Here is a 57,671-nt window from a genome sequence, read left to right as displayed (position 1 = left end):
CTGTTCTGGATGCTCAATAAAATAAATCATTTTTTCAGCCAAAGCCTCAGGATTCCATTTTGGTACTAAAAATCCATTTATACCATCTACAACCGTTTCTCTACAACCAGGTACATCTGTGGTAATAATTGCACGTCCTATTGCCATTGCTTCTTGGGTACTTCTTGGCACTCCCTCACGATACGATGGCAATACAAATACATGACTGTCAGCAATCCAGTCTTTGATATTACTCACATGCCCAGGATAATTAATAATATTAGAGGAAATTAAACTATCCAATTCTGTTTGTTGTAAAGCACCTAAATTATGATGGTCTATTGCACCAAGCACTGTAAACTCTGTATCGGGATATATTTTCTTTACCAGTTTTGCCGCCTGAACAAATTCATGTATCCCTTTTTCATTCAATAACCGACCAATAAATAAAAATTTAAGGGGCAAGTGAATATTACGCAATGGTTGATATGGATAGTCTTTTAAATTTAAGCCAATCCCACCTAAAACTTCTACACTTTTGACGCTTATAGCATGCTTTTCAAGTAAATCTTTAGGGTCATCAGGATTTAAAAAAATAAGCTGATCAAGTTGTGGTAATGCTAATTTATATAAAAAAACCTGTATTTTTTTTATGAGCTGAGTTTTTTTACTTAAGCCTTCTGGCTGCTCTGTAAAGGTATAGCCTAGACCTTCTAGCATACCAACAACACGCGGAGCTTTAGCTAATTTGGCTGCTAAAGTACCAAAAATGACAGGTTTAGAAAAATAAGAAAATACAAGGTCAGGATTAATTGCTTTAATTTTTTTTGAAAGTTGATAAGTTGCAATCATATCTGCAAGTGGGTTCAATCCACCACGGTTTAATGTATATGTAATTGGTGTAGCACCCAACTTTTCTATTTTTTTTAGGTCTTCTGCCGTATATTCAGAAGTAAACGCATAAACTTGATGACCTTTTTTTAAGAATGTACGAATTAAATCTGCACGAAAGCCATAGAAGCTAGATGCAACTGTGCCAATCAAGACAATTTTTTTATTTAGCTTCATATAAAGCCAACCATTTATTTATACTTGCTTCTAAAGAAAATAACTTTTCGACTCTTTCTCTAGCCAATTTTCCATTATTTCTTATTTGATCTCCCGTTAAGCTGATTGCCTGTTCTAACCCTTTTGCTAGTGCTTCTGAATCTTCAATAGGTACTAATATTCCTGTTTCCCCCAAAATTTCTGCACTACCACCACAGTCTGTAGCGACAACAAACTTTTCACAAGCCATAGCCTCTATTACAACAGTTGGTAGTCCTTCATGCCGAGACGAAAGTACAAAGTAATCCGCTTGATTTAAAAGCTCAGGAATATCAGATCTTTTCCCTAGCAGTACAACATTATTCTTAATCCCATAATCTTCGATAGTTTTTTCCAAATAGGGGCGAAGTTCACCATCACCAGCGATATAAAACTTAACTTTTTCAATAAGACTATTATCTTTTAAGATTTTTATGGCTTTAAATAAATTAGGATAATCCTTTTGTTCATTAAACCGACCTACCGATAAAACCATTATTTCATCATTTTTTTTCGCTGTTTTAAATGATTTAAATTTACTTAAATCGATTCCATTATACACGGTGGTTAAATTATTTTTATTAAATGCACCTTTACTAATTAAAGACTCTGTCGCTTCTTGACTAACATTACTATTAAAATCAGATAAAAAATTTGTTAATCGATAGGCAATCATTCTGAGTCTTCCACCCTCATTAGAATTATGAGCCGTACAAATTAACTTTGGTATCGCACAGCCAATACGATTTATACGCGTAAAAATATTAGCATGTACCATATGAGCATGCACAATATCAGGTTTATAAGTTTTAATAAGTTGACGATAACGTAATGAAGCCTTGAGTAAGTCAACAATACTATTTAATCCTAAGGCAATAATTTCAATTTGTTCAGAGTTTGGTTTAACTGAAACTTTACCTGTTAAATAGGCAATCTTAACTTCATGGCCTTTTAAGACCATTTTGTCTGCTAATTCAGTAACTACTTTTTCAGCTCCACCTAAGCTCAAACCAGTAATTACATATAAAATTTTCATAGAAATTAAACCTTAGCAATCTTTTTCTTAACTAAAAAAATCATTAAAAATAAATTTATTAAACAAATAAAAACAAACAATTTTATTTGCCTAAAATTAAAAAAGTAAAAGGGACTAATATATCTAATATTATTATTCAAATAAAAATAAAATGCTTCCACAAAGTAATGCTTTTTATATTTAAGTTTAATCAAACTAAAAATATAACCTGCTAAACTTATAGCAAATAGTCTCTCAAAAACAAAGAAGAACTTCTGATTTCCTCTCATTATTTTTATTATCTCTTGATGAACAATAAATGTATTATATGATATTTTTATCTTTTTTTCTTCGTCAATTTTTTTAGTGATAGATTGCTCATTAAACTTATACTCATAAAACACCTCATGTAAAGGAGTAATATAATAGTCTTTACTAAAAATATAAATACAGTAAATATAATCTTCCAAACTCAGAAGCCTCTCATCAAAGTATTGATTTTTCAAAACACTTTTATGAAAAACTTTATTCCAAAGATAAAATCGGCCGTCTGTTTTTTTTAAATAATCAAGTGTAGAAATAGATTTTTTATAGTCAGGTATATAATAATATTTTATACATTCATCATAATAACCAAATTCTAATATTTGAAATGGGTATTTCTTAACAAAACTATTAAAACATTCTCCTAAAATATAGTCATCTGCATCACAAAACCAAATATAATCCCCTTTAGCATAATTTAACCCTGTATTTCTAGCGATAGCAGGTCCTGAATTCTGCTGACGAATAACCATTAATTCTATATTTTTTATTAATGCTATTTTTTTTATTTTATCTAGTTCATTATCAACTAGTACTTTTGAACCGTCATCAACAATCACTATCTGTAAAGAAACACATTCCATGTTTTTTTCAAATATACTGTATAGCAATCTAGCTAACAAATCAGAGCTATTAAATACTGGTATGATGATGGAAAGATTCATTTGAACAACCTATATAAAAAAAATAGAGTTACCTTTAATATCGTAGGATTTTTAAAAAAAATAGATGTCATTTTTTGAAATTTTGTTTCCATTTTTCCTTGCATGGGATAGGAGTTAGAAGAAAATAATTTATCTAAAAATAAATTTAACATATGAAAGTCAATATATCTTCTAGAAATAAATAAATTGTAAATATAATTCCAAATAATGTTATTAATCACTCTTAATATATATTTTTTTTTATTATCTTCTAAAGAAGAATAATAATCTTTCAAAGAATCGGCTACCACTAAATTATCCAGTGTATATTTTATATATTTTTCCCTAGTTTTAGATTTAGAGATAGAATCTGAATTATAAACATATCCATAAGGAGCAATATTTAGAAAAATAATTTTCTCTACACTTATGAGTAATTTTGCTGTTAATTCAACATCTTGATGAGAAATATTAGGATAGAAAAAAATATTTCTTGAAAAAAACAAATCTTTTTTTATAATAAGACAACAAACTGATGAAGGACTATAACCCTGTTCAAAAGCATTCAAACCATTAATACACTTATTTTTTTCTACAGGAAAATCACAACCATAACCATATAAAATATTATCTTTTATTAGTTGACTCTTAAAAGATATAACATCTACTTGGCCATCAGTCACCCAAGTAAATATGGTTTTTAAGTTGTCATCTACAAGAAGATCATCAGCATCAAAAAACCATATATATTTTCCTAATGAACATTTTAGTCCCTTATTACGAGCACAACTTAAACCACTATTTTCCTGATAAAAGTATCTAATTGTATAACTCTTATTTTTTTCTATAAAAGAATAAACAATATTTTTAGTATTGTCTGTTGACCCATCATCAATTACAACTATTTCAATCTTGTCTTTCATATTACCAATAGTATTATTAGTAATTATACTTTCAATAGTGTTAGAAATATTAGGAGCACCATTAAAAACAGGAATAACAATAGACAAATAAAACAATTTAGATATCCTTAATATATATATATCGACGATAAAATGTTATTGAATAGATAATAATAAAAGAAGTTACCACTCCATACAAACCAAAAATCCATGCAAAAAAAGGCATTAATATAACATAAATTATGGCTTCTTGAACTTTATAATTAGCATCAATTGAAATTTTTCCATTTAAAACAAATAAAGTTCCAAGTAATTGCGTCATACTTCTTAAGATCACCCCAATCAATATCCAAGGTATTAAATTAAATACATGCTCCCACTCCTTTAAATCCACTAAAATATTAAAAAATAATATTAATAATGAAAAAAATAAAGTGAATACAAAAAGTATTTTTAACTTGGAAACTAAAAGGAGAAAAACTTGACGATGTTTCTTAGCCTCATATTGAATTCTTAAAAAAGGTAGTAAAGCCCTATTAATAACCAAAGTAAGGAATTGTGCCGGTATTTCACAAATCTTTTGTGCTACATAATATAAACTTAATGCCTCATTAGACACAAAAAAACCTAAAATTAATTTATCAAAACTATATGTTGTAAAAGTTGTAGCTGATATTTTTATAAAATTTTTACCTTGGTCAAAAGCCAGCGTAGCTACTTTTTTATTAAAAGAAAAAATTTTTTTTAATGGAAAAAATAAATAAGAGAATATAGCAAATACAATTGAGGCAATAAGTTGTGATAAAACAAGCCCCCAAACTCCAAAATTAGAGTACAAAAAAATTGAGAAAAATATTAGAGCCATCAATTCAGAAGATAGAGTTAAAATTGCCTGATATTTAAAATTACCCATTCTCTCATAAGTTAAAAAAATAGAGTTGCTTATTGCTGAAATAAATATACTCAGTGACAATACAAGTGTCATATCTAGCCATTCAAAATCTGAATTAAATAAAAAAACAATAAACCAAACAATAAAAATAATAAAAATAATAATGAGGCGACAAATAGCATTTAACCACCATATGGTGGAAGTTACTATTTCTTGACTAACTTCATTAATATCCAACTGCCCTGCGACATACAACTGTTTCAATCCCAAATCCACCAGTATAGAAATTGCAGCAAAAATAGTAGCAGCTAATGCATATTCGCCTAAAACATTTGGACCTAAAAAAATACTTAGTAATGAAATACGTAATAAATTTGAGCCCTGTTGGGCAAGAGTATTGACCCCCCCCCATTTCACACTATTAAGAAACAATTTTAGCCTCTAAATTAATTTTAAAATATATAAAAAATAAATAAATAATCTCCCAATATTACTTAGGAATCCTTTTGGCTTATTTAAAGAATATGTTGATCCTTGACTAACAATGTAAAATCTCCAATAATTTAAAATAGCCTTTAACTTAATTAAAATAGGAATATCAAGCAAACTTAGTTCAAAATAATATTGTAAAGTTGCCTGAGGTGAATTTTTTCTAATTTCATAAATTTTACTAGTTAAACCATTTTGCTGATACTCACACAAATATACAATATCACTGTAAAATACCATTGTATACTTTTGAGAGATACGATTCCAAATCAATGCTTCAGGACAAAACTTTTCATTTTCGAACTCTGGAAATGGAAATTCAAGTAATACTTTTCTTTTATACACTTCCATCTTATCACCATAGATTTTATATTTATATCTATAATCTAGATAATTACAAGTAAGTGGTGAATTATTATGAATGCTCCCTATTAAAATACCATTCAGATCAGCTTTCGGAAAGCAAATACCTGATAGTTTTTCATAATCTTTGTTTTTTTTAATCTCAAGTATTTTTGAATTTATAATCTCAACTGCATCATAAGATAATAAATCATCACTATCAACTATTAATATAAATTCAGCACCTGAGTTTTTAAAAGCCAAATTAAGCGCAACATGTTTTCCACTATTCGCCTGTTTAAAGAACTTAATATTAATTTTTTTTTCTAAAGTCCATTCTTTTAACAAACTAATAGTATTATCTGCACTACCATCATCGACAATTATCCATTCAAAATCTTGACAAGACTGTTCAGTTAAACTCTTATATAATCTTGGTAATAGAAGCTCTCTATTATAAGTTGCGGTAACGATACTTAACATTTATCTATACTCAAGGTTTTTCCAACGTCCTTCTCTAAGCACGTCACTATATATTGATTTATATGGTAAAAAATCGCCACCATCCCACAAAAACATTGTTCTAAAAAATACTATACTAAAATATAGAAGAACTATTATACAAAAAAACCTATACCCTTTAAATCTAGTATCTAAATTGTAAGCGAAAAGCCATGCAGGTCCTATCAAAAGATACCAGCACATTCTCACTGCAGTTGCATCTTTAACTGTCAGCAAAACAAAAAAAACATAATATATACTAATATTAAAAATTATTATCTTATCTTTCTCATACTTATTATAGAGTTTATAATTCAACAAAAACCAAAAAAATATTAAAGTTGCCTCTATAATATAAAAATAATTTAATTGAAGAGCATTAGTTCCACCCTCTTGAATTCTTTGATCATCAATAGCTGAACCCAAAAAACCAAATAGCGTTTGTATATTAAATATTACACCAAATAAAAATCCAACAATATAGATCAGTATAATATTATTAATTTTTATTCTATTTGTCATAAAATATAGAGGCAAAACTATCAAAGCACTCAGGTGAAAGCTTGAAGCAAGAAAAACTAAAAAAATAAAAAAATTCTTCTTATTATTTACTAAATAATATAATCCCCACCAAACTATTATAATCGCTAAGATTTGCCTTAAATAAACAAAAGAATAAAAGTACAACTTGCAAAATATAATAAATAAAACAACAGTATAATATCTAATATTTTTAATATTAGATATTTTATAAATTGCTATGGAAAACAATATTGCAGTACAAATAAATAAAATCTGTCTATCAGTACTTAAAAAACTTAAAAATAAATTATATAAATAATAACCGTGCTCATATGGTAAAATTTTATATTCTATATACTCGAAATACTGAGCATATATGTATATATCATAACCACCTATCATATCTCGAAATGCAGATACAAAAGTTCCTATAATTAGCCCATAAAAAACCAACAACCAAGCCATTTGTTGTTTTTGGTAAATTTGACTAATGACCGCAAATAATAATATGAGGTATAGTGTTATATATTCAAACAATCTAATCTACCTTATACTTTTTTATCTAACGATATACCATTTGAGTGTTTCTTTAATTCCTATTCGGAATGAATATTCAGAAGCATAACCTAATAACTTTTGAATTTTATCAACACTTGCTTGTGAATGACGTACATCACCAGCACGGAAGTCCCGGTATAAAGGTTCTTTCGTATAAGTCACACCATTTTCATTTAACGCAGCTTTAATGGCATCAAACAAATCATTCAGCGTAGTACGATCTCCGACTGCCACATTATAAACCTGATTTTTAGCTTCATCATTTTGCGTAGTGGCTGCCAGAATATTGGCCTGAACCGTATTTTCAATAAAGCAGAAGTCACGACTGGTTTTACCATCACCATTAATGAAGACCTCATCACCGGCAATCATGGCTGCGGTCCATTTCGGAATCACAGCAGCATAGGCACCATTCGGGTCTTGACGCTTGCCAAAGACATTAAAGTAACGTAAACCGATGGCTTTAAAACCATACGTCCGTGAAAATACTTCTGCATACAGCTCATTTACATATTTGGTGACTGCATAAGGCGAAAGTGGCTTGCCGATATTATCTTCAACTTTAGGCAGTGCCGGATGGTCGCCATAAGTTGAACTGCTGGCGGCATAGGTAAAGCTTTTCACTTCTGCATCACGTGCAGCAGTCAACATATTTAAAAAGCCGGTAATATTGGCTGCATTGGTGGTAATCGGGTCGGCAATCGAACGTGGTACAGAACCTAATGCTGCCTGATGCAACACATAGTCTACTCCTGCACAGGCTGTCTGGCAGTCTTCAAAATTCCGTATATCACCTTTGTAAAACTTGAAGCTTGCCCACTGTTCAGGCTTGACCAGACTTTGCACTTCATCCAGATTATGCTGATGACCTGTAGCAAAATTATCCAGACCCACCACATTTTGGTTCAGCTTTAACAGGGTTTCCAGTAAATTTGAGCCAATAAAGCCTGCCACACCGGTAATTAACCAGGTTTTAGGTGCTTGTTGTAATTGCTCGCATACAGTTTGATATTGGCTCATTTTTATGGTCCCTATAAATTACAGACGTAGGTCAGATTCAGATTGATCCAGTACATATTTGAGGTCATATAAAATATGTGCGGACTTGCCCAAGGCACGTAATGCTTCAGCGCCCATAGCTTTAAACTGATCATGGGCAACGGCCAGAATCACAGCATCATACTGACCCTGTTCCAGATTTGCGACTGGAGTAATCCGGTATTCATGTTGGGCTTCGTTTGCGTCCACCCATGGGTCATACACATCGGCAGCAATATTGTATTCTGTCAGTTCATTGACAATATCAATAATTTTGGTGTTACGAATATCCGGGCAGTTTTCTTTAAAACTTAAGCCTAAAACCAGAACCTTGGCGCCTTCGACCTGAATTTTTTTCTTGATCATCGCCTTGACCAGCTGGGTGACCACATAAGCCCCCATGCCATCATTTAAACGGCGACCCGCCAGAATAATTTCAGGGTGATAACCGATAGACTGTGCTTTATGAGTTAAATAGTACGGATCGACACCAATACAGTGCCCTCCGACCAGACCTGGACGGAATGGCAAGAAATTCCATTTGGTACCGGCAGCCTGCAAAACCGCTTCAGTATCAATGCCCATTTTATTAAAGATCACTGCCAGTTCATTGATCAAAGCAATATTGACATCACGCTGGGTATTTTCAATAACTTTGGCCGCTTCAGCTACTTTAATGCTGGTCGCTTTATGCGTACCTGCCTCAATCACCAAGTTATATACCTGATCAATAAATTCAGCGACTTCAGGGGTAGAGCCTGAGGTAATTTTCAGAATATTGGTTACTCGGTGCAGTTTATCACCTGGGTTAATTCGTTCCGGACTATAACCGGCAAAGAAATCCTGATTGAACTTCAGGTCTGATACCTGTTCCAGAACCGGAATACAGGTCTCTTCAGTGGCTCCCGGATATACTGTGGACTCATAGACCACCACATCACCTTTTTTAAGCACCTGACCAATACTGGTCGAAGCCTTAACAAGCGGGGTTAAGTCTGGCTGTTTAAATTCATCAATAGGGGTAGGCACAGTCACAATAAAAAAGTTACAGCTTTTTAAATCTTCTAAATTTGCTGAATAACTGAGCTGATTTGCCTGTTTGAGTTCTTCTGGGGAAACTTCTAGGGTATGGTCTTGACCACTTCTAAGTTCATCAATTCGTTTTTGGTAGATATCAAAACCAACGACTGGTACTTTTTTCCCAAATTCAACTGCAAGTGGCAAGCCTACATAACCTAGACCAATCACCGCAATTTTTAAATCTGTAATAGATAGCATTTCCACGCCTTATTTGTATAATGTGCTTAATAAGCTTAAATCTTTCGGCAGGAATACTAGCAGAAAAACATGAAATTTAGATTATGATTTAGTACCAAAAAGCCAATACCTGTTAAATATTTTTCTTATTTTATTTCAAAATATTTTTCCTAGAAATCTCATAAGGCTAAACTAAGCCCGCCTCCTTTTCTCTCACTATTCAATTATAATCAGATACATTTTGTTATAGAAAGTACAAACTTCTCAGGTAGAATATCGCAAATTTATCGAATTAAATATTAAAAACAGGATTTCATGTGCGACAAATTCAACTGGCTTTTTTACTGACTTGCGGTCTGACTTTGACCGGTTGCGCCGTTACCTCTGGTCTGCAAACCTATGATCTACCAGTAGAAGGTGTTTATCAAACCGAACTTGGTACTTCAGTCAACGTGATTAGGCTCACCCAAGACTCTATACTAACTGTTCAGTCAGCTGTACAAAACATTCAACAAGATTATGCCCATTTGTTTAGTGCTGCACATCGTCGCTACAGTCTGAATCCGGGCGATATCCTGTCAATTTATCTCTGGGCTTATCCTGAGATTTCAGGAAATAATTCGGATGAAAAAAATGGCTACCAAATTGATTCACAAGGTTATATTCAGTTTCCAATGATTGGCCGCTATAAAGCTGCAGGTAAATCATTGAATCAGATCAACCAAGAATTACGTAGCCAGCTATCACGTTATTTAAAAACCCCGGATGTCATTGTCCGGGTTCTTTCCTATCAGGGCCAGCGCTATTCGGTTCAGGGCAATGTCATGAAAGGCGGACAGTTTTATTTAAGTGATCAACCTGTAAGTGTATATACCGCCTTGGGTATGGCGGGTGGTGTCAATGCACAACAGGGGGATAATACTTCTATGACTTTAGTTCGTCAGGGACGTACATACCAGCTAAATACCGTAGAATTAGAAAAAGCTGGACTTTCTCTACACAATTTATTGATCCAGCCCAATGACACTTTATATGTGAACAATCGCGAAAATCAAAAAATTTATGTCATGGGTGAATCTGGCAAAAATCAGTCCTTACCGTTGCGGGACCAAGGCATGAGTTTAAGTGATGTATTAGGTGAAAGTTTGGGGCTAAATCCACTGTCTGCCAGCCGCAGCAAGATTTATATTGTGCGTAGTCAGGCAAATGCTGTCCATACTGAAGTTTACCAGATGGACCTCACTAGTATTGCTGACTTTGGCCTAGCCAATCAGTTTAAAATGCGCAGTAATGATATTGTCTATGTCGATGCTTCAGGTCTGGCGCGCTGGCAACGTGTGTTGAACCAGATAATTCCATTCTCGAATGCCTTATATAATCTGGATCGGCTGGGGCAATAATGCAGTTTAAGCATATTCTGGTGGTCTGTGTTGGCAATATCTGCCGCAGTCCCATGGCGGAATATTTACTCAAGCAGGCTCTACCTGAACGACAGATCCATTCGGCCGGTATTGCAGCCATGATCGGCTATCCGGCAGATGAGAAAGCCCAGCGCTGTATGCAAGGCATCGGACTGGATATGCAGGCTCACCGTGCCAAAAAACTGACTGGGGATATGATTAAACAGGCCGATCTGGTGCTGGTCATGAGTAAAAATCAGCAACAGCATTTAGAGCAGCACTGGCCTTTTGCCAAAGGCAAAACTTTTCGCTTGGGGCACTGGCAATCAAAAAATATTGCTGACCCCTACCAGCAGGATCAACTCTTTTTTGACCACACCTTTGAGCAGATTCAACAGTGTGTAAATGACTGGATATCCCATCTTTAAATAATTGAATGACAATAAACTATGAGCCAAACCACCAACGCTGAAGATACCATTGATTTAAAAGAACTCTTTTTCTCATTGATTGCTCAATGGAAACTCATTGCCCTTTGCGTCATTTTAAGTATTGTGGCGGCTTTACTGTATTTACGCGTTACACCAGATACCTATCGTGTGGATGCGCTGGTTCAGATCGAAGAAAGCAAAGGAGCATCTGCGGCTTTGCTCGGCGATATGTCGAGCATGATCGAACAGAAGCAACCGGCCCAAGCAGAAATTGAAATCCTGAAATCACGCTTGGTCTTGGGTGACGTAATTGATCGTTTAAATTTGGACGTGCGGATTACAGGAACAAAAAATTCGCTGTTCGATCGCCTGCTGAATCCGCATGATTACCGAACTGAATATTCGCCTCAATCCGTTTTATTCAGAGACGGCGATCAAGCGTTTGATATCCGCCAGTTCGATATTCCACAGGCCTATTATGACAAGACTTTAGAACTACAATTTAAAGAACAACAGTTTAGTCTGACCGATCCAAGAACAGGCCAAGTAGTTTTTTCTGGCCTGTTAAACCGCAATAATCAGGCAACTCACCCTGATGGAACCTGGAAGGTGGCGATTTTCAGCCAGGACCAGTTCCAGGACCGTTATCTCATCAGTAAACAGTCTCTACCGGCTGCAGCAAATCGTTTACTGGCCAATTACTCGGTCGCAGAAAAAGGTAAAATGACCGGGATTCTGGGCTTAAATTATGAAGGCCAGGATAAAGCACATATTACCCAGGTACTAAATGCCATCCTGCAAGCCTACCGCCAGCAGAACGTGGAACGTCGTTCAGCAGAAACGGCTCAAACGCTCAAGTTTCTGGAAGATCAGCTGCCTGAATTGCGTCAGCAGCTGGATGTGGCAGAACGTGAATTCAACCAGTTCCGTCAGCAGTCCAATACTGTCGATGTAACCAAAGAATCCGAGTTGTATTTAACTCAAAGTATTGCGCTGGAAACCCAAAAAGCCCAGCTGGAACAGTCGGTTGCTGAGGCTTCAGCGAAGTACACCAGCGAACATCCGGTCATGCAGCAGATGGAGGCCCAACTGGCTGCGATCAATAGCAGAATTGCCGAGCTGAATGGAACCTTAAAACAGCTACCAGATTTACAGCGCCGTTACTTACAGCTGTATCGCGAAGTCGAAGTCAAACAGCAGCTGTATACGGCCCTGCTAAATTCTTATCAGCAGTTAAGAATTGCCAAAGCGGGTGAAATCGGTAATGTGCGTATTGTCGATACCGCTGTTGAACCACTTAAGCCCATTGCGCCAAAAAAACTGCAGATTCTGATTCTGTCAATTTTCCTCGGTGGCTTCCTCGGCACCTTAATCGCACTGTTACGTAATATGATGCGCAGTGGTATTAAAGATGCAGCACAGATTGAGAATGAACTGGATATTCCTGTTTATGCCACAGTACCGCGCTCAGCAGTTCAAGAAAGCCGTGCCAAGCTGCTGAAAAAGAAAAAAGCAATTCCTATTCTTGCAGTTAAAGATAGTGACGATATTGCGGTAGAAAGCATTCGCAGTATCCGGACGACTATTCATTTCTCGCTGACGGAAGCCAAAAATAATATTATTGCTATCTCTGGTCCGGCCCCAGAAGTAGGTAAATCTTTTATTGCAGCAAATCTGGGTGCCATTCTGGCGCAAGGCGGTAAAAAAGTCCTGGTGATGGATGGTGATATGCGTCGCGGCTATTTACACAAGTACTTTAATCAGGATACAGCCCCAGGACTGTCTGAGCTACTGCTGGGTACCCATACTTTGGAACAGGTCATCAAGGCAGACAGCTATGAAGGCCTGTACTTTATTTCACGGGGTAAAAACCCGTCGAATCCTGCAGAGCTGTTAGGTTCACAAAAGTTCCAGGTGCTTTTGAGCGAGTTATCTGCCCAGTTTGATCATATTCTGATTGATACGCCACCTGCCCTCGCAGTCACAGATGGTGTGATTATTGCACAGTCTGCTGGTGTAAACCTGCTGGTGGTACGTCATGCCAAAACTCAGATGAAAGAACTTGAATTGACCATCAACCGTTTTGAGCAGGCGAAAGTCAAAGTGAATGGCGTGATTCTGAATGATGTTCAACGTGGCAGCGGTGGTTATGGCTATGGTTACGGATATAACTATAATTACCACTATAAAGCCAGAAAAGATCAGGACTAAGATTCAAAGCCGGCAATTGCCGGCTTTTTTATGGTTAATTTTATCAAATTCTGAGCTCTACCAAACCACAGCAAAAACCCGTTGAAATTTGCACAGGTGGTTCAAGATTTCTTAAAAATTTCTGCTAAGATGGAACGAACATTAACGATAACATCATATTGGAATAATACATGAGTAAGGCCTTACCGATTGCTGTCGCTGTTCTTCTAGGCGGTGCTGCGCTCGTTCCTGTTTACTATGCAACTCAACATCCGGTAAATCAAACTTCTAAGGCATCTAAAGATGCATCCGCAGTTTCTAAGATCAGCTATGCGCTCGGTTATGAAGTCGCGCATCAAACCCCACCAGAGCTGGATATCAACAGCTTCATTACCGGTGTTCGTGATGGCCATGCCCGTAATGAGGCAGCCTATAATGAAGAAGAACTACAGGCAGCTTATGAGCAGTTCCAGAAGGATATGCAGCAAAAGCAGCTTAATGATGCTAAAAAGGCCCAAGCTTCAAGTGATTCTTTCCTGACTGAAAATGGGAAAAAACCTGGTGTCAAGACCACCGCTTCAGGCCTGCAATACCTGGTAACCAAAGAAGGTACAGGAAAATCACCTGCTGCAGATTCTATGGTTAAAGTTCACTATACTGGCAAGCTGGTTGACGGTACAGTATTTGACAGTTCAGTAGAACGTGGTGAACCGATCGAATTCCCACTGAATCAGGTCATTCCAGGCTGGACTGAAGGTCTACAGCTGATGAAAGAAGGTGGCAAAGCCACCTTATATATCCCATCCCAGCTCGGTTATGGTCAGCAAGGGGTGCCAGGTACCATCCCGCCAAACAGCACCTTGATTTTTGATGTTGAACTCATCGAAGTAAAATAATACCGTTTAGGGAGAGCAATATGCTCTCCCTTGTTTTTGAGAAACTAGAATGAAAATACAAATTAGTCTTGCTGCCCTGCTGTTATGTTCCGGTAGCTTATATGCCAAGGATATCACCACCAAAAGTACAGAAGCAGAACAGGTGGGTTACAGCTTTGGCTATCTCATGGGTCGCAATAATGCCGACTCATTAAAAGGCATCAATCTGGATGCATTTAGTGCTGGACTGAAAGCCGCAGCAGCAGGGCAAAAAGCCAGCTTGACTGAAGAAGAAATGGCCAAGGTACTGATGCAATACAAGCGTCAGGCAGATGCTCGCGAGTTAATTGAGCTCAAGAAAACAGCTGAAGAAAATGCCAAAATTGGCCGTGAATTCCTGGCTGAAAATGCTAAAAAACCAGAGATTAAAACGACTAAATCAGGACTTCAATACCAGATCTTGCAAGATGGCAAAGGAAAATCGCCAAATGCGAACAGCAATGTCAAAGTACATTATGAAGGTCGTCTGATTGATGGTACTGTGTTTGACAGCTCAATTGCACGTAATCAGCCGGTCGTATTCAAGACCAGTCAGGTGATTATGGGCTGGACCGAAGGTCTGCAACTAATGAAACCTGGAGCCAAATACCGTTTCTTTATACCCGCAGAGCTTGCTTACGGGCAAATTGGTTCAGGTGATGTGATTGAACCGAATAGCACTTTGATCTTCGATATTGAACTGATTGAAGTCATGAAATAATCAAAAAGGAGATATCCGGGCATATCTCCTTTTTTTGACTAAAAAGAACAAATTAATCTGCTGTAATCCTGTGACATCTGTTTGGCTTTTGCTATGTTTATCCGCTGGAGCATAAAACCTCGGGGTTCAGCCCGAGGATATAAGCGACTGGCGTAAGCCATTAATGCGGTGTTTGCTGTTGCTGAATATAGTGTTTAATAATTCCGATTGGCGCACCTCCGCATGACGCAGCGAAGTAACTTGGAGACCACAGGGCATTGCCCCATAATTTGCTCTTAATTTCAGGATGCTTAGTGCGTAGAATGCGACTAGACGCACCTTTTAAGCTATTCACTAAACTAGAAATGGCGACTTTAGGTGGATAATTGACGAGCAAATGTACATGATCATGCTCACCGTCAAATTCTATCAATTCAGCTTCAAAGTCTAAGCAGACACGTTCAAATACTTCACGCATCGTTTCAAGCATGGCATTGGTGAAAACATCTCTACGATATTTCGCCACAAATACCAAGTGAACGTGCATATTAAAAACACAGTGACGACCTGTTCTAATTTCTTGACTATTGCTCATAGACTAAATATATTCTAATGATGAAAACACTTAAATTACGTATAAGAGACAAACATTGCAAGGTACTAGACCAATTAGCATTTGAGGTGAATTTTGTTTGGAATTATGTGAATGATTTAGGATTTAAACATCTCAAGCGTAAGGGTGAATTTCTATCGGCATACGATATTGCAGAATACACCAAAGGTACTTCTAAGGAATGCAACCTGCATAGCCAAACTGTTCAAGCCATTACAGAAGAACTTATTACCCGAAGAAAGCAATTTAAAAAAGCAAAGCTGAAATGGCGTGTAAGCAACAAAAAATCAGCAAGACGATCTTTGGGTTGGATACCATTTAAAAAATCAGGATTCAAGTATGCCGATGGCTGGGTTGAGTACAGGAAAACTAAATTCAACTTATGGGACAGTTATGGTATAGGCAAATACAAGGTTAAAACTGGCTCATTTGTTGAAGATAGTCGTGGGCGCTGGTATGTGTGCCTCGTGGTTGAATCACCTAAACAAGAAAAACCAATAGCAACCAAAGCCATAGGCATTGATTTAGGTTTAAAAGATATTGCCACCTGCTCTGATGGCACAGTGATCATAAACCCTAAATTCTATCGGAAGTATGAGCAGAAATTAGGGATTGCTCAACGATCAAGGCATAAAAAGCGTGTTCGTGCCTTACACGCTAAGATTGCAAATTGTCGTAAAGATCATTTGCACAAAGCAAGCGCCATGCTTGTAAAAAACAATGCACTAATTGTTGTGGGTGACTTAAGTGCCAGGAAACTAGTCAAAACTAAAATGGCAAAGTCTGTTTTAGATACAGGGTTTTCGGCACTAAAAACATTGCTCAAGTATAAATGCGAGAACGCAGGGGTATTGTTTGAGGAAGTCAATGAAGCCTATACCACCCAAATCTGTTCGTGCTGTGGTGAGATCACCTCAAGTAGTCCGAAAGGTAGGACGGGTCTTGGAATAAGAGAATGGGAGTGCGTGAGTTGCGGTACAGCTCACGATAGAGATAAAAACTCAGCTCTAAACATTCTTGCGCTCGGGCATGAGCGTCTAGCAGTAGGAATCACCCTCCTTTAAGTGGGTGAGGATGTCAAGCTTTCATCAAAATATTGAACAACAATAGAGGAACTTCCATGGCAGCAATAAAGACACGTGAGATTCAATATACGGCGCAGGATGGCAGCCAGTTAATCGGTTATTTTGCAGCGCCCGAATCTGATACGCCTGTTCCAGGCGTGATTGTGGCACCTGAATGGTGGGGGCGTAATGACTATACCGAACAGCGTGCCCGTGAACTGGCTGAACATGGCTATGCTGCCCTGGCGATTGATATGTATGGCGATAAAAAAGTCACTACGGCATCGAATCAAGCCTATGAATGGATGATGCAGACTTTTGAAGATCCCGATACGATTGTGAACCGTGCTACTGCTGCCCTGAATACCCTCGCTGCACAAGATGAAGTTGATGCAGATAAACTGGCCGCAATCGGTTTCTGTTATGGCGGTAAAGTCGCACTCGATCTGGCGCGTTCTAATGCCCCATTACAGGCAGTGGCAACTTTCCATGCCAATCTGTCACCCAAAGCACCTGCTCAAGAAGGTCAGGTTCAGGCTGAAATTCTTGTCTTGCACGGTGAACAGGACAGCATGGTTTCACTGGATGATGTTGAAAGTTTCCGCAAGGAAATGCAGGCCGCCAATGTGAAACACGACGTGATCATTTTCAAAGAGGCTAAACATGGCTTTAGCAACCCGCTTGCCGATGAACGGGCCAAAGCCAATGGTGTAGACCTTGGTTACAATGCTGAAGCAGAAAAACAGGGCCTTGAGGCAATGTATGCCCTGCTGGCACGTCACCTGGCGTAAAGAATATTTGTGCTATTCCACTCTGAGGGGGAGCGGATTAGTGCAAAAAATGATTATTCAAAAAGAAATAAGGAGAATGAAATGGCTGAGAACAACTGTCCATACTGCAACTATGACGAATATGATGTCATTGCCAAAAATGACTTTGGTGTGGTGTTGCCTGAACCGAATTCATTGTCCCAAGGACACAGTGTGATCGTGCCACTGCGTCATGTGGCTTCTTTTTTTGAAATTACCGATAAGGAACGTAAAAGCTTGATGTCTTTGCTGGAACAGGCACGTAATGAACTGAATTTACGTTATCAGCCATCTGGCTTTCATGTAGGCTTTAACGATGGTGAGGTATTTAAGGCAAAGTCTGAACATCTGCATATTCACCTTATTCCACGTTATGAAGGCAAAGTGCTGAAACTAGATGCCCGTTGGGGAATTGAAGACTAAAATCAGTTTTTAGATCAAGTTTTACCAGAGTGAATGAACTTCGGATCATTCACTTTTTTTATTGCCTGATCTGTCTATCTACCTTGATACACTTTTCACCGATTCCTTTAGCTGGATCCGCTATAATGCCTTCCTGTTTCCCTGCCTTGTCCAGTATTCATGTTTGTATTTTCAGATGCGCTTTTAGAATGGTTTGATGTTCATGGCCGGCATGACTTGCCGTGGCAGGTAGCAGATGATCCCTACAAAGTCTGGGTCTCTGAAATTATGCTGCAGCAGACTCAGGTCAAAACGGTATTACAGTACTTTGACCGTTTTATTGCACGCTTTCCTACGGTTCAGGACTTGGGAACCGCGACTTGGGATGAGGTTGCCCCCTACTGGGCTGGACTCGGCTATTATGCCCGGGCACGTAATCTGCACAAAGCAGCTGGAATTGTAGCTACCCAAGGGCATTTTCCTGACACCCTGGAAGAATGGATTGCCCTGCCAGGTATTGGCCGCTCGACGGCTGGTGCATTGATGTCTTTAGGGTTACGTAAATACGGCGTGATTATGGATGGCAATGTCAAACGGGTTTTGTCACGTTTCTTTGCCATTGAAGATGATCTGTCTAAGCCCATTCATGAACGTGCCATGTGGCAACTGGCTGAAGAGCTGTGTCCTAACGAGCGTAATCATGACTATACCCAGGCAATTATGGATCTGGGAGCCACAGTTTGTACACCCAGGAAACCGCTGTGTCTGTATTGCCCGATGCAACAGCATTGCCAGGCACATCAGCAAGGCTTAGAAAACGAGCTGCCTTTTAAGAAAGCTAAAAAACCAGTACCGGTGAAATCTGCCCAGGTACTGATCTTACAATGTGGTGATCAATGGCTGTGGCAGCAACGTCCCAATACTGGACTTTGGGGTGGTCTGTGGTGCTTGCCGATTATTGAAGAAGTACATGAACTGGATGTATTAAAACAGAGTCTAGGCTTAAAACAGTTCATACAAAAAGTCGAAATTTCGCATAGTTTTACCCATTTTACCTGGCAGCTGCAAGGTCTGGTATTTGCCATTGATGCTGATCTGCAAGAACATTTAGCCATTGAACTGAATGGCATCTGGCTGGAGCCAACCGCGGCAGTTCAGGCCGGCATACCCACAGCAATGAAAAAATTGATCTCTGCAACTCAACTGTGACATATTTAGAAATACGAGATTTTTAACTTAATAATTTTGAATTTGATACAGGCGAACAAGGAAGGACGCTTTGCAGCATAATATTCGTTTTGCCATTATTTCTGTTTTAATGCTGCTATTGGCAGCATGTAGCTCTACTCCAAAACAATCGGGTTCTGCAGTACTGAATCCGATTCTGGTGCAGCAACTAAAGAATACATCAATGCCCTCCCGGCTGCCGATCCCGGTAGATAACATCAAGACACGCCAGCTCAAAGATACCTGGGGCGCTTCCCGCAGCAGTGGCCGCCTGCATGAAGGTATTGATATTATGGCTCCACGTGGAACCAAAGTCCTGAGTGCGACGGAGGGCCTGATTGCGGACTTACGCAATAACAATTTGGGTGGTAAAGTGATCTGGATACTCGGCCCGGGTGGAACCTGGCATTATTATGCGCATCTCGACGGGCATAAGCGCGGCTTGAGTGTCGGGGACTATGTCAAAAAAGGTCAGGTGATTGGCTATGTTGGCAATAGCGGTAATGCACGGCATACTGCGCCTCACCTGCATTATGGGCTTTATCTGCAGGGTAAAGGCCGTGGTGCAGTAAATCCCTATCCATATTTACGTTAATTTTAGGAAATGTACATGTCAGAAGCGTTGATCAACCGTCTGGTAGAATTTGCTGAGTCAGGCAATCAACAAAAAATCGTGTTCAATGACCAGACTTATCAGGGCTGGATTATGGAAATCACCGAAGATGCACTTCTGATCAGTACCGGTTATGCCGATAAGAGCGGCAAAGATGCCTGGATCCAGTTTAGTGATCTGGAGCAGGCAGAGTTGTCTTACTGGGATAACCAGCAAGATCAATGGACCACATTTAAACTCTAAACATAAGGAGCATCACATGACCATTCAACGCTGTGGCTGGTGCTCCGATAATTCTCTTTATATTCAATATCACGACCAGGAATGGGGTCAGGTTGTTCTGGATGAACCGCGTCTATTTGAAATGCTGTGTCTGGAAGGACAGCAAGCAGGATTGGCCTGGATCACGGTCCTGAAAAAGCGTGAAGCATACCGTGAACATTTCTTTCAATATTCTATTACAACCATTGCTGCTTTTACAGATGAGCAACTCACAGCAAAACTGCAAGATGCTAGTCTGATCCGGCATATCGGTAAACTGACCGCAATTCGGGATAATGCCCGGGCCTGGCAACAGCTGAAATCTCAAGATCATGATGTGGTGGAATGGTTGTGGTCTTTTGCCCGGCAGCCGCGTTTAAATAATGATGTGGCAAATTATCGTCAGGCTCCGGCGCAAACTGCTGAAAGTCAGCGCATGTCCAAAGTCTTGAAAAAAGCCGGTTTCAGATTTGTTGGTCCAACGATTTGTTATGCCTTTATGCAGGCAGTGGGCATGGTCGATGACCATGAAAATCACTGTCACTTTAAAACAAGATCCTCTCATTTAAATAAGAGCTGAGCCCATGTCTAATAATACCATTCAAGCCTATGCCGCGATGTCTGCAGGTGCCGCACTAGAGCCTTATCAATTTGATGCAGGTGAACTTCAGCCACATCAGGTCGAAGTCAAAGTTGAATATTGTGGTCTGTGCCATTCCGATATTTCAGTGCTCAATAATGACTGGGGATCTTCAGTCTATCCTGTTGTAGCCGGCCATGAAATTATTGGCACAATCACACAACTGGGGTCGGAAGCCAAAGGTTTAAAAGTCGGTCAGCGTGTCGGCATTGGCTGGACAGCAGAAAGTTGTCAGCATTGTGACCCATGTATTTCAGGTCAACAGGTCATGTGTACTGGGGGGCAGGTGGCGACGATTGTTGGTCATGCCGGTGGTTTCGCCGATAAAGTCCGTGCTGGCTGGCAATGGGCAATTCCTCTACCGGAAGATCTGGATCCGACCAGTGCCGGTCCTCTGCTCTGTGGTGGTATTACCGTATTTGATCCGATTCTGAAACATCAGATTCAGGCCCTTCATCATGTCGGGGTTATTGGCATTGGTGGTTTAGGGCATATCGCCATTAAATTGCTTAAGGCCTGGGGCTGCGAGATTACTGCTTTTACCTCCAACCTGGATAAAACCGATGAGCTCAAAGCCATGGGCGCGGATCATGTGGTGAACAGCCGTGATCCGGCAGCAATTAAAAAACTGCGTGGTAAATTCGATCTGCTGCTCAGTACCGTGAATGTTACATTGGACTGGCAGGCTTATCTGGCGACACTGGCACCGAATGGTACCGTGCATATGCTGGGCTTACCTTTAGAGCCGATGCAGATTTCGGCTGGCTCATTAATTGGCGGTGCCAAATCCGTGACTGGTTCACCGACAGGTTCTCCAGCAGCTTTACGTCAGTTACTGAAATTTGCTGCGCGTAAAAATATTGCGCCACAAATTGAATTATTTCCAATGTCAGATATCAATACAGCGATTGAACGCCTGCATTCTGGCAAGGCCCGCTACCGGATTGTACTGAAAGCAGATTTTTAATTTTATTCCTGATTCACTATAAATCTACCCTCTCCTAGGAATAGGGTAGATTTATATATATTTATAAATATTTGGCCAGTTTCTGGGCCAGAAATTCAATAAACAGATGTACGCGTTTAGGCAAATGTTCCTGCCGGTAATAGATCGCATAATTTTTTGATAATGCAGCTCAATCTGGTCTTCAAACAGAGCCTGTAAACTACCTGGTTGTAAAATCGTCTCCAACCAGAAAACTTGATAGACAGGTAATGCCGATCCACTGTAAAGCCAGTTGACGGATGGTCTCTCCATTGAGAGCTTTAATCTTGTGCTCTACACTCTTAAAGATTCACGATCTAGCTAACGCAATGCTTCTGGCAATACCGGAACTGTCGAGGATTTATTCAGTTCCAGCTTCATTTTTTGCAACATCTGATAAGGCTGCTGCTGTACAAACATATTTACAAAAGTCAGCGGGATAGAGCCTTCAGGATTGGCATAACCATAGGTAGAGACCTTAACCTTTTTCTCGCCTAAGCGGTTAAAAGTCCAGTCACCTTCATAATGGGTCAAGCGTACATAATCCGGATTCAGTGGATAGCCCTTTTGAATGGCTTTGTTCTTAATCGTGATCTGGCCATTGGCTTCACGGATCATTTTCCCTTGTACCACTAAGTCCCGGTCTTTCAGCGGAAATGGGAAATCCAGCACCATATACAAGGTGAAATCGCCCTTTTTGTCATCCCGGGAGAGTACCTTCACATTGCCCATATAAGGCACCCATTTTACTGCATTATCGACATCAATAATCAGGTGCACCGCCTGTTCGATCGGTACATCATAGGTCGTTTCAGCTTTATACAGAAAAACCGGATTGTTCTTGTCTTGATAGGTCCAGACCTTGATATTATTTTTATTAATACTGAGTTTGGCATTTGGTACAGATTTAGGCTGTGCTGCGGCGGCAAATGCCACAGCACAGATCATGAGTATGACTTTTTTCATTCCATTGTCGTCTTATTTTAGTTTTAGTTATTCTTATACTTATAAATGATTTTGACGAAAATTTAAACTTGAATATCGTTAAAACCAAGTACATCTTTCATGTCATATTTGCGCGCTTCGCGACCAACTACCCAAGCCGCGGCACGTACTGCACCTGAAGCGAAGTTCATGCGGTTAGTGGCTTTATGGGTAATTTCAACGCGTTCGCCATCGGCAATAAACATCGCTGTATGTTCACCCACAATATCACCACCACGAATCGTTTGGAAGCCGATACTTTGGCGCTCACGTGGACCTGTATGGCCTTCACGATGATAGACTGCATCTTTTTTCAGATCACGGCCGAGTGCACCTGCAATTGCCTCACCCCACATCAGTGCTGTACCTGATGGTGCATCCACTTTATGACGATGGTGCGCTTCAATCACTTCAATATCAACGGTATCACCAAATACTTTAGATGCTAGCTCTAGTAGTTTAATTGACACGTTTACACCCACTGAATAGTTGGCAGCGTAGACCACAGGTGTTTCAGTTGCAGACTCATCGAGGTAAGCTTTTTGTTCGTCGTTGAGACCCGTGGTACCAATCACGATGGCCACGCCATTTTCACGGCACACTTTAAGGTGATGTACAGTGGCTGCAGGTGCAGTGAAGTCAATGACCACATCACAGTCTTTCACCACTTCTTCAAGACTACCCACAACTTTTACGCCAACTGCACCAATACCTGCCATTTCACCTGCATCTGTACCAATTAAGGTACTTTCTGGGCGTTCAACTGCTGCGCCCAATTGATAGCCGGCTTCTTTCACTGCCTGAATAAGGATGCGTCCCATACGGCCGCCTGCCCCTAAAATTCCAATGCGTGGTGTCGCTGACATAATATAGTCCTGATATTGATTCGAAATTGTTCTTACTATAGCAAAACTCGCTCCTAACACTAAGATTGATCGCATAAAAATCAATGAAAAGAATCAAAGAAGGTCATGAGCGTTTTTGATATGCAGAAATGTTTAATTAAATTCTAAAGAGTCGGTTTTCTATAAAATATTGGGCAAGCTATTTTTCCTGTATACATTATGGGCTCAGGATTAAACATACAAAAAGCCCATAGGATCACCATGGGCCAGTTGTATGAGCGCAATACTTTGAAAATAGAAAAATAAAAATTTAGCTTTGTATATCCGAAATATTTACTCTTCTAACAGGCTTCTTAACATCCAGGCTGTTTTCTCGTGCACATTCAGTCGTTGAGTCAGGATATCTGCAGTTGGTTGGTCATTTGCCTTGTCTACAATGTCAAACATGCTTCTTGCGGTACGAGCAACCGTCTCATGGGCATTGACCAGTAAGCGAATCATTTCTTCCGCTTTAGGAACACCTTCAATTTCCTCAATAGAAGTCAGCTTTGCAAACTGCTGATAGGTTCCTGGTGTAGGAAAGCCCAAAGAACGGATCCGTTCTGCAATAATGTCTAAAGCATTCCACTGTTCGGTATATTGCTGCATGAACATGTTATGTAGAGTATTAAATTGCGGGCCGGTGACATTCCAGTGAAAGTTATGGGTCATTAAATATAAGGTGTAACTATCGGCAAGTAGTCTGGATAGACCTTCTACAATTTCCGCTCTGTCTTCGGTTGAAATACCAATATTTACTTTTATCATCTCGGTTACCTTAAATTTTAGAAAATTATGCGTCATCAACTTCTTTATTCTTATAATCAGTTTAGCTACTTCAACAAATTGCAAAAGATGAGATCAGTATCATTTATGTTAGCTTTGTTGAAATAACAGAATAAGTTCAAGCCACAGGAATATAAAGTAAGACAGAAGCTTTACTGAATAGTGAACTTATACAGAAACCTGAGGAAGATACCAATTTTTTCTTTTTAAAAAGCGGTGAACTGTAAAGCTGAGATCTAAAAAAAGGACGCCTGAGCGTCCTTTTCTATTCTCATTCAATTAGTCAAACAGACGATCGAAGAATGATTTTTTCTTCGGTGAAGATTGGCTACCTTCCCCATCCATTGATGCTTGCAGCTCTTTCAGCAATTCACGCTGACGTGCCGTCAGATTTACTGGTGTTTCAACCACAATCCGGCATAACAGGTCACCAGTCATGCTGGTACGAACAGGTTTTACACCCTTACCACGTAAACGGAATAATTTACCGGTTTGCGTACCTTCCGGGATTTTCAGGCTGACACGGCCATCCAGGGTTGGGATTTCAATCTCTTTACCCAATGCAGCATCAGCAATTGAAACAGGCACATCCATATATAGGTCAGCACCATCACGCTGGAAGATCTCGTGCTCACGCACCACCACTTCTACGTATAGATCGCCTGATTGACCATCACGGATCGCTTCACCTTTACCGGTTAAACGTACGCGGTCGCCATTGTCCACACCGGCTGGAATGGTAACTTCCAGGGTTTGCTGACGATCAGATACGCCCGAACCATGACATTTATTACATGGATTCTTGATAATCTTGCCTTGACCACGACAGGTGCTACAGGTTTGCTGTACAGAGAAGAAGCCCTGCTGCATACGTACCTGGCCTGCACCATGACAGGTCGGACAAGTTTCCACATCATTCGGATTTTTGGAACCTTTACCATCACAGGCATCACATGGTGCAGGTGCAGTGAAAGTAATAGTTTTCTTGACGCCTTTGACTGCTTCTTCTAGGCTCAGTTCCATGACATAACGTAAGTCAGAACCACGACGCGCACGTTGTTGCTGACGACCGCCACCAAATGCCCCACCAAAGATGTCACCGAACTGGCTGAAAATATCTTCTGCGCTAAAACCACCGCCGAAGCCGCCACCGCCGCCCATACCACCTTCAAAGGCCTGATGGCCCATGCGATCGTACATGCTGCGCTTTTCGCTGTCAGACAGTACTTCATAAGCTTCTGAAGCTTCCTTAAACTTTTCTTCAGCTTCTGGATTGTCAGGGTTGCGGTCTGGATGATATTTCATCGCCAACTTACGGTAGGCTTTTTTAATCTCATCATCACTAGCGGTTTTAGCAACACCCAAAACCTCATAATAATCACGTTTAGCCATGTCTGGCGATGCTCCTCACGGAATTTTATTTAATACTTAACTGTGGTCTGAAATTGGGGGTCAAACCAGTTTTTACAAGGGGGAATATGAAAAAAAATCGAAAGCTTAGAAAACAGCTTTACTTTGATAGAATTTGGACACGCCTTTGAACCAGGCATTAATCATGAAAATAAACGCAATAAAGCTGAATACGACGCCAGCGACCGTGCAGGCTTTCACCCATAACATGCTGTCCCAGGCATGGAAAAAGAGTGGAATAAACCAGAGGGCTGCAAAAACAGCCAGCATGGTATAGATCACCACATTACGCATGATCCACAGCGCTTGTGCCTGTAGCCAGACTTCTGCATAGTCGACCTGAGCGACTTTGCGTGCTAACCAATAAGAAAAAATTCCAAAAATCACGGTAAAAGAGGCTAAAAACATGAACACATATGCAATGGCTACAGAGCGCCGCATTTGAGTTAAACTTTTTTGATTCATGTCTCTTTCAACCTCGTTGTCCGTTTCTGCAACACTGGAAAAACGGCAACTTCGCATTTTTTAAAATTGTAAAATTATCAGGCACTACTATATTAAAAAATTTAATATTTCGCACCTGATTTTAAGACAGTTTTAGACCGATTGCGAAGTTTTCTTTACCTTAAACCATTGCGCATACAAGGCTGGCAAGAAAAACAGGGTTAACAGTGTCGCCACAATCAGTCCGCCCATGATAGCAACCGCCATTGGACCGAAGAAAATGCTACGTGAAAGTGGAATCATGGCCAGTACAGCAGCCAGGGCAGTCAATACAATTGGACGGCAACGGCGTACCGTGGCATTGATGATGGCATCCCATTGTGATTCCCCTGCCTGAATATCCTGTTCAATCTGATCAATCAGAATCAGGGAATTACGCATGATCATGCCTGAGAGTGCAATCGTACCCAGCATGGCGACGAAACCAAACGGTTTATTAAACAATAACAGAAAGAGTACCACGCCAATGATGCCCAGTGGTGCGGTCAGGAACACAATAAAGGTCCGTGACATACTTCTCAGCTGGATCATCAACAGGGTCAGAACCACTGCCAGGAACAATGGCATACCGGCATTCACAGATGTCTGACCACGTGCTGATTCCTCTACGGTTCCACCTACCTCAATCAAGTAGCCACTTGGTAATTGAGCTTTAATGCTCTCCAAGACAGGAGCAAGCTGATTGACCACGGTGGCTGGTTGTAAATTGCTACGGATATCCGCACGTACGGTAATTGTCGGCAAACGGTTACGATGCCAGATTAGTCCCTCTTCAAAGCTGTATTCAATATTGGCAATCTGCGCCAAGGGCACAAAGTTACCACGTGCAGTGGGTACCGCCAGACTGCTTAAAGATGCCACATCGACACGTTCAGCCTGCTCACCACGCAGACGGATTTCAATCAGCTCACGTTTTTCCCGGAACTGATCCAGTCCCGCGCCTGCAATGGAGCTGTTCAGGAAATTGGCCAGATCACTACTGCTCACCCCCATCTGGCGGGCACGGTCCTGATCAATGTCTAATTTGATCACTTTACTTGGCTCGCCCCAGTCCAGATGCACATTGGTGGTGTTCTGGTTTTCGGCTACCTTGGCAGCGACTTTTTGTGCCCAGCTGCGTACCAGCGCCAAGTCTTCACCCGATACCCGGAACTGGAGTGGATAACCGACCGGTGGACCATTTTCCAGCAAAGATACACGGGTACGTACTTCAGGTAACAGCAGACGAATCTGCTTGCTTAAAGATTCACGGATTTCATTACGATCTTCCAGGGAAGAGGCCAATACCACAAACTGGGCGAAGCTGGTTTGAGGCAATTGCTGATCTAAAGGCAAATAGAAACGCGGTGAGCCGGTGCCAACATATACCACATAATTATCAATGCCCTCCTGTTTAGACAGGAAAGCTTCGACTTTTTTCACCGCAGCTTCGGTGGCTTTCAGTGAAGCCCCCTCTTCCAGTTTCAGATCAACCAGAATCTCCGCCCGATTCGAGGGCGGAAAGAACTGTTGCGGTACGAATTTAAACATGATGATCGACAGGACAAAAATCCCCACAGTCAATGCAATCACAGTTTTGCGATAGGTGACACAGGTATTTACCCAACGGCGAAAACCTTGATAAAACTGGGTTTGATACGGGTCATGATGCTCACCGGCATGATGTACAATCGGCTGTGGTTCAGGCTGCTTGCGCAGGCGTGCCCAGAGTCGCTGATACCATGGCGCTTTCTGGATTAAATCTTTATTAAAATCTGGCAGAAGTTTATCACCCAGATACGGCACAAACAGTACCGCAGCAATCCAGGAAACCAATAAGGCAAGGGTTACTACCTGAAAGATAGAGCGAGTATATTCCCCGGTACTCGATGCTGCAGTGGCAATCGGCAGGAATCCAGCGGCAGTGATTAATGTTCCAGTGAGCATTGGGAAAGCCGTGGTGCGCCAAGCATGCCCCGCGGCCTCCAGCCGGCTATAGCCTTGTTCCATTTTGATCGCCATCATTTCAATCGCGATAATGGCGTCATCGACCAACAGACCTAACGCCAGAATCAGGGCACCGAGGGAAATCTTGTGCAGGCCGACATCAAATAGCTGCATACCGGCAAAAGTCATCGCCAGTACCAAAGGAATCGAAAAAGCCACCACCAGACCCGGACGGAAACCGAGTGAGAAGAAGCTGACCAGAAGCACGATAATCACCGCTTCCGCCAGCACCTTCATAAACTCGTTAATACTGCGCTTTACTGCCACCGGCTGATCCGATACTTTTTGCAGGTCCATCCCTAGGGGCAGGGATTTCTGCAAGCGGGCAAATTCCTGTTCCAGATTTTTACCTAAGGCAATGATGTCCCCACCCTTACGCATCGATACCGCAATACCAATGCCGTTTTCACCCATAAAACGCATGCGTGGCTGGGCGGGATCGGTAAAGCCACGATAGACCTCTGCGACATCGCCGAGCTGGATGGTTTTACCATTCACATAGAGTGGCATCTGCTGTAGCTCTTCTACAGTCTGCAATGCACCGCTGACACGAACCTGAATCCGGTCTGTGTCGGTTTCAAAGAAACCGGCATTGCTCATGGCATTTTGCTGTTGTAGCGATTGCTGAATGGCAGTGACTGGAATACCCAGCTGTGCAGCTTTGGTATTAGAAATCTCAATCCAGATTTTCTGATCTTGCAGGCCAATCAGCTCAACTTTGGCAACATCTTTGACACGCTGCAATTGTAGTTGCAGACGGTCGGCATATTCTTTTAGTGTGGCATAGTCGAAATCTTTGCCTTTCAGCACATAGATATTGCCGAAGGTATCGCCGAATTCATCGTTAAAGAACGGGCCTTGCACGCCTTGTGGCAGTTCATGCCGAATATCATTAATTTTCTTACGGACGTTATACCAGACATCAGGAACTTCTTTGGAGCGCAGCGAGTCCTTGGCCACAAAGGTCACTAGCGATTCACCTGGACGGGAATAAGCCATGATGCGGTCATATTGTCCCGTGGTCATCAGTTCCTTTTCAATCCGGTCCGTGACCTGCAAGGAAACTTCCTGTGCACTGGCCCCCGGCCAGTAGGTCTGTACCACCATCACCTTAAAGGTAAAAGGCGGATCTTCACTCTGTGACAGTTTGGAATAGGACATGATGCCGACCAGACCGAGCAGAATCATGAAATACAGCACCAGACCCTTATTTTTCAGGGCCCATTCGGAAAGGTTAAAATTCATGTTTAACCTCCAGCCCGAATGGTCACACTACGGTTCTGACGGTCAATCGGCCGGATTTTTTGTTGATCCCGGAGCAGGTGAATGCCTCCAATCACTACATAATCATCTGCTTTGAGGCCACTCAGCACAGGCACAGAATCACGGCCATAAGCACCAATCTGTACCGGGATCTTACGTACAGTAGAGTCCGGCTTAACGACCATCACATAGGCCTGACCATCCGTCGCAGAGACACTGGATAAGGGTACGCTCAGAGCATTGTCCTGAGTTTTGATAAAGAATACACGGGCACTTTGTCCGAGCTGAATTGACTTCTGACCTTCACGTAATGCCACCCGAACCGTAAAAGTCCGGGACTGATCTGCAGCCGGAGAAATCTCACGCACATAAGCACTGAATTTTTCATCTTTTTTCGACCAGAGGGTAACCCAAGCGGGCTGACCCACTTTAATTTCGCTCACCGCCTGTTCCGGTACCCCAATCACCACTTCACGATCTCCGGAGAGCGCAATTTCAAAGGCTGCCTGCCCTGCTGCCACGACCTGACCGACTTCAATATGACGTGCAGTAATCACGCCATTTTTATTGGCAATTAAGCGGTTATACCCCGTCTGATTACGGCTGACATCATAATTGGACTGGGCCTGCTTCAGATTGGATAGAGCGGCCTTGTACTGATTCTCGACTGCATCATATTGCGAGCGGCTGACCGCATTGGCCGGCAGTAACTGTTTAAAACGGCTCAGTTCATCTTCCGCAATTTTGGCTGCAGACTGGGCACTTTCCAGTTGGGCACGCGCTGCGTTTAACTGCAGTTCCGCATCCTTGACATCTAAGCTTGCCAGTACTTGCCCTACCCGAACCTGATCCCCGACATCGACATAACGCTGGGTGATCTGACCAGCGACCCGGAACGCCAGTGGCGTTTGCTGACGTGCCTGTACATCCCCGGCATAGCTTTTCTGTTCTAAATAGGAGGTATTCGGCTGAGTCACCATGACAAAGGGAACTTCCTGTTCTGTTGTCGCATTGTTTTTGCTGCATCCCCCTAAGGTCACACTGCAAGCTATAATCATGCCGGTCAGGACGTACTGAATCGTGCTCATGTTGTCTGCTCTTATCAAATAATGATTTTTCTGGTCGATAGACTGCGCTATAGTGAACTGGTTACTTTTTAATTAATATACCATGCGGTACACTAATTAGAATTACCTCCATAAAACAATGACCATTTTTATTTTTTTGGAAAAAAATGTGCAAATTCCCGTAGGACGTCCTAAAGATCTGGAAAAGCGCCGGCGGATTCTGGATGCGGCCAAACACCTGTTTTTGCAGCATGGCTATCATGGTTCCAGCATGAACCAGATTGCGCAGGCTGCGGGCGTGTCCAAGCTAACGGTGTATAACCATTTTCAGGACAAAGCCACACTGTTTACCTGCGCAATTGAAGATACCTGTGAGCATCTGATTCCAGCCAGTCCAACGACACTGCTGCACGCCGAGAGCAATTTTCGTGATGCGTTGCATGAAGCCTGTATATTGTCGATGAATATGGTCAATCTGCCGGAAGCGATTAAACTGGATTTACTGCTGATGGAACTGGCTTCCGAGCAAAGTCCTTTAACCCAACAATTCTTTAATGCCTCGCATCTGCGATTAAGCCAGCTCTGGCAAGAGTTCTTTCATCTGGCCCAGAGCTATCATTTTATTCAGCAAGATGATCCATTGCGTCAAACTGAACTGATGCTCTCACTGCTATTTGGTAACCGGCATCAGAAAGTTCTGCTGGGTGTGTTTCCCGTACCTGCCTTAGAACAACAGCAAATAATTATTCAGGACGCTATTCATATTTTCTTATTGCGCTATGCCGCCTAAAATGCCAATTTGTAATTAGATTCATACAAATTGGCATTCACCTTGCTATTTTATAGGCAGGTCGTGTCCGACTTTTGTCTGTAACGGGCTTGGAATGCTTTCCAGGCGCGGTATAGTCAGGAAATGCAACAGAGGGAATATAAAAATGGCTCAACAAATTGATGCACCACTACGCGAAGACGTACGTTTACTGGGCAATCTGCTCGGTGAAACCTTAAAGCTACATGCGGGGCAGGATTTGTTTAATCAGGTGGAACAGATTCGGGCGCTTTCCAAAGGTGCTCGCGACGGCCAGCTAGAAGCAGAAAAACAACTCGAACAGCTATTTCTCAGTCTGGAAGATGATGAAATTCTTCCGCTTACCCGTGCCTTTACCCACTTCCTGAACTTTGCCAATATTGCCGAGCAATATCATGTGGTGCGTCGTCGCCGTCAGAGCGAATTTGATGAAACTGCCGAATCGCCAAATCCCCTGGTTCCCCTATTTGAAAAATTTAAACAGCAGGAAATTTCCGCTGAAAGCCTATATCAGCAGATCTGCGAACTGAAAATTGAACTGGTACTGACTGCGCATCCGACTGAAGTCAGCCGCCGTACCCTGATTCAAAAATATGATGGTATCAATGACTGTCTGTCCAAATGCGACCAGCAGAAACTTACCCCTCGTGAACGCCAAGCCGTTTTGGCCGAACTGAAACAGCTAATCACGTCTGCCTGGCAGACTGATGAAATCCGTCAGCATCGTCCGACACCAGTTGATGAAGCCAAATGGGGCTTTACTACCATTGAACAGACCTTATGGAATGCAGTACCAAAATTCATCCGTGAACTGGATGGCATGGTACAGGAACAGTGCGGTCAGTCATTACCGCTCAGTGTTGCGCCAGTGCGTTTTGCCTCCTGGATGGGAGGTGACCGTGACGGTAACCCGAATGTGACCCATCACATTACTCAGGAAGTACTATGGCTGTCACGCTGGAAAGCCGCTGATCTGTATTTACGTGATATTGAAGATCTGCGCTGGGAACTGTCGATCCAGCAATGCAGTGAAGAACTGCAACAGGCGCTGGGCAGCTCACATCCGGAACCTTATCGTGAATATCTCCGTGACACCCGTGAACGCCTGAAAGCAACACGGCACTGGCTGGCAGAAAAACTGCATGGCAATGATGCCGATGACAGCCAGGTAATTAAAACCAAAGATGAGTTATTACAGCCTTTATTGCTGTGCTATCGCTCGCTGCTAGCGTGCAATCTGCCGGAAATTGCCAATGGCAAACTGCTGGACTTTATTTACCGTGTGAACAGTTTCGGCATTGAATTGCTGAAACTGGATATCCGTCAGGAATCTGGCCGTCACCGTCAAGCGATCTCTGCGATTACGGAGTATCTTGGCTTAGGTAATTTTGAAACCTGGACTGAACAGGCACGTCAAAATTTTTTATTACAGGAACTACAAAGCAAGCGTCCGTTATTACCAAAATACCTCAATGAACCGGCCGGTAGCCTGATTGAGCATCCGGATGTGCAGGAAGTCTTCGCGACCATGCGTACGCTGGCAGAACAGCCAAGTGAATCACTCGGTGCCTATATCATTTCGATGGCGGAATATCCAAGTGATGTACTGGCGGTTTTATTGCTGCAAAAAGAAGCAGGTATCAAACAGGCTTTACGTGTAGTGCCTCTCTTTGAAACTTTGAAAGATCTCGACGGCGCAGCCAGCACCATGTCGACCCTGTTCAATATGCACTGGTATAAACAGCATATTCAGGGCAAGCATGAAGTCATGATTGGCTATTCAGATTCAGCCAAGGATGCCGGTTTTATGTCTGCCAACTGGGCGCAATACCGTGCCCAAGAGGAACTGACGGCTGTTGCCAAACAGCATGGTATCCAGCTGACGCTGTTCCACGGCCGTGGTGGTTCAATCAGCCGGGGTGGTGCTCCAACACAACAGGCCCTGTTCTCACAACCGCCCGGCTCGATCTCAGGTGCGATTCGTGTTACCGAACAGGGTGAGATGATCCGCTTCAAGTTCGGTCTGGAAGGCATTGCGCTACAAAACCTGGAGATCTATACCGCGGCAACACTGGAAGCAACGCTATTGCCGCCCCCTGTGCCGAAAACAGAATGGCGTGACCTGATGCATCAGATGACCGATTTATCGGTACAGGTCTATCGCCAGACAGTCCGTGAAAATCCCCACTTTGTAAAATACCTGCGTACCGTTACTCCTGAGCTGGAACTGCAAATGCTGCCCTTAGGTTCACGTCCAGCGAAACGTAAAGTCAGTGGCGGGATTGAATCTTTACGTGCAATTCCATGGGTGTTTGCCTGGACCCAGATCCGTTTGATGCTACCTGCCTGGCTCGGTACGGGTGCTGCATTAAATGAGGTACTGGATCAGGGTCAACGTGCCACACTCGATGAAATGCTAGCGCAGTGGCCATATTTCCAGACCCTGATTGATATGCTGGAAATGGTCCTGTCCAAAGCAGATGGTGATGTGGCATTGTATTATGAGTCACACTTGACTCATGATCCCGACCTGAAAGTATTGGGTGAGGAACTGCGTCAACGTCTGAAAGATGCAGTACAAACGCTACTGACTTTAAAAGGTGAATCAAAACTGCTGACCAGTAACGATGTGCTGGATCAATCAATGCGTGTGCGTAAGCCCTATTTACTACCGCTGCACTTGTTACAGGCCGAACTAATGAAACGCCGTCGTCTGTATCTGGCAGAGCAAAATGCTGAACACACCCCGGTAGATCATGCCTTAATGGTAAGTATTGCCGGAATTGCCGCTGGTTTACGTAATACGGGCTAAGTAATTTTTAATCATGAAGAAGCACATTTCCATGATGTGCTTTTTTATTGAACAGTCAATAGCCAAAAAAGCTTTCTTTTATATATCACATTAGATTTATTTATAGATCATCCCAAGAAGTAGCTGATGAATTAATCTACTGATTTCACTTTATTTTTAAACCACTGTACTTTTACCACACGGTAAAATCTCAAATAAAGTCATAGAATTAATTTGAACAAAAATTTTGTTTTGGTAATTAAATCTTCGAAAGAACAAGAGTATGATGTGCTCAATTTATCTTTTGAGTGCTCATTTTATGTCCAGTTGGTTTCCCAAATGGCGCCCTTATGAGGGCAGTATCGATGCACGACCAGTAGGTACCGCAGAGTATTTACCACCCGCACAAACTGTAATTCTGGGTGTACAACACGCTTTTGCAATGTTTGGTGCCACTGTACTGGCACCGTTTTTAATGGGCTTTGATCCAAACCTGGCAATCTTAATGTCAGGGATCTGTACCATTCTGTTCTTTATAATGACAGGTGGTCGAGTTCCAAGTTATTTAGGTTCAAGCTTTGCCTTCATTGGTGTGGTGATTGCGGCAACCGGTTATGCCGGTGGTGCTGGCCTCAATCCGAATATTGGCGTTGCGGCAGGCGGGATTATTGCCTGTGGTATCTTCTATGCCTTGATGGGTTTTCTGGTCATGGCAACAGGGACCCGCTGGATTGAAAAACTGATGCCACCAGTCGTCACTGGTGCGGTGGTCATGATTATTGGCTTGAACCTGGCTCCTGTGACTGTAAAAAGCGTGATGGGCAATATTTTTAATATGTGGATGTCTTTGGTCACAGTATTGTGTATGGGTTCAATTGCCGTATTCACTCGTGGCCTATTACAGCGTCTACTTTTATTGGTCGGCCTGTTATTGGCTTATCTGATCTATTTCGTGCTCAGCAATGTCATGGGTTATGGCACTGCAATCAATTTCCTGCCAATTCAGCAGGCTGCCTGGTTTGGTTTACCGACCTTCCATGCGCCAACTTTTGAGTTGAATGCCATGCTGATTATTGCACCGATTGCCTTGATTCTGGTCGCTGAAAACCTCGGGCATATTAAAGCAGTCGGCGCAATGACTGGAGAAAACTTGGATCCGCATATTGGTAAAGCCTTTGTTGCAGATGGTGTTGCGACTACCTTGGCTGGTGGTGTCGGGGCTCCGGGGATGACCACGTATGGTGAAAACATCGGTGTGATGGCTGTGACCCGTGTCTACTCCACCATTATCTTTGCCGTAGCCGGTGTGTTTGCTGTGTTCCTGGGTTTATCACCGAAGTTTGGTGCAATTATTCATACCATTCCAACGGCGATTTTAACCGGCGCCTCAATTGTGGTCTTTGGTCTGATTACTATTGCCGGTGCGAAAATCTGGATCGAAAATAAAGTCGATTTTTCACAGAACAAAAACCTGATGGTAGCAGCAGTGACCATTATTTTAGGTACGGGTGACTTTGCCCTGACCTTTGGTGATTTCAACCTGGGTGGAATTGGCACTGCAACATTTGCAGCCTTATTCCTGAACTGGTTCTTTAGCCTAGTTGATAAAAAATAATTCGAAGACTTAAATTTTCAAGCAGCCTCCAGGCTGCTTTTTTTATATCGCAAGAATTGTTTAAATAGGCCTGATCTTTTATATGAGCATCCTGCCGATGCGTCTGGATTTTTTTGATTTACGTCTTTTTCTCAATATAGTCGACACAGGTAGTCTGACCAAAGGTGCTGAACGCTCTGCTATTTCCTTACAGGCAGCCAGTGAGCGGATTAAAAAGCTGGAACAGCAATATCAGGTCAGTCTGTTTAGTCGCCATTCTGGCGGAGTGAAAATGACTTTTGCAGGTCAGGTCTTTGCTGAGCATGCCCAAGCCCTGTTGCAACAGGGACAACAGTTGTCACAAGCTATGGCAGTTTTTAGTGAAGGACAGCATTCTAATATCAGCTTGTGGTGTAACTCATCAGCACAAAGTGAATATCTTCCCCTGTTGCTACCCAAGTATCTGGTCAATAACCCCAATATTCAGATTGATCTAAAAGAAGCAGAGAGCAATGACATCATTGCAGCATTGACCAGTGGCACTGCCAAACTCGGTTTAATTTCCAGCTTCTTTACTGCTCCACAGTTGCAAACCCTGGAATTTTCAGATGATCCTTTGGTGCTGATCTGTCCGGAACAGCATGATCTCAGTACCGGCAAAGCATTGAAATTAGGGGACTGTTTGAATTATCCCTTTGTGGGTTTAATGCAATATCACTCCTTACAACAGTCCATTGAAACCCAGGCCAGATTACTCCACTGCGAAATCCAATACCGCTTAAGATTGCCGAATTTTGCTGCTATTGCTCAGGTGGTTGCGAATAGTGTTGGCATTGCCATCATGCCGCAACGTGCTGCGCAACGTTTGGCAAAGCTCTATTCGTTTAAGCAAATCCAGTTGTCTGGAGATTGGGCCAACCGCAAGTTACTGTTAGCTGCGAAAAATTTTGATGAACTGAGTGCTGCCTATCAACATTTTAGCCAGTTTTTACTTTCTGCCGAGATTCAGAAGGCCTTGGATTAAATCCAGCCGAACTGGTGCAGTATCATATAACTGCCCAGAGCAATCAGACCGATAAAAAATACAGTACGGAATTTCTGCTCAGGAATGCGATAGCGAATTTTCTTACCCAACCACATGCCGATGAGCGCAGGAACTAAAGCAATTGCCGACATGGCATAATCGATCGGAATGTCTTCCACAGGATTTTGATGCAGGAAGATCGCCAGACACAAAGTCGAGGTGGTAAAGGCTAAGCCTAAAGCCTGTACCAGATCATCACGTTTTAAATGTAAAGTCTGTAGATAAGGGACGACTGGAATCACCACGACCCCTGTGGCAACGGTTAAAGCACCACCGAGATAACCCATAATTGGAGACAGCCAGCTCTCATGCCGGCTTAAATCCGGCATCTTTTTCGCAAACAAGCCATACAGCCCGTATAAGGCCAACATCCCGCCCAACAGAGCTTCGCTGTGAAATTCAGAATGTCCCAGGGTCGGGAAAACACTCCACACTGAACCGACGATGATACCTAACAACAGCAGCCAAAAACGGCGTATCAGCTGTAACACATGACCTTCAGCAAAGAGTTGCCAGAAATTGGTCAGCATGGAGGGAATGATCAGTAAAGTTGCCGCTTGAAAGGGACTCATGAAAATAGTCAGTAAACCCATAGAAACTGCGGGTAAACCTAAACCAATCGTACCTTTAATCAGACCTGCCAAGGTAAAAATGGCAATAACGAAAGCAATCATCTGATGATCCCAAATTTATTTAGGACCATGCTATAAAAATTACTGCCAAAGAAAAATCAGGGTTTTAAGGATACAGCCTCAAGCAAATCTTGAGGCTCAAGATGTACTTTGCTGGAAAGCATCAGATTGACCAGCACAGATTTTAAATAAAGGGCGCTTAAGGACGAAATTCTTTCAGTTCGCGCTGAATAAAATGCTGAAACATTTCCCGATACAGGTGCTCGATAAATACTGGATCAATGCCCTGCTTTTGAGCTTGGGCTTTGACATTTTCGACAACCTGCTCCATCCGTTCCGGAGATTGCAGGTCAGTTTCAGTTTTCTTGAAACGGGTGGTTTGGTCTACATAAAACTGGCGCGCAGCAATCAGCTCAACCAAAGCTGTATCAATCGCGTCAATCTGCTCACGTGCATGTTGTAATGATTCAGCTTTTACTTTGTTCATGTTTATTCAGTTCACTTTCAGTTTGATTATCACTCTTATACTTTTCTTCTAACACATTACTGAAAATACTTTCAATCATCCAGACACGATATAAACTATTAAATACAAAACTTTGATTATCAATCCGAAGTTCCAGCACCGGTAAGTTGGGCTGAGACTTCATTTCACAGAGCATATCATTGTCTTTCAGCTTGGCCTGAATATCTTCTTCGGTCAGTTGCCCAATTCCCAGTTCCTGCTGTAAGGCATTGAAATGTGGGGTATAACTCAGGTCACGTCCACGCGTCCAAACCGCCTGCAAAATCCGGTACATCGCATCCACCCGCCCTTCTTCCGGGCAGCTGTAATACAGCTGTGCCATCGGCAAAATGCTTTGTACCGTCGGTCGGCAAAATGGGGTGAATTCGACTTCAGTCCGTTTTGACAGGCGCGTTGCCAGTCCCCAGTCAAAGCCATCACGGCTACGATAAGACAGCGGATAGACATTCAGATGGATATTATAAAAATCGGCAAGTTCTTCCTTAATATAGGCCAGCAACAGCCAGGAAATTGGATCTTCCAGGGCAATATACAGATCCAGTTCCGGATCTAAGCCCTGAATTTCATTCAGTTCTTCAGCATCACTGATCAGGTGCTCACGCCATTCAATATGATTGATCAGGAAGATTGGATTGCCCGTCAGTAATTTTTGCTGTTTCAGACGGCGGGTTAAACGCAGCAGATCATCTACCGCATGATACTGACGGCTACCAAAATCAAAATAGCTGGCCAAAACCGGGGTTGTGTCAAAGACCCGTTCAGAAAAATCCTGTGGCTGATGATGGCGACTGGCCATGCTATGCAAGGTACGCAGTTTGCCATACTGCTTTTGCCACAGCATATGAAAGATATCTTCCAGCAGATAAAGAAAATCCTGGCCACGCAATGGTGTTCGGCGCAGAATGGTTTCGGCCTGTTTTAAGGCTTCTGCAGTGGGGAGTTCTGGTGTTTCATGAAAGCTGAAACGATGCTGTCTGGAGAGGATTTTGGCATCATTAATACAGTAATTTTGCCATTCTTCAAAAGACATCTGATTCGGTATTTCGCCCCGTTGACTGGAGATGACTACCTTCAACGGTTTTAATTCCGGACTCAGGATCTCTTCCAGTTGTGGTAACAGCTGCACTGCCAGATAGCTATACACATCATCCAGACGCAGATAAATCGTTAAGCCATCTTCAGCAGATAGCACCGCCTGGCGGGTTGGCTTTTGATAAAACCAACTCGATCGGATTGGATCGAACCAACGGCGTAACAGGGACATGAGATCAGCCTCAGTAGAGAATAACGCAGCAGATGACAGCGTCTAACTGCTACAGGATACTATCTTTTTCACCAGAATAGCAGATCGCCTGGATCTGCTGTATATGAAAAAACTTATATCAATTCAAGACAAAATGATCAATGTTTGCAGAGCCCTTAGATCTCGAGATTTAGGTCAGTCACTGCCCCGGTTTCTGCACCAGAGGTCAGTTTGGCAAACTTGGCTAATGCTCCATGCGTGTAATTCGGTTTTGGTTTAATCCAGGCGGCCTGACGTGCAGCGATTTCCTCATCCGAGACATGCCAGGTCATTTCACGGGTTTCGGCATTGATCGAAATCTCATCGCCATTTTGTACCAGACCGATCGGTCCACCTTCATAGGCTTCTGGGGTGACATGACCAATCACAAACCCATGACTACCACCGGAGAATCGGCCATCGGTAATCAGTGCTACGGAATCTCCTAAGCCTTTACCGATAATCGCTGAGGTCGGTTTCAGCATTTCTGGCATGCCTGGTCCACCTTTAGGACCAACACCACGAATCACCACCACTTCACCCGGCTGAACTTCACCATCCAGAATCCCGCGCATGGCGCCCTGTTCACCCTCAAAGACCCGTGCTGGCCCTTTGAAGTAAAGACCTTCCTTACCGGTAATTTTGGCCACGGCACCTTTTGGTGAAAGGTTACCTTTCATAATGATCAGATGTGAATCTTTTTTCACCGGCTGGTCAAATGGCAGAATAATCTGCTGACCTTCAGGATAATCTTTTACATTCGCCAGGTTTTCTGCCAGAGTTTTACCAGTCACAGTCAGGCAGGAACCATCCAGCATGCCGGCATCCAGCATACGTTTCATCAATGGTTGAATCCCGCCAATCGCAATCAGCTCCGACATCAGATATTTACCCGATGGACGTACATCAGCGACTACAGGAATGTCTTTACCAATGCGGACAAAGTCATCCAGACTGAGCTCCACACCTGCGGTATGCGCCATAGCCAGCAGATGGAGTACACCATTGGTCGAACCACCCAAAGCAATCAGCACTTTAATTGAATTTTCAAAAGCAGCTTTGGTCATGATGTCACGTGGCTTGATATCCAGACGTAACAGATTCATCACGGCTTCACCCGCACGGGCACAGTCGATCTGCTTGTCTTCAGAGACGGCTTCCTGTGCAGAAGAACCCGGCAGGCTCATACCGAGTGCTTCAATCGCAGAAGCCATGGAATTCGCGGTATACATCCCGCCACAAGAACCCGGACCCGGCAAAGCAACTTCTTCAATATGCTTGACCTGAATCGCATTGATTTCACCTTTGGCATGCTGTCCGACTGCTTCAAATACGGAAATCATGTCGGTATGACCTTCGCCCGGTTTGATGGTACCGCCATAAATAAACAGACCTGGACGGTTTAGACGTGCCAATCCCATGATGCAGCCCGGCATATTTTTATCACAGCCACCAATGGCAATTACGCCATCATAGGCCTGACAGCCGACCACTGCTTCAATCGAATCCGCAATGATTTCACGGGATAGCAAGGAGTATTTCATACCTTCAGTACCATTAGAAATCCCGTCGGAAATGGTAATGGTATTGAAGATAATGCCCTTACCTCCCGCAGCACTCACACCCTGCTCGACTGTACGTGCCAAGCCATCAATATGCATATTGCAAGGCGTGACATTGGCCCAGGTCGAAGCAATGCCAATAAAAGGACGAGTAAAGTCTTCATCCTGAAAACCCGTGGCACGCATCATGGAACGAGCGGGTGCATTTTCAATACCTTCATAAACGGGCGCGGAATGTTCTCGGATATTGTCTTTACTCATCTTGTTTTGTCCTGGATGTAATTCTTGTGAAGCCTGAAAGCTGTCTAGGTTTTATCCGATTGTATAGAAAGCCGTGTCGACATAAAAGTAAGACTCTGTGTATCACCTAAGTCTGTTTTTTTCGTACTCTAGGCGCATGAGTAAGAGCGATATCAATGTCGCTGCTTTGCACTCATCTTAAAGCAATGCTTTAAACTTGTTCAGGAAATAGAGTCAGCGCAATAAAAGCATTTTTTTACTTTTGCGCTATCAAAAGTAAAAGTCTGCCTATGCAAAAATTATTAAAACCCTAAAAGTGATTTGAGGCAGTGAATTATCAAACAATCAGACTAGCATTTGCAGTGCAATATCAGAGGGTTGCCATATGACCTGACTCGGACTTTTAAAGCTGAGTCTTTTTCTTGGACGATGGTTCAAATGTTAGAGAACTGAGATAGATTCATTCACATAATCATTCAAATCACTGCTTGGCGCATTTTTAATATATGTGTGCTTAATTCAACTGATGAAGATCAAGTTCTTCATTGGAAGCCAAGACCACAGATCCAAGAATCGGAGCCCCCAAAATCACAGGAACAGCTAAAATCCAGAATACGACGGTGTAATGTGGATCAAAGAAAAATTGAATACTAAGCGCAGCTAAAATCATAACGAGTACTAAAATTACGACAAAGCGGCTAATAAATTTCATTGACATGCGTGTAATCACTTTTGCATTGATACTGTATTTTTACTATACACCTACTTTTATTAAGCCTTTATTGGTTTTAAATATCTAAAGTACTGCCATGATTGATTTTATGAAAGTTCACGTGATTTACCCAACCTTAAATATCTAAGAAATAAAAAAAGCACTCCATCTGGAGTGCTTTTTTTGCGCTATAAAAATTACAGCTTAGATATCGCGTACTGCACCTTTCGCAGCACTCGTGGTGTGCATTGCATAGGCTTTCAAGGCTTTAGAAATCTTGCGTGGACGCTCTTCCGCAGGCTTCCAACCTTTGGCTTCTTGCGCTGCACGACGTTCTGCCATTACAGCGTCCTCAACAGCCAAATGAATCGTACGATTCGGAATATCGATTTCGATACGGTCGCCATCTTCAACCAGACCAATCGCACCACCTTCCGCAGCTTCTGGTGACACGTGACCAATTGAAAGACCTGATGAACCACCTGAGAAACGACCATCTGTTACAAGTGCACAGTCTTTCCCTAAACCTTTCGATTTCAGGTAGCTGGTTGGATACAACATTTCTTGCATACCTGGACCACCACGTGGGCCTTCGTAACGAATTACAACCACATCGCCTGCCGTGATTTTACCGCCCAAGATCGCTTCAACTGCTGAATCCTGGCTTTCAAATACACGTGCTGTACCGTTGAACTTCAAGATCGACTCATCTACACCAGCCGTTTTTACAATACAGCCATCCAGTGCGATGTTGCCATAAAGTACTGCCAGACCGCCGTCTTTAGAGAAGGCATGTTCGGCATTGCGGATCACACCATTTTCACGGTCGCCATCTAGGCGTAAGTAGTACCGGTCTTGTGAGAATGCGGTTTGTGTTGGTACACCGCCTGGTGCTGATTTAAAGAAGTTATACACCTCTTCATCTTCAGTACGGATAATGTCCCATTTATCCAAAGCATCTTTTAAGGTTGCTTCATGGACGGTGGGTACAGAGGTATCCAACAAACCTGCGCGATCCAGTTCACCCAAGATCGACATGATACCACCAGCACGGTGTACATCTTCCATATGCACGTCCTGCTTTGCAGGTGCAACTTTACACAGGACTGGCACTTTACGAGACAGACGGTCAATGTCATTCATGGTGAAATCAACACCAGCTTCATGAGCAGCTGCCAATAAATGCAATACAGTATTGGTTGAACCGCCCATTGCGATATCTAAAGTCATGGCATTTTCATACGATGCTTTGGTTGCGATATTGCGTGGCAGCAAGCTGTAATCATTTTGCTCGTAGTGACGTTTGGTGATCTCTACGATGAGTTGACCTGCTTTTTCAAATAACTTTTTACGGTTTGCATGTGTAGCAAGTGTTGAACCATTACCTGGTAAAGACAGACCCAATGCTTCAGTTAAGCAGTTCATTGAGTTCGCTGTGAACATACCAGAACATGAACCACAAGTTGGACATGCAGAACGTTCATATGCTGCAACTTCTTCATCAGTGAAGCTATCATCTGCTGCAACCACCATGGCATCAACAAGGTCAATCGCGTGTTCATTACCACGGATTTTCACTTTGCCGGCTTCCATTGGACCGCCTGACACGAATACGACTGGAATGTTCAGGCGCATTGCCGCCATCAGCATCCCCGGTGTGATTTTGTCACAGTTCGAGATACAGACCATTGCGTCAGCACAGTGTGCATTCACCATGTATTCTACAGAGTCCGCAATCAAGTCACGTGAAGGCAGTGAATACAACATGCCGTCGTGACCCATCGCGATACCATCATCCACAGCAATAGTATTAAATTCTTTTGCTACGCCGCCTGCTTGTTCAATCTGACGCGCCACCAATTGACCGAGGTCTTTAAGATGTACGTGGCCCGGAACGAACTGGGTAAATGAGTTGACCACTGCAATAATTGGCTTGCCGAAGTCTTCATCCTTCATACCAGTGGCGCGCCATAAGCCACGCGCACCCGCCATGTTTCTTCCGTGTGTCGATGTTTTTGAACGATAGTCAGGCATTGTGTTATTCCAACAAAGGTTGTGCTTGAGATGAATGAGTTCATTCACTCTGGCGAAATCTGTCTGATCGAGAGCATGAAATCAGTCGAAAATTGAACATATCATACACCAAGTTACACGGCGGACCAGGCACTTATCGATGTGACAGTGTGGGATATGCTCAGAGCAGTTTCAGTACGTACACGATTAAAATCTTTTATTAAAAACTACTATACCGCTATCGTTCCGGATTAAATACAAAACTTTCATGAATATTTTTTACAATTTGCATGAGTTTTTTTTATATGAAATTTGAGTGATTTATCACGGTAATGGGTGGTACTGAGCTGTAAGCTTTTGCTGAATTAGGCTGCGAATTGCCTTATGCCTTATAATGCCTTTAAGTTTATTTGGAATTTCATCCGTGAAAATCATTTTTGCAGGCACACCAGAATTTGCAGCCACTGCATTGGCTGCGCTGCTAAAGACCGACCATGAGATTGTGGCGGTGTATACCCAGCCAGACCGTAAAGCAGGTCGCGGTCAAAAACTCACTGCATCTGCGGTTAAACAGCTGGCACTGGAACACAATATTCCGGTTTATCAACCGCTACACTTTAAATCTTCAACAGACGAAGGTCTGGCAGCTCAAGCTGAGTTAAAAGCCTTAAATGCGGATGTCATGGTTGTGGCAGCCTATGGTCTGATCCTGCCGCAAGTGGTTTTAGATACGCCGAAATATGGCTGTCTGAATATTCACGGTTCATTACTGCCGCGCTGGCGTGGTGCCGCACCGATCCAGCGTGCCATCGCAACGGGTGATGCCGAGACTGGTGTGACCATTATGAAAATGGCGGCTGGTCTGGATACTGGCGACATGATGTATAAAACCATCTGCCCGATTGAGCCACAAGACACCTCTGCTTCTTTGCATGACAAGCTGGCTCAGCAAGGTGCTGAAGCAACAGTCAAAGTGCTGGAATCAGAAGAATCTCTACAGCACTATCTTGATCACCGCGAAGTGCAGGATGAAGCGCTTACGGTTTATGCACATAAATTGTCCAAGGCAGAAGCTAAAATTGATTGGACTCAGGATGCGGTCACGATTGACCGCAATATCCGTGCATTTAATCCATGGCCAGTGGCTTTTACACCTATTGATGAAACAAATAATCTGCGTGTTTGGGGTTCTTTGTTATCTCATGAAAATGCGGAAGGCAAGGCCCCTGGAACTATCCTCGCGCTAGATAAACATGGCGTACATGTGGCTTGTGGTGATCAAAAAGCTATTTGCCTGACCTCACTGCAGTGGCCGGGCGGTAAAGCGCTGAATCCGGTTCAAATCAATCAAACCCAAAAATTACATGTAGGACAAATACTGGCATGAGTCATTACGAAGCCGGCACATCGCACCTGAACTTACGTGCCCAGGTGATTCGCACCCTGCTCGCGGTACAGCAAGGGCAATCACTTGCCAGTGTTTTGCCACAACATCTAGGCAAAGTGGCAGAGCGTGACCGTGCCCTGTTCCATGAACTGGTTCTTGGGACACTGCGTCAGTGGTATGTGTTGAAAAGCGTGACCCTGCCACTCTTGGTGAAACCAATTAACAATGATACGGTCGAAACCTGCCTTTATGTCGGTCTATATCAGTTGCTGGAAACCCGGATTGCGCCGCATGCCGCAATTTCCGAGACCGTAACGGCGGTTAAACAGCTCGGCTATCAGGCTTTAAGTGGTGTAGTGAATGCCATCCTGCGTCGTGTTTCACGTGAAACACCTGAATTCCAGGCAGCATTAAAACAGGCGCATGGTTTGCCAAGCTGGTTATATAAACGCTTAAAGAAAGACTGGCCTGAACAGCTGCTGGAACTTAGCACTGAACTGAAACAGGTGGCTCCTCTGACCTTACGCGTCAATGAACGTCAAGTGAGCCGTGATGAGTATTTAGAAATTCTGGAAGAGCATGATATTGCTGCGCATGCCTGCAGTATTTCTGAAGTGGGTATCGTGCTGGATGAAAGTGTCCATGTACCGCACCTGCCCGGCTTCGATGTCGGTGGCTTCTCGGTACAGGATGAGCATGCCCAGCTCTGCGCCACTTTACTGCCCAACCTGAATAATAAATATATCGTCGATGCCTGCGCAGCACCGGGTGGCAAGACCGCACATATCCTGGAAAAATACAGTCCTAAAAAGCTGATTGCACTGGATCAGGATGCCAAACGTCTGCTGCGCGTCCAGGAAAACCTGGAACGTCTGCTACTTGAAGGTGAGCATGTACAAATCGTTACTGCTGATGCGATCAGCTGGCAGGCGGCTGAGCAGCCGGACTGTATCGTACTGGATGCGCCGTGTTCAGCGATTGGCGTGATGCGTCGTCATCCGGATATTCGCCTGCTGCGTCAATCCACTGATATCGCCCAGACGGTGGAATTGCAAAAACAGATTCTGGAAAATATGTGGCAGCAGCTGAAAGTTGGCGGTACTTTGCTTTATATCACCTGTTCGATTCTAAAAGCAGAAAATGAACAGCAGATGGTCGAGTTCTTTACTACCCATGCGGATGCTAAAGAAATCAAGATCGAAGCGAATTGGGGTATTGAGCAGATTCATGGTCGTCAGCTGTTACCGAAAGCGGGTCAAGGCGATGGTTTCTTCTATTGCCGAATCGAAAAAACAGCTTAAATAGTTGTTTGAAGAAAAAGGCAGCTTCGGCTGCCTTTTTTTATTCTGGATTTATTGGAGAAATTTGAAAATTACCAGACTGCTGGCAAGGGCCGCCATCCCGCTGATCAGGCCATAAACCGTTTCGTGACCTTTGGAATAACGCTTGGCGGTTGGCAACATTTCATCCAGTGCCAGATAGACCATCACGCCACCGATCAGACCGAAAATGATGCCATAGATGGTGGTATTCAGATACGGTGCCAGAATGAAGTAGCCCAATGCGGCTCCCAAAGGTTCCGCCAGACCAGAAACCAAACTGGCGAGCAATGCATAGGATTGTCGATGTGTCGCCATATATACCGGTAAAGCAATCGCTACACCTTCCGGGATATTGTGAATCGCAATCGCTACCGCTAACGGCGCACCCAGCATCGGGCTTTCCAGCGTTGCAAAAAAGGTCGCCATGCCTTCCGGCAAATTATGTGCAGTAATGGCAAATAACGTGAGCAAGCCGGTACGCAGCAACTGTTCCTGTCCTAGGTCCTGGGTATTATTTTTTTCCAGGGTCTCATGCGGATTGGGGACCAAATGATCCAGTAACAGCACCAAGACTGCACCCAGTAATAAGGTCAAGGTTCCCCAGGCATACCCCATTTTCGCGCCATACGCCACGCTAAAAGAATCAATGGATTTGGTCAGAATCTCAGTAAGAGACACATAAATCATCGCTCCAGCAGCAAAGGCCAGACCGAAGGACATGACACGCAGGTTGGGCTTTTTTAAAAATAACACCAGTCCCCCACCCACCAGGGTAGCCAGACCTGCCAAAAATGTCACTGCAAAAGCGGTATAGACTTGTGCATCGGTAACGGGAGCAATTCCCATAAGTCTGCCCATTAAAAAAGTCATTATCACCAAAGATGATAATGACTTTCATTTACAGCAACAATGTGTTTATGTGAAGATTTTTAGTCTTCTGGTTCTTCTGGATTTTTTGCCAGATGCATGACAGCCAGTGCCAGACCACCCCATAATAAAACCATGGAGAAAATCATCATAATCAATGCAGATGTATTCATATTCGTTCTCCTAACTATGACGATCTTTAACTAGACTGAACAGAATGGCACCCAGAATAAAGAATGCAATCGTGCCCCCACCAATTATCCATAGCGTACTTGCAGGATAATCACCATAACCTTCTGCCATGATTGATTTTAGGGTTAAACCCAATGCTGATAATAAAGATAACGGCGTGATTACAGTCAGCATGAATTTCCAGCTGCCACCCAGTTTCAGACTGGCAAACTCGTTCACATGTGTTTCTAGCTGTTTCATCAATGGACGACGGAACCAGGACAATAAAATAATCGAGAACAGTCCACCACCCACAATACCAATGTTGTTAGCGAAGTAGTCAATGATATCGACCAAGGTAATGGCACTATGAGTCGAGAACATCAAGGTGGATACAACTGCTGAACCACCCGCAATAATCGTCACTGACTTGTTCTTTGACCAGCCCAGCTTGTCCTGGAATGCCGCAATTGGCACCTGCAGGATACTTACCATGGAAGTAATACCCGCCACTGTTAATGACGCAAAGAATAGGAAGCCGAACAGGTCACCGCCTGCACCTAAACTGGAAATGATTTTCGGGAAAGCAATAAAGGCCAGACCGATACCACCAGATACTACATCTTCAACCTTTGCACCTGAGCTGAATGCCATGAAACCAAGTGCTGCAAAGACACCAATACCCGCCAAAATTTCAAAAGACGAGTTCGCCAATGCCACCACGATACCTGAACCGGTCAGGTTGGTTTTACGTTTCAAGTAAGACGCATAGGTCAACATAATCCCGAAACCCACCGAAAGTGAGAAGAAGATGTGGCCAAAAGCTGCCAGCCAGACTTTATAATTGGTCATGGCTTCCCAGTTTGGAGTAAAGAAGGCATTTAAGCCATCGACTGCACCAGGTAAACGTACTGCCTGAATCACCAGGATCGTGAATAAAATCACCAGCAATGGCATAAAGATTTTATTCGCCAGTTCTACCCCACGGCGTACTCCACCGTAAAGGATCAGCATCACCGCTGCCCAAACGACTACCAGACCAAAAAACAGTACCGGAACAAAACCGAAGGTCAGGCCTTCACCATTTTGCAGATAGGTATTGAAGAAGAAGCCTTGAGTATCGGTTCCCCACTGTTGTCCGAAGGAATAGAACATATAACTGCCAGCCCAGGACAATACGCTGGCATAATAAATCCCGATGATCAGGGTCACCATCACCTGCCACCAACCCAGAGATTCTGCATTCATGAGTTTTTTATAGGCCATCGGTGGTGCTTTGCGGAACTTGTGTCCAACTGCATAATCTAAAAACAATAATGGCAAACCTGCTGCGAAAATCGCAATCAGATAAGGAATCAGGAATGCGCCTCCGCCATTTTCATAGGCAACGTATGGAAAGCGCCAAATATTCCCTAACCCTACTGCAGAGCCAATCGCTGCAATAATAAATCCTGATCGTGCCGACCAATTCTCTCGAGTATCTGTCATAGAACACCTAAACCTTAGGTCTCTTTAGATGCTGCTTATTGTGGTTATCGCGCGAGCAAAAAAAGTACCAATAAAAATAATTCTGGGTGCTTCAATTGGAGCTTTGCCTTGTGAGCTTCAGCTTCTAAATCAGCCAACGGTCTAGCATGTCAAATCCTGGATAAAGCATCTTGCCCACACTGTCCGTGTATATGGATTTAACAATACTGAGTTTTAAGTATGATTTGTGTAAATTCTGCTCCTAATATTAATTTTTTATAATATATCTTGTTCAACCGCTCAATATTTCTCCAGGCTTAGCTTGATTTATTAAGTTATAAGTGAATTAACTTTTAGGAATATATTGTTTTTTTAAGTATATCTTGATGAGTTATAAAAATTATTCCTGTTCTCTTCTTATTGAATAGCTGAACTTTAAAAACTCAGATCATGAGCAAATGTGCGCATGATCTGAACACTTAAAATTTAAATCATTATTCAGGCTTTAATCACCAGTATTCGTTCTTCCTGCATGTCACGAATTGCAGACTGGATGCCTTCACGCCCTAATCCCGAATCCTTTACACCACCATACGGCATATTATCAACACGGAAGGATGGAATGTCGTTGATGATCACGCCACCGACATGCAACTGGTTCCAGGCATACATCATCTTGTTCAGGTTCTGGGTATAGACACCCGCCTGCAAACCAAAACGACTGCTGTTGATGCATTCAATCCCGGCCTCAAAATCGCTGTATTTTTCCAAGATTGCCATTGGACCAAACACTTCATCTTTATACACTTCTAGCCCATGATCGACATCTTCCAGTAAGGTTGGCTCAAACATCACGCCATCCAGCTTGCCGCCACTGAGCACTTTAGCGCCTTTCTTCACGGCTTTATCCAGCCATTTTTTTAAACGCTGGGCTTCAGCCTCCTTAATCATTGGGCCGACCAGGGTGGTGTCCAAATCAGGATCCGCTGGTTTGAGCTTTTTCAGTTTGGTTACCAGTTTTTTCTTCACCTCAGCGTAGATATCTTGATGCACCAAAATACGCTGCACGCTAATGCAGACCTGTCCGGCATGACCAAAAGCACCACCGATCAGGCGATCAATAAAGCTATCCGTGATTTCAGTATCAGGCTCGATCATTACCGCGGCATTACCACCCAGTTCCAGCGTGACTTTCTTGCGCCCTGCCCGCGCTTTCATATCCCAACCGACCACATCAGAACCGGTAAAGCTGAGCATTTTGAAACGGTCATCTGTCACCAGTACATCCGCCAGTTCACGTGGACAGGGCAGTATCGAGAACGCATTTGGTGGTAAATCAGTCTCTGCCAGAATCTCAGCAATCTTTAAGGCAGACACCGGTGTCAGGCTGGCAGGTTTTAAGACAAAGGGACAGCCCGCTGCAATTGCAGGCGCAATCTTATGAGCGGTCAGATTCAGCGGAAAATTAAAAGGACTGATCAGGGAGACGGCGCCAATCGGAACCTGTTTCACAAAACCCTGATAGCCCGATGCAGCTGCTGTAACTGCCAATGGCATCATGCGGCCTGAATCAACCTGAGTCACGGCATCGGCAGCAATCTGGAAAGTATTGATCAGACGTTCCACTTCAGCTGCGGCAGCTTTACGTGGCTTACCCCCCTCAGCAATCAGAATCTCGGTCAACTGACCGCGAATCTCATTAAAGCGCTTCACACAGTGCAACAGGATTTTCTGTTTTTGATAAGGCTCCAGAGCCGCCATTTCCGCTTCGGCTTTGACTGCTGCTTTAATGGCTTTTTCCAGAATTTTGGCATCTGCCAGTGACACACGTGCGCAAACCTTATGCGTATATTTATCCTGAACCTCCAGCCATTCTGAGGTTTCCACTGCCTTACCTGCAACATAAAGCGGATAGTCGATTACTGCTCGGGGTTTAGTCATGTCATGTCCTTTCAGGGTCACGCAATATTTCGATATATTTGATTATATGCTCAAGATCCAGTGACATGCGTTTTTAAAATGTAGACCTTGATTGAAATGGCTGAAAAGCCTGCTCTGCAATTGTTCTAGATCTAGCAAAATAAAACTGAACAATTAAGCTTAATCTGGCTGGATGGTTCCCCTACTTGCTGCCATATACATTTTGAAAATTACCTATATGATGCAGCTAGCCAGAAATACTAAAAATATGGATTTAGATCATAAAACTGCTCAATTTGAATCAAGCACAAGGAAATTCAACCTATGCACGCAAGAATCATCAATACTTTATTATGCGGACTGACGCTGAGTAGCGTCAGCCATGCCGATATCATTGGTCTGAAAGCAGATGCCAGCTACTGGAATTTTGACGGATATAGCCAGTCTGACAATGCCAGTAAACATGATCTGGACCGTCAAGGTACGGCACAGCTGTCTGTAGCTTTGGAACATCCAGTACCGTTGTTGCCAAATGCGAAAATCAAATATGTAAATCTCGACAGCAACAGCGAGCAAAGCACTGTACTCAATGCTTCAGATATCGAGCTGAACAATATTGACTATATTCTGTATTACGAATTGCTGGATACAGTTGTACATGCGGATGTTGGTGTCGGCTTAACAAACTTAGATGGTACGGTGAAAAACCTGAACGCCGGTGCTCTAACCCAGTATGATCTGGATGAATACAGTCCTCTGCTCTACGCAACAGCAGGAGTTAAACTGCCCTTCACTGGGATGAGCGCCAAAGCTGAAGCTGTTTACAGCCATGGCAGCGACACTAAAAAGACCGATGTACAAGCTGAACTTCAGTACGACTTTATTGATAATCTGGCGGTAGACCTTGGTGCCAAACTGGGTTATCGCATCATGAAAATTGATGCCGAGCAAAATAATGTGCCAGATCTTCAGCTGGAATTTAAAGGTCCTTATATCGGCTTAGATATATACTTTTAATGAAAAGAATGACTTACAGAATACTACTTAGATCCTGTAAGCCCAGGCGTACAACATAAGCTGTTATCTGCGTCTTTCAAGCTACATTAAGCTGCAGTATCTTAAACCCATAGAGAGCAGGATGCTCCGAAACATAAAAACAAAAATAAGCAGATGCACCAGGACGTGAGGTACGACAGGAGTTATACCTAAATCACGAAATACGGAAAAAGCCCCGATAGGATATCGGGGCTTTTTCCATCTATTGTTTTTCTCTGTTGTTCTATCAGGCTTTTCTTCTATAAATGCTTACAGTCCTCGGCTAAAAAAGCAACATTTCTAAAAATGCCTTATTGCTAAGCTAAAGACCCCTGCAGATATTGAGATTTACAATCATGGTCAAGAAAGTTCTGATTATTACCTCGAACGAAGGCATTGAACACGATGAATTAGTCCAGCCCCTGGATTTCTTGCAGTCACATGGTTTTGTGGTGATTCATGCTGCAGAAAAAAATGAAGACGTCCACACCATGGAAGCCGACAGCAAGCCAAGTGCACAATACACACCTGATACAACCATGCATGAAGTCAGTGTAGAAGATTATGATCTGCTGGTGATTCCTGGCGGAACAGTGAATGCGGATAAATTACGTATTAATGAAGATGCTCAACGCATCATCCAGTACTTTGCCGATAACCAGAAACCGATTGCAGCGATCTGCCATGGTCCATGGGCACTGATTGATGCGGGTTGCGTCAAAGATAAAAACCTGACTTCTTATAAGAGTATCAAGCTGGATCTAGAGAATGCCGGTGCAAAATGGGTCGATGAAGAAGTACATCGTTGCAATACCAATGGCTGGGTGCTGATTACTTCACGTAATCCGGATGATTTACCCGCTTTTAATACTGCAATTGTGGAAGAACTCGAAGCGGATATGGATATTATTCCGTAATCCTAAACTGTTCTCAAAAAGAAACCCCAACTTGTGGGGTTTCTTTTTCTATTCTTTCTTATTTAGGAATACTGCCTTTCAGGCTTTTTAAATATTCTACGACATCTTTATTGCCTGCCATTTCAGCCAGTTCTAAAGCGGTATAGGTACTGCGATGATCAACATCTGCACCTTTACTCACCAGTAACTTCACTACTTCAAGATGATCATTTTCGGCAGCAGCCTGTAATGCGCTATAGCCTTCTTCATCGGCGGAGTTAACGTTTAAACCTTCTTGTAAGCCCTGCTCTACCTGTTCAACATCACCTAAGGAAGCCCAGTACACCAGTTCAGGAAGATGCAGTTCTTCATCATCTTCAGGGATTGGGGAGAATGAATTAATAGTCATAATTGTGTTACCTAAAATTTTTTTAATTATGAAATGGTTGATTTTATCCAGTCAACATCAGAAAGTTCATCATATATAAATCTTTGGTTAATTGCTTTTGAATTTTTTTAATAGTTCTTCACTTCCTGATAACACTGACAAAGCCATATCAATCATTAATTTTTTCCCTGATTGTATGTTATCGATATCTATATCTATATCTATATCTATATCTTCCAAATTAGCATCAGTGAAATCTGGATTGATTACTATTTCAAAGTTAATGATCCACCAATTTTCAATTTTATGAATTAATTCATAAGCACATAGAAAGTTTTTCATCAGATCTTTTATTTCACCATTAAAAACGATATCGCTCATTTCATGTGCTAAATAATTTCTATAATTTTTTAAAGCCTCTATATTTTCTTTATCTACTTCATTAATGACTTCATGTTCTATTAACCAAGAAATTGACGCGTATAGATGATTTTTATGTCTTGATAAAACTTTTGATCTATATTCTTCTTCTCCTTCTAAATCCCTAGCTCCAATTAAGGTCATAATATAAAAATCTTTGAGTCAATTGATAATTGAATCTTTCAACATTTCATAGATAGTTATATACATCTAAATATTAATTAGTCGATCTTTAAATACTTCAGGGTTTAAAAAGCTTTCCCATTGTTCTCGATAATCCATTTTTTATAACTCTTAAACTCATGATTTTTTAATCTAAATTGCTTTAGATTATCAGTAAATAAAAAAAGCCCCCTTTCGGAGGCTTCTTATTTCAAACTTAAGGTTTAAGCTTTTGCAGCAACTGTCTCTGCTGAACCAATCTTGTTAGCCTCATTTTCATGCATGATCAATGCAACCGCAATCGCTGTAATCAGTACCGGTAAACCGACTGCCATAAAGTTGAAGTGTGCAGGCAGGTTCATACCCAGTAAGCCACCAATCAGGATTGGGCCTACAATTGCACCCATACGACCAATCGCAGAAGACCAGCCAATACCTGTAGAACGTACTGCCAGTGGGTAGTACTGCGCTACATAGCTGTATAGCAACATTTGTGAACCGATTGACGCTGCACCAGCCAGGAACACCAGGATATAAAGTAAGAACTGGTTAGACGCAAAGCCCATTGAGCTCATCACAATCGCACCCATAATACCCAGGAACATCAGTACTGGTTTCAGGTGGAAACGGTCAGCCAGAATACCACCGCCGACGATACCAACCACTGCACCTACGTTCATGACCATCATGAACATCAGGCTGTTATCCATTGAGTAGCCCGCAGCCATCATTAGTTTTGGCAACCAGCTGCTAAGTGCATACATCGTCAGCAAGCAAGTGAAGAATGCCACCCAGAACAATAATGTATTAACTGCACGACCGCGGCGGAACAGGCTAACCACGTTCGCAGCTTCAGGTACGTTTTCCTGAGGTAAAGTGAATACTGTATTTTCAGTTACTTTTAAATCTAGTGCCATACGACGCACAATCTCTCGTGCTTCCGCTTGGCGGTTCTGTTTCACCATAAATGAGATAGATTCAGGTAAGAATTTCCAGATCACAGGTAATAAGAACAGTGGAATTCCCGCGATAAAGAACATGATCTGCCAACCAAAATCTGGAGTAAACCATGAGCCAAGCAGAGCAGCCATGACACCCCCTACGGCATAGCCACTGAACATTGTGGTTACTAAGGTACTACGCATCTTTTGTGGCGCATATTCAGAAGTCAGTGCTACCAGGTTTGGCATTACACCACCAATGCCTAAACCAGCAAGGAAACGTAAAATACCAAATTCAGTCGGGTTAGACGCAAAGCCGCCCGCGAAAGTTAAACCACTAAACAGCACGATACAGATCATGATAACTTTTTTACGGCCAATCTTGTCTGCCAGCGAACCAAAAATCATGGCACCAAACATCATGCCTGCAAGTGCTGTACTGGCCAGCATACCTGCTTGTACTGCGCTTAAGCCCCAATCTTGCATTAAGAGTGGCAGCGTCACACCATTAATTGCTAAATCGTAGCCATCAAATAAGATAATGAGTAAACACCAAGCAACTACATTGAAGTGAAAAGGCGTAAATTTCGCATTATCGACTACAGAATTAACGTCTATTTTTTCCGTTGTCATCGTTCTCATCTCCCATGAGTACTTGTCCATAAATCCTGCTGACTATTACGACAAAACAGTCAGTTCGAGCGAATATACTGAAGCGGATTTCGCGTTACAATAAGACCATAGTTAAGGTAAATTAAAGCTTTAGAGATATATTTTTATGTGATTATTCACGTTATTATTAATATTTAAATGCTTGTTTTATATATTTAAAATATATTTTTAAGTGGGTCTTTTAGTAATTTTTCTAAGCAAGAAATATATTTTGATTTCTAGTAAAAATTATGAATTTAAACGTTGAAACCCCTTATTTGAAGGGGTTTCAACGTTTTTAAAGATTAAAAATGAATATAAGAACCAGTGGGTCATTAAGCCTTGACAGTTTTAAGCTTCGGCTCTGCCACTGGATCTGCATTTACAACGCGGTCTTTACGCACAATCAGTGATACGGCAATGGCTACAATCACCACTGGTAGGCCAACAGCCATAAAGTTCAACTGATGTGGTAATTCCATACCCAGCAGCATCCCGATCAGGATTGGACCAACAATTGCCCCACTACGCCCTACCGCTGAAGCCCAACCAATACCGGTTGAACGAACAGTTAATGGATAGTATTGCGCCACATAGCTATAAAGCAGAATCTGACCACCAATCGCTGAAGCACCTGCCACGGCAACCAGGAAGTAAATCACAGGTTGAGGAGATTTAAAGCCTAGTAGCGATAATGCCACTGCACCTGACAAACATAGAGTGATAATCACAGGTTTTAAGTGGAATTTGTCTGCCAGGATACCGCCGCCTACGGTACCAATGACCGCACCAATATTCATTGCCAGCAGGAACATTAAACTGTTACCTAACGAATAGCCTGCCGCCATCATCAGTTTCGGTAACCAGCTGCCTAAGGCATACAGTGTCAGTAAACACATAAAGAAGGCTAACCAGAATAACAGTGTGCTTGCGGTACGCCCCTGCTTAAACAGGCTGCTCACAAAAGCAGGTTCAGCAATTTTAATCTCGCTTAAAGCCAATTGAGTCTGGTCATTTAAACTGAGCTGATCATCTAAACGCTGCATCATTTGACGAGCATTATCATGCTTCTGCGCTTTCACCAAGAATGTCAAAGATTCTGGCAGGAATTTCCAGATTAGAGGCAATAACAGTAAAGGCACACCTGCGATAAAGAACATGATTTGCCAACCAAAATTAGGAGTAAACCATGCACCTAATAAAGCAGCCATTACACCACCCACCGCATAACCACTGAACATGGTAGTGACCAAAGTGGCACGTAAGCGTGCTGGTGCATATTCAGAAGTTAAAGCCACCAGGTTCGGCATTACACCGCCAATGCCTAAACCAGCAAGGAAACGTAAAATACCAAATTCTGTCGGGTTAGACGCAAAGCCACCTGCAAAGGTAAAACCGCTAAACAGCACCACACAGATCATGATAACTTTCTTACGGCCAATCTTGTCTGCCAGCGTACCAAACATCATCGCGCCAAACATCATGCCTGCAAGTGCTGTACTCGCCAGCATACCTGCCTGTACTGCACTTAAAGACCACTCCTGCATTAACAGCGGTAAAGCCACGCCATTAATTGCCAGGTCATAGCCATCAAATAAAATAATCAGCAAACACCAGAACACGACATTAAAGTGAAATGGAGTAAATTTGGCCTTATCAATGACTTCATTCACATTGACTGTATTCATTGTCACGTCTCACCTCCTGTGAGTTTTCAATTTCATTGTTTTAAACTGCGACACATGACATTTAACTCTTTAATCTTATTTTTATTGATTTATCCCGCCATGCTTTCGCAACAGCCCTAGTTGAGCACGCCGAGCTTTGCTCAAATACTATACAAAGGTCGCAAAATAGCGTGGAAAGTTAGACCCTGTGGTCCAATTTTTAATTAATTTAATAGCAGACTAGGAAAGACAATTACATGAATATTCAAGTTTTAGAAGATAGAAGATCCATATTTAATATGGCTTGAAGATGAATTTGGGGACATATCCGCTCCTTAGACCGGTTCAGTATACGCCTCTCAAGTTTATTTTTATGTGATATTTCAGTCGAAATGACATATAAATAACATTTATTTGATTAAATCCTTCCCATAAAAAAACACCCCCTGTC

General features: G+C 42.5%; 52 protein-coding genes and 1 pseudogene (1 of these 53 running past the window's edge). 21 read left to right on the top strand and 32 right to left on the bottom strand.

All coding sequences use genetic code 11. The annotated features are described in order from the left end of the window. The 9 genes in view from B3D47_RS04025 to tviB are tightly spaced (at most 21 nt apart) and all read right to left on the bottom strand, a layout consistent with a single transcriptional unit that may run on beyond the window. Positions 1–1,047, bottom strand: partial view of a glycosyltransferase family 4 protein gene (locus B3D47_RS04025; protein ID WP_286860058.1) — the 5' portion only. Its footprint begins 96 nt before the window's first position; only the first 1,047 of its 1,143 coding nucleotides appear in the window; its start codon is at positions 1,045–1,047; its stop codon lies off the left edge, out of view. Continuing rightward, complete coding sequence (locus B3D47_RS04020) at positions 1,034–2,101, bottom strand: glycosyltransferase (protein WP_286860056.1); 1,068 nt, start codon at positions 2,099–2,101, stop codon at positions 1,034–1,036. The genes B3D47_RS04025 and B3D47_RS04020 overlap by 14 nt, the downstream gene beginning before the upstream one ends. Before the next feature lie 5 nt (positions 2,102–2,106). Beyond that, the gene (locus tag B3D47_RS04015; RefSeq protein ID WP_286860054.1) at positions 2,107–3,069 is read right to left on the bottom strand and encodes a glycosyltransferase family 2 protein; all 963 of its coding nucleotides are present in this window, start codon (positions 3,067–3,069) and stop codon (positions 2,107–2,109) included. Next, positions 3,066–4,067, bottom strand: a complete 1,002-nt coding sequence (locus B3D47_RS04010) for a glycosyltransferase family 2 protein (RefSeq protein WP_286860052.1) — start codon at positions 4,065–4,067, stop codon at positions 3,066–3,068. The genes B3D47_RS04015 and B3D47_RS04010 overlap by 4 nt, the downstream gene beginning before the upstream one ends. 1 nt (position 4,068) lies before the next feature. Further along, positions 4,069–5,274: an oligosaccharide flippase family protein gene (locus B3D47_RS04005; protein ID WP_286860050.1), complete on the bottom strand. Its 1,206-nt coding sequence runs from the start codon at positions 5,272–5,274 to the stop codon at positions 4,069–4,071. A gap of 9 nt (positions 5,275–5,283) precedes the next feature. Next, positions 5,284–6,156, bottom strand: a complete 873-nt coding sequence (locus B3D47_RS04000; RefSeq protein ID WP_286860048.1) for a glycosyltransferase family 2 protein — start codon at positions 6,154–6,156, stop codon at positions 5,284–5,286. Further along, positions 6,157–7,233, bottom strand: coding sequence for an EpsG family protein (locus B3D47_RS03995; RefSeq protein ID WP_286860046.1), 1,077 nt, complete (start codon positions 7,231–7,233; stop codon positions 6,157–6,159). Between the two features lie 21 nt (positions 7,234–7,254). Further along, positions 7,255–8,274: an NAD-dependent epimerase/dehydratase family protein gene (locus tag B3D47_RS03990; RefSeq protein ID WP_286860044.1), complete on the bottom strand. Its 1,020-nt coding sequence runs from the start codon at positions 8,272–8,274 to the stop codon at positions 7,255–7,257. Positions 8,275–8,292: 18 nt separating this feature from the next. Beyond that, a complete protein-coding gene (gene tviB, locus B3D47_RS03985) occupies positions 8,293–9,570 on the bottom strand; it encodes a Vi polysaccharide biosynthesis UDP-N-acetylglucosamine C-6 dehydrogenase TviB (protein WP_286860042.1) in 1,278 nt (425 codons plus the stop codon). A gap of 296 nt (positions 9,571–9,866) precedes the next feature. On the opposite strand from tviB, the gene B3D47_RS03980 reads away from it, so the two are divergent. From B3D47_RS03980 to B3D47_RS03960, 5 genes are all read left to right on the top strand, one after another. After that, the gene (locus tag B3D47_RS03980) at positions 9,867–10,949 is read left to right on the top strand and encodes a polysaccharide biosynthesis/export family protein (RefSeq protein WP_286860040.1); all 1,083 of its coding nucleotides are present in this window, start codon (positions 9,867–9,869) and stop codon (positions 10,947–10,949) included. Then, positions 10,949–11,377 carry a low molecular weight protein-tyrosine-phosphatase gene (locus B3D47_RS03975; RefSeq protein WP_286860038.1) on the top strand — a complete coding sequence of 143 codons (429 nt, stop codon included), beginning with the start codon at positions 10,949–10,951 and terminating at the stop codon, positions 11,375–11,377. Before B3D47_RS03980 ends, B3D47_RS03975 begins: the two co-directional genes overlap by 1 nt. 21 nt (positions 11,378–11,398) lie before the next feature. Next, positions 11,399–13,591, top strand: coding sequence for a polysaccharide biosynthesis tyrosine autokinase (locus B3D47_RS03970; RefSeq protein ID WP_286860036.1), 2,193 nt, complete (start codon positions 11,399–11,401; stop codon positions 13,589–13,591). A 170-nt stretch (positions 13,592–13,761) separates the two neighbouring features. Then, on the top strand, positions 13,762–14,466 hold the full coding sequence (locus tag B3D47_RS03965; protein ID WP_286860034.1) for an FKBP-type peptidyl-prolyl cis-trans isomerase: 705 nt from the start codon (positions 13,762–13,764) through the stop codon (positions 14,464–14,466). Positions 14,467–14,515: 49 nt separating this feature from the next. Beyond that, positions 14,516–15,205, top strand: coding sequence for an FKBP-type peptidyl-prolyl cis-trans isomerase (locus tag B3D47_RS03960; RefSeq protein WP_008307019.1), 690 nt, complete (start codon positions 14,516–14,518; stop codon positions 15,203–15,205). A 160-nt stretch (positions 15,206–15,365) separates the two neighbouring features. Here the strand turns inward: B3D47_RS03960 and tnpA are convergent, their stop codons facing one another. Further along, positions 15,366–15,779 (bottom strand): IS200/IS605 family transposase, encoded by a 414-nt coding sequence (gene tnpA / locus B3D47_RS03955; protein ID WP_286860030.1) that lies wholly within the window; start codon positions 15,777–15,779, stop codon positions 15,366–15,368. A gap of 20 nt (positions 15,780–15,799) precedes the next feature. On the opposite strand from tnpA, the gene B3D47_RS03950 reads away from it, so the two are divergent. The 8 genes from B3D47_RS03950 (at position 15,800) to ahr (ending at position 21,780) form a co-directional block, all read left to right on the top strand. Further along, positions 15,800–16,861, top strand: a complete 1,062-nt coding sequence (locus B3D47_RS03950) for an RNA-guided endonuclease InsQ/TnpB family protein (RefSeq protein WP_286860084.1) — start codon at positions 15,800–15,802, stop codon at positions 16,859–16,861. Between the two features lie 56 nt (positions 16,862–16,917). After that, entirely contained in the window at positions 16,918–17,652 is a 735-nt protein-coding gene (locus B3D47_RS03945) for a dienelactone hydrolase family protein (RefSeq protein WP_286860028.1), read from the top strand. Positions 17,653–17,688: 36 nt separating this feature from the next. Continuing rightward, on the top strand, positions 17,689–18,093 hold the full coding sequence (locus tag B3D47_RS03940; RefSeq protein ID WP_286860082.1) for an HIT family protein: 405 nt from the start codon (positions 17,689–17,691) through the stop codon (positions 18,091–18,093). Between the two features lie 159 nt (positions 18,094–18,252). Continuing rightward, positions 18,253–19,281, top strand: a complete 1,029-nt coding sequence (gene mutY, locus B3D47_RS03935; protein ID WP_286860026.1) for an A/G-specific adenine glycosylase — start codon at positions 18,253–18,255, stop codon at positions 19,279–19,281. A gap of 109 nt (positions 19,282–19,390) precedes the next feature. Beyond that, the gene (locus B3D47_RS03930) at positions 19,391–19,894 is read left to right on the top strand and encodes a M23 family metallopeptidase (RefSeq protein WP_376747614.1); all 504 of its coding nucleotides are present in this window, start codon (positions 19,391–19,393) and stop codon (positions 19,892–19,894) included. Positions 19,895–19,909: 15 nt separating this feature from the next. Then, a complete protein-coding gene (locus B3D47_RS03925) occupies positions 19,910–20,155 on the top strand; it encodes a hypothetical protein (protein ID WP_103800839.1) in 246 nt (81 codons plus the stop codon). Positions 20,156–20,171: 16 nt separating this feature from the next. Continuing rightward, positions 20,172–20,753, top strand: a complete 582-nt coding sequence (locus tag B3D47_RS03920; protein WP_286860022.1) for a DNA-3-methyladenine glycosylase I — start codon at positions 20,172–20,174, stop codon at positions 20,751–20,753. Positions 20,754–20,757: 4 nt separating this feature from the next. Continuing rightward, on the top strand, positions 20,758–21,780 hold the full coding sequence (ahr, locus tag B3D47_RS03915) for an NADPH-dependent aldehyde reductase Ahr (protein WP_163164451.1): 1,023 nt from the start codon (positions 20,758–20,760) through the stop codon (positions 21,778–21,780). 61 nt (positions 21,781–21,841) lie between these two features. Here the strand turns inward: ahr and B3D47_RS03910 are convergent. The 8 genes and pseudogenes from B3D47_RS03910 to B3D47_RS03875 form a co-directional block, all read right to left on the bottom strand. Then, positions 21,842–22,099: pseudogene (locus tag B3D47_RS03910) on the bottom strand (LysR substrate-binding domain-containing protein); the annotation flags it as partial. 20 nt (positions 22,100–22,119) lie between these two features. Beyond that, positions 22,120–22,764, bottom strand: coding sequence for a hypothetical protein (locus tag B3D47_RS03905; protein ID WP_004895885.1), 645 nt, complete (start codon positions 22,762–22,764; stop codon positions 22,120–22,122). Between the two features lie 62 nt (positions 22,765–22,826). After that, complete coding sequence (dapB, locus tag B3D47_RS03900) at positions 22,827–23,648, bottom strand: 4-hydroxy-tetrahydrodipicolinate reductase (protein WP_004814102.1); 822 nt, start codon at positions 23,646–23,648, stop codon at positions 22,827–22,829. A gap of 312 nt (positions 23,649–23,960) precedes the next feature. Then, positions 23,961–24,434 (bottom strand): Dps family protein, encoded by a 474-nt coding sequence (locus tag B3D47_RS03895; RefSeq protein ID WP_286860017.1) that lies wholly within the window; start codon positions 24,432–24,434, stop codon positions 23,961–23,963. 297 nt (positions 24,435–24,731) lie between these two features. Further along, positions 24,732–25,844 (bottom strand): molecular chaperone DnaJ, encoded by a 1,113-nt coding sequence (gene dnaJ / locus B3D47_RS03890; protein ID WP_004895889.1) that lies wholly within the window; start codon positions 25,842–25,844, stop codon positions 24,732–24,734. Positions 25,845–25,949: 105 nt separating this feature from the next. Continuing rightward, the gene (locus B3D47_RS03885) at positions 25,950–26,327 is read right to left on the bottom strand and encodes a hypothetical protein (protein ID WP_004814094.1); all 378 of its coding nucleotides are present in this window, start codon (positions 26,325–26,327) and stop codon (positions 25,950–25,952) included. A 132-nt stretch (positions 26,328–26,459) separates the two neighbouring features. Continuing rightward, complete coding sequence (locus B3D47_RS03880) at positions 26,460–29,597, bottom strand: efflux RND transporter permease subunit (protein ID WP_286860015.1); 3,138 nt, start codon at positions 29,595–29,597, stop codon at positions 26,460–26,462. A gap of 2 nt (positions 29,598–29,599) precedes the next feature. Beyond that, positions 29,600–30,703 (bottom strand): efflux RND transporter periplasmic adaptor subunit, encoded by a 1,104-nt coding sequence (locus B3D47_RS03875; RefSeq protein WP_286860013.1) that lies wholly within the window; start codon positions 30,701–30,703, stop codon positions 29,600–29,602. A 148-nt stretch (positions 30,704–30,851) separates the two neighbouring features. Here B3D47_RS03875 and B3D47_RS03870 point away from each other — a divergent pair, with 148 nt between their 5' ends. From B3D47_RS03870 to B3D47_RS03855, 4 genes are all read left to right on the top strand, one after another. Further along, on the top strand, positions 30,852–31,472 hold the full coding sequence (locus tag B3D47_RS03870) for a TetR/AcrR family transcriptional regulator (RefSeq protein WP_286860012.1): 621 nt from the start codon (positions 30,852–30,854) through the stop codon (positions 31,470–31,472). Between the two features lie 145 nt (positions 31,473–31,617). Then, positions 31,618–34,302, top strand: coding sequence for a phosphoenolpyruvate carboxylase (gene ppc, locus B3D47_RS03865; protein WP_048882615.1), 2,685 nt, complete (start codon positions 31,618–31,620; stop codon positions 34,300–34,302). A gap of 298 nt (positions 34,303–34,600) precedes the next feature. Further along, complete coding sequence (locus tag B3D47_RS03860; RefSeq protein WP_286860010.1) at positions 34,601–35,896, top strand: solute carrier family 23 protein; 1,296 nt, start codon at positions 34,601–34,603, stop codon at positions 35,894–35,896. 97 nt (positions 35,897–35,993) lie between these two features. Beyond that, positions 35,994–36,899: a LysR family transcriptional regulator gene (locus B3D47_RS03855; protein WP_286860080.1), complete on the top strand. Its 906-nt coding sequence runs from the start codon at positions 35,994–35,996 to the stop codon at positions 36,897–36,899. On the opposite strand, the gene B3D47_RS03850 is transcribed toward B3D47_RS03855, so the two are convergent. From B3D47_RS03850 to ilvD (B3D47_RS03825), 6 genes are all read right to left on the bottom strand, one after another. After that, positions 36,896–37,633 carry a sulfite exporter TauE/SafE family protein gene (locus tag B3D47_RS03850; RefSeq protein WP_071321065.1) on the bottom strand — a complete coding sequence of 246 codons (738 nt, stop codon included), beginning with the start codon at positions 37,631–37,633 and terminating at the stop codon, positions 36,896–36,898. The two genes, B3D47_RS03855 and B3D47_RS03850, sit on opposite strands and share 4 nt — an antisense overlap. Before the next feature lie 157 nt (positions 37,634–37,790). Next, the gene (locus B3D47_RS03845) at positions 37,791–38,078 is read right to left on the bottom strand and encodes a chorismate mutase (protein WP_004814081.1); all 288 of its coding nucleotides are present in this window, start codon (positions 38,076–38,078) and stop codon (positions 37,791–37,793) included. Then, positions 38,059–39,381 carry a hypothetical protein gene (locus tag B3D47_RS03840; protein WP_286860009.1) on the bottom strand — a complete coding sequence of 441 codons (1,323 nt, stop codon included), beginning with the start codon at positions 39,379–39,381 and terminating at the stop codon, positions 38,059–38,061. The genes B3D47_RS03845 and B3D47_RS03840 overlap by 20 nt, the downstream gene beginning before the upstream one ends. 155 nt (positions 39,382–39,536) lie before the next feature. Then, positions 39,537–41,222, bottom strand: a complete 1,686-nt coding sequence (gene ilvD / locus B3D47_RS03835; RefSeq protein WP_071321067.1) for a dihydroxy-acid dehydratase — start codon at positions 41,220–41,222, stop codon at positions 39,537–39,539. 493 nt (positions 41,223–41,715) lie between these two features. Continuing rightward, positions 41,716–41,919: a hypothetical protein gene (locus tag B3D47_RS03830; protein ID WP_004895910.1), complete on the bottom strand. Its 204-nt coding sequence runs from the start codon at positions 41,917–41,919 to the stop codon at positions 41,716–41,718. A gap of 198 nt (positions 41,920–42,117) precedes the next feature. Further along, complete coding sequence (gene ilvD, locus B3D47_RS03825) at positions 42,118–43,947, bottom strand: dihydroxy-acid dehydratase (protein WP_286860006.1); 1,830 nt, start codon at positions 43,945–43,947, stop codon at positions 42,118–42,120. A gap of 403 nt (positions 43,948–44,350) precedes the next feature. On the opposite strand from ilvD (B3D47_RS03825), the gene fmt reads away from it, so the two are divergent. Both fmt and rsmB read left to right on the top strand, forming a co-directional pair. Further along, complete coding sequence (gene fmt, locus B3D47_RS03820; protein ID WP_048882623.1) at positions 44,351–45,313, top strand: methionyl-tRNA formyltransferase; 963 nt, start codon at positions 44,351–44,353, stop codon at positions 45,311–45,313. Next, positions 45,310–46,614: a 16S rRNA (cytosine(967)-C(5))-methyltransferase RsmB gene (gene rsmB, locus B3D47_RS03815; RefSeq protein ID WP_286860005.1), complete on the top strand. Its 1,305-nt coding sequence runs from the start codon at positions 45,310–45,312 to the stop codon at positions 46,612–46,614. Before fmt ends, rsmB begins: the two co-directional genes overlap by 4 nt. A gap of 51 nt (positions 46,615–46,665) precedes the next feature. Here the strand turns inward: rsmB and zupT are convergent, their stop codons facing one another. From zupT to B3D47_RS03795, 4 genes are all read right to left on the bottom strand, one after another. Further along, positions 46,666–47,481, bottom strand: a complete 816-nt coding sequence (zupT, locus tag B3D47_RS03810) for a zinc transporter ZupT (RefSeq protein ID WP_286860004.1) — start codon at positions 47,479–47,481, stop codon at positions 46,666–46,668. Positions 47,482–47,564: 83 nt separating this feature from the next. Beyond that, a complete protein-coding gene (locus B3D47_RS03805; RefSeq protein ID WP_004780392.1) occupies positions 47,565–47,675 on the bottom strand; it encodes a methionine/alanine import family NSS transporter small subunit in 111 nt (36 codons plus the stop codon). A 10-nt stretch (positions 47,676–47,685) separates the two neighbouring features. Continuing rightward, positions 47,686–49,161, bottom strand: a complete 1,476-nt coding sequence (locus tag B3D47_RS03800) for a sodium-dependent transporter (RefSeq protein ID WP_286860002.1) — start codon at positions 49,159–49,161, stop codon at positions 47,686–47,688. A gap of 477 nt (positions 49,162–49,638) precedes the next feature. Continuing rightward, positions 49,639–51,081, bottom strand: a complete 1,443-nt coding sequence (locus B3D47_RS03795; protein ID WP_048882626.1) for an aldehyde dehydrogenase family protein — start codon at positions 51,079–51,081, stop codon at positions 49,639–49,641. A gap of 303 nt (positions 51,082–51,384) precedes the next feature. Between B3D47_RS03795 and B3D47_RS03790 the strand changes: the two genes are divergently transcribed. Together B3D47_RS03790 and B3D47_RS03785 are read left to right on the top strand one after the other, a co-directional pair. Then, complete coding sequence (locus tag B3D47_RS03790; protein ID WP_286859999.1) at positions 51,385–52,077, top strand: TIGR04219 family outer membrane beta-barrel protein; 693 nt, start codon at positions 51,385–51,387, stop codon at positions 52,075–52,077. 374 nt (positions 52,078–52,451) lie between these two features. Further along, positions 52,452–53,012, top strand: a complete 561-nt coding sequence (locus B3D47_RS03785; RefSeq protein ID WP_286859997.1) for a type 1 glutamine amidotransferase domain-containing protein — start codon at positions 52,452–52,454, stop codon at positions 53,010–53,012. Positions 53,013–53,070: 58 nt separating this feature from the next. On the opposite strand, the gene B3D47_RS03780 is transcribed toward B3D47_RS03785, so the two are convergent. The 4 genes from B3D47_RS03780 to B3D47_RS03765 form a co-directional block, all read right to left on the bottom strand. Then, complete coding sequence (locus B3D47_RS03780) at positions 53,071–53,400, bottom strand: ankyrin repeat domain-containing protein (protein WP_004895922.1); 330 nt, start codon at positions 53,398–53,400, stop codon at positions 53,071–53,073. A gap of 87 nt (positions 53,401–53,487) precedes the next feature. Further along, positions 53,488–53,943 carry a DUF4145 domain-containing protein gene (locus B3D47_RS03775; RefSeq protein ID WP_286859995.1) on the bottom strand — a complete coding sequence of 152 codons (456 nt, stop codon included), beginning with the start codon at positions 53,941–53,943 and terminating at the stop codon, positions 53,488–53,490. A 242-nt stretch (positions 53,944–54,185) separates the two neighbouring features. Further along, positions 54,186–55,535: an aromatic acid/H+ symport family MFS transporter gene (locus B3D47_RS03770; RefSeq protein WP_286859993.1), complete on the bottom strand. Its 1,350-nt coding sequence runs from the start codon at positions 55,533–55,535 to the stop codon at positions 54,186–54,188. A 353-nt stretch (positions 55,536–55,888) separates the two neighbouring features. After that, a complete protein-coding gene (locus B3D47_RS03765) occupies positions 55,889–57,247 on the bottom strand; it encodes an MFS transporter (RefSeq protein ID WP_108675703.1) in 1,359 nt (452 codons plus the stop codon). Positions 57,248–57,671 lie beyond the last annotated feature (424 nt).

The sequence above is a fragment of the Acinetobacter sp. UBA3461 genome, from assembly GCF_002381195.1.
GTDB lineage: Bacteria > Pseudomonadota > Gammaproteobacteria > Pseudomonadales > Moraxellaceae > Acinetobacter > Acinetobacter schindleri.
The sequence above is the reverse complement of the archived record's forward strand: the minus strand, read 5'-3'. Positions and strand labels throughout refer to the sequence as shown.

Coding starts and splice junctions, on each gene's coding strand:
- B3D47_RS04020 (WP_286860056.1), bottom strand. CDS start 2,101: ATGAAAATTTTATATGTAATTACTGGTTTGAGCTTAGGTGGAGCTGAA.
- B3D47_RS04015 (WP_286860054.1), bottom strand. CDS start 3,069: ATGAATCTTTCCATCATCATACCAGTATTTAATAGCTCTGATTTGTTA.
- B3D47_RS04000 (WP_286860048.1), bottom strand. CDS start 6,156: ATGTTAAGTATCGTTACCGCAACTTATAATAGAGAGCTTCTATTACCA.
- B3D47_RS03990 (WP_286860044.1), bottom strand. CDS start 8,274: ATGAGCCAATATCAAACTGTATGCGAGCAATTACAACAAGCACCTAAA.
- tviB (WP_286860042.1), bottom strand. CDS start 9,570: ATGCTATCTATTACAGATTTAAAAATTGCGGTGATTGGTCTAGGTTAT.
- B3D47_RS03975 (WP_286860038.1), top strand. CDS start 10,949: ATGCAGTTTAAGCATATTCTGGTGGTCTGTGTTGGCAATATCTGCCGC.
- B3D47_RS03970 (WP_286860036.1), top strand. CDS start 11,399: ATGAGCCAAACCACCAACGCTGAAGATACCATTGATTTAAAAGAACTC.
- B3D47_RS03965 (WP_286860034.1), top strand. CDS start 13,762: ATGAGTAAGGCCTTACCGATTGCTGTCGCTGTTCTTCTAGGCGGTGCT.
- B3D47_RS03960 (WP_008307019.1), top strand. CDS start 14,516: ATGAAAATACAAATTAGTCTTGCTGCCCTGCTGTTATGTTCCGGTAGC.
- tnpA (WP_286860030.1), bottom strand. CDS start 15,779: ATGAGCAATAGTCAAGAAATTAGAACAGGTCGTCACTGTGTTTTTAAT.
- B3D47_RS03950 (WP_286860084.1), top strand. CDS start 15,800: ATGAAAACACTTAAATTACGTATAAGAGACAAACATTGCAAGGTACTA.
- B3D47_RS03945 (WP_286860028.1), top strand. CDS start 16,918: ATGGCAGCAATAAAGACACGTGAGATTCAATATACGGCGCAGGATGGC.
- mutY (WP_286860026.1), top strand. CDS start 18,253: ATGTTTGTATTTTCAGATGCGCTTTTAGAATGGTTTGATGTTCATGGC.
- B3D47_RS03930 (WP_376747614.1), top strand. CDS start 19,391: ATGCTGCTATTGGCAGCATGTAGCTCTACTCCAAAACAATCGGGTTCT.
- B3D47_RS03925 (WP_103800839.1), top strand. CDS start 19,910: ATGTCAGAAGCGTTGATCAACCGTCTGGTAGAATTTGCTGAGTCAGGC.
- B3D47_RS03920 (WP_286860022.1), top strand. CDS start 20,172: ATGACCATTCAACGCTGTGGCTGGTGCTCCGATAATTCTCTTTATATT.
- ahr (WP_163164451.1), top strand. CDS start 20,758: ATGTCTAATAATACCATTCAAGCCTATGCCGCGATGTCTGCAGGTGCC.
- B3D47_RS03905 (WP_004895885.1), bottom strand. CDS start 22,764: ATGAAAAAAGTCATACTCATGATCTGTGCTGTGGCATTTGCCGCCGCA.
- dapB (WP_004814102.1), bottom strand. CDS start 23,648: ATGTCAGCGACACCACGCATTGGAATTTTAGGGGCAGGCGGCCGTATG.
- B3D47_RS03895 (WP_286860017.1), bottom strand. CDS start 24,434: ATGATAAAAGTAAATATTGGTATTTCAACCGAAGACAGAGCGGAAATT.
- dnaJ (WP_004895889.1), bottom strand. CDS start 25,844: ATGGCTAAACGTGATTATTATGAGGTTTTGGGTGTTGCTAAAACCGCT.
- B3D47_RS03885 (WP_004814094.1), bottom strand. CDS start 26,327: ATGAATCAAAAAAGTTTAACTCAAATGCGGCGCTCTGTAGCCATTGCA.
- B3D47_RS03880 (WP_286860015.1), bottom strand. CDS start 29,597: ATGAATTTTAACCTTTCCGAATGGGCCCTGAAAAATAAGGGTCTGGTG.
- B3D47_RS03875 (WP_286860013.1), bottom strand. CDS start 30,703: ATGAGCACGATTCAGTACGTCCTGACCGGCATGATTATAGCTTGCAGT.
- ppc (WP_048882615.1), top strand. CDS start 31,618: ATGGCTCAACAAATTGATGCACCACTACGCGAAGACGTACGTTTACTG.
- B3D47_RS03860 (WP_286860010.1), top strand. CDS start 34,601: ATGTCCAGTTGGTTTCCCAAATGGCGCCCTTATGAGGGCAGTATCGAT.
- B3D47_RS03855 (WP_286860080.1), top strand. CDS start 35,994: ATGCGTCTGGATTTTTTTGATTTACGTCTTTTTCTCAATATAGTCGAC.
- B3D47_RS03850 (WP_071321065.1), bottom strand. CDS start 37,633: ATGATTGCTTTCGTTATTGCCATTTTTACCTTGGCAGGTCTGATTAAA.
- B3D47_RS03845 (WP_004814081.1), bottom strand. CDS start 38,078: ATGAACAAAGTAAAAGCTGAATCATTACAACATGCACGTGAGCAGATT.
- B3D47_RS03840 (WP_286860009.1), bottom strand. CDS start 39,381: ATGTCCCTGTTACGCCGTTGGTTCGATCCAATCCGATCGAGTTGGTTT.
- ilvD (WP_071321067.1), bottom strand. CDS start 41,222: ATGAGTAAAGACAATATCCGAGAACATTCCGCGCCCGTTTATGAAGGT.
- B3D47_RS03830 (WP_004895910.1), bottom strand. CDS start 41,919: ATGTCAATGAAATTTATTAGCCGCTTTGTCGTAATTTTAGTACTCGTT.
- ilvD (WP_286860006.1), bottom strand. CDS start 43,947: ATGCCTGACTATCGTTCAAAAACATCGACACACGGAAGAAACATGGCG.
- rsmB (WP_286860005.1), top strand. CDS start 45,310: ATGAGTCATTACGAAGCCGGCACATCGCACCTGAACTTACGTGCCCAG.
- zupT (WP_286860004.1), bottom strand. CDS start 47,481: ATGGGAATTGCTCCCGTTACCGATGCACAAGTCTATACCGCTTTTGCA.
- B3D47_RS03805 (WP_004780392.1), bottom strand. CDS start 47,675: ATGAATACATCTGCATTGATTATGATGATTTTCTCCATGGTTTTATTA.
- B3D47_RS03800 (WP_286860002.1), bottom strand. CDS start 49,161: ATGACAGATACTCGAGAGAATTGGTCGGCACGATCAGGATTTATTATT.
- B3D47_RS03795 (WP_048882626.1), bottom strand. CDS start 51,081: ATGACTAAACCCCGAGCAGTAATCGACTATCCGCTTTATGTTGCAGGT.
- B3D47_RS03790 (WP_286859999.1), top strand. CDS start 51,385: ATGCACGCAAGAATCATCAATACTTTATTATGCGGACTGACGCTGAGT.
- B3D47_RS03785 (WP_286859997.1), top strand. CDS start 52,452: ATGGTCAAGAAAGTTCTGATTATTACCTCGAACGAAGGCATTGAACAC.
- B3D47_RS03780 (WP_004895922.1), bottom strand. CDS start 53,400: ATGACTATTAATTCATTCTCCCCAATCCCTGAAGATGATGAAGAACTG.
- B3D47_RS03775 (WP_286859995.1), bottom strand. CDS start 53,943: ATGACCTTAATTGGAGCTAGGGATTTAGAAGGAGAAGAAGAATATAGA.
- B3D47_RS03770 (WP_286859993.1), bottom strand. CDS start 55,535: ATGACAACGGAAAAAATAGACGTTAATTCTGTAGTCGATAATGCGAAA.